Raw genomic sequence first — 56,998 nt, forward strand, 5'->3', positions numbered from 1 at the left:
GCGGGCAAGCCGCGCTTGCGTTACACGCAATGTCTTGTCCAGAACGCTGTCCTTCAGGCTTGGAAGCACCGTTTGAACAACACCCACGGAGCGAGGTTTGAAAGCATGGACACCAAAGGCTGTTTTGGCCTTGGCCAGCGAAATAATAGTGTCGATAACGGTGCTCGATACAGCAAACGGGATGATCTTGACCGTCGCGACCATCTGGCCGGCGATGACAGGCGCATATTCGGCCAGCGTTGCAATCGTGGCATCTGGATCGACACGGTTGATAGTGTCGATCAGCGCCTTGTCGACAGTGAACAGACCATCTGTTTCGGCAAATATATTGACCCGGCCCGTTGCCGCTGGCTTGGCTTGGGCTCCTTTATAATGCAGCGCCTCAGCGATGCGGGTTGCCGCGTTGTTTTCCTCTATATCGTCATCGGACAGGACTGCGACGATGACCTCACTCATGCCAGCTTCACGCATTGCAGCAAGATCGTCCGCACTCAGAACGCGCGCCTTTCGGAAGCGCTTGCCTCCAACCATACCGGAATGCGCCAAGATTGCGCCTTCGGCAGTTTCCAGCGGAACAGGACCAAATTTCATGCCACCGCCTCTTGCGTCTCAAGGCCACGCGAGCGGAAAGCGCGAACCACTTCTGCCAAGACGGCTATCGCAATTTCAGCCGGGCTGGCAGCGCCAATGTCGATGCCGATGGGAGAATGGATCCGTTCAATCTGTTCAGTGCTTGTGCCCATTGCGAGAAGACGCTCGACACGTTTCGCATGTGTCTTGCGGCTACCCAAGGCACCGACATAGAAGCATTTCGCATCCAGCGCCGCCTTCAAAGGGAAATCATCCACCTTGGGATCATGGGTCAGCGCGGCAAGTGCCGTGTAGCTATCGAGCGGTCGGGTTTTCAGAACGTCTTCAGGCCATTGTGCATGAAGCGTGATGTCAGGAAAACGCTCGGGTGTTGCAAACGCACTGCGCGGATCGATGATCTCGACCGGATAGCCTGCAATCTTTGCCATCGGGGCAAGCGCCTGACTGATATGAACCGCGCCAATCACCACGAGACGCGGATGGGGCAAATGCGCATTGAGGAAGAAGTTACGCCCCTCCACCTCAACCATGCGTGACTTTCCCGTGCGAAAAGCCGCCTCAACCAGCGAGGCCAGTTCTTCATCAAGCGGTTCACCCTGGCGGATCAACCGGTCATTACCGTCACCCAGATCGGTAATGACAACCGCAGCGCGGCGCGCGCGGCGTTCGACATTCAAGGCCCGGAGAATGCGTGTATCCATTCCAGCGTTACTCCATTTTCTCCACATAAACCTTGATACGGCCACCACATGACAGGCCAACCTGCCATGCCGTCTCATCGGCAACCCCGAATTCCAGCATCCTGGCCTTGCCACTCTCCAGCACGTCGAGCGCTTCGGCAACCACCGCGCCTTCAACGCAACCGCCCGAGACCGAGCCCTGGAAATTTCCTTCAGCGTCGATGACCAAATGGCTGCCGACCGGACGCGGTGCCGATCCCCATGTCTCGACAACAGTTGCAAGGACAACATCGCGGCCATCCGTCTTCCAGGCCTCGGCGATGCTCAGCGGATCGCGGGCTTCATCGATATGGGCGTTGGTTTCCATCTATCTTCTCCAAACCATTCAAGCAGCGCGCTTACCGCCCGGTTCCATCCAGTGACGCGGATCGACAGCGGGGCGTGAGCGGCGGTCCAGCGAAGCGCACAGGTCAGCCAGTGCATCGAGATTATGAACCGCGCGGAACTCGTCAACATGGGGCAGCATCGCCTTGACCCGCGCGCGCGCGCCTCGAACCCATCGAAGCGCAGCAGCGGATTGAGCCAGATCAAACGCCGACATGATTTGTGCAAACGATCCATTTCGTTGGACAACCCCGCCACATCGTCACGTTCAAGTCCGTCTGTGATGACAAGAACAATCGCCCCCTGCCCCAATACGCGGCGCGACCATAGCCGGTTGAATTCACCAATCGTATCGCCAATGCGGGTGCCGCCCGACCAGTCTTTTACCGCCGCAGAGCAATCTGCAAGAGCGGCATCCGGGTCGCGATGGCGCATCTGGCGCGTCAAATTCGTGAGGCGGGTGCCAAAAACGAACGCATGGACGCGCCGCCGTTTCTCGGTGAGAGCATGGAGAAAATGCAAAAAGATGCGCGTATATTGGCTCATCGAACCGGAGATGTCGGCCAGCACCACCAAAGGCGGATGCACTTCGCGCCGCGAGCGGAATTTTGGCAAGACCAGTTGCCCGCCGGTTCGTGAAGCGGAACGCATCATGGCACGCGGATCAATGCGTCGGCCTCGCGAATCGGATTTGAAACGCCGCGTTTTCACCAGATCGAAAGGCAAGCGCAGCCGGGAGATGGCAGTTTTTGCATCCGCCATCTCAAGCGCGTTCATCTGCGCGAAGTCCTTTCCTTGCAAAACCTCATTGCCCGATATCGTAAAGCGCGCATCAACCTCGATCTCCGGCATTTCCTGCGTCGTCTGGCTTTTGCGATGTCCCTCAAACAGGGCATCGGCAACACGATTTTCAGCGGCACGCGGCTTTTGCTTGTCACGGTTATCAGGTGCGACGGGAGAAAACATCGCCAGCATCTTCTCGATCAATTCACGCGACTTCCAAAAAGCCTGAACGCCTCATCGAAGGTGGCGTGATCTTCGCGGCGTGAAACCAGAACTGCATGCAAGGTCCAGTAGAAATCGTCTCGAGAGCCGATACCGGCGGCAAGCACGGCCTCGATTGCATCTTTCACCGACGCCGGACCGACGCGCAGGCCCGCCTTGCGCAGCGCCCGGGCGAAATAGACAATATTGTCGGCAATCCGCCCGTCTGGCGTCGCCTGTTTCGGTTCGAAACGAGACACGGTCACGCCCCTACTCCGCAGCCGACAGCTCGGACTTCACCTCGTCGAGGATGCGCCGGCTTTCACCTTGGCCTATGCGGGCAATGTCGTCTTGATACTTCAAAAGAACGCCCAGCGTATCGGACACGGTTTCAGGATCAAGCGCCACCTTGTCGAGTTCAGTGAGCGCACCAGCCCAGTCGATGGTTTCAGCGACACCGGGTGCCTTGAACAGTTCGATCTGGCGTAACCGCTGGACGAATGAGACGACCTCGGCCGACAGGCGGCTGTTGGCTTCGGGTACTTTCCGGCGCACGATTTCAAGCTCGCGTTCGGCGTTTGGATAGTCGACCCAATGATAGAGACAGCGGCGCTTCAATGCGTCGTGAATTTCGCGTGTTCTGTTGGTAGTGATGATGACGATGGGCGGCTCTTTGGCCTTGATGGTGCCGAGTTCGGGCACCGTCACCTGAAAATCGGACAATATCTCCAGCAAAAAAGCCTCGAAAGCCTCATCGGTGCGATCCAATTCATCGATGAGAAAAACCGGGGCAGCGCCTGCTTCTCCAGCCAGGGCTTCCAGAACAGGGCGGCGGATCAGATATTTCTCAGAAAAGACATTGCGCTCCATCGCTCCACGATCGACCTTGCCGGCAGCTTCCTCCATACGAATTTCGATCATCTGGGCGGCGTAATTCCATTCATAAACGGCAGAAGAAACGTCAAGCCCTTCATAACATTGAAGACGGATAAGCTGGCGGCCCAGAGTATGTGCCAGAACCTTGGCAATCTCGGTCTTGCCGACACCAGCTTCGCCTTCCAGAAAAAGCGGGCGCTTCATGCGAAGGCTAAGAAATAGAACCGTCGCTAAAGACCGGTCGGCGACATAGTCAGCGCGGGTAAGAAGGTCGAGTGTCTCGTCTATCGATTGAGGTGCGCTCCGTGGTTTCAGTTCGGTCATTTCATCTCCGTGGCACCCCATTGGCAACTCGTGTCTCGAATCGGGAAACCGCTCCAACTTTCTGTTTTTATGCGACTTCGGACGAACTACTGGTTTCTGCTTTTCCCGAATTTTTTCTACAACACCGTATAGTCGCGCTCATGATAGATCAGTGGCTTCAGACTATCCCCGATGCGCAAACCTGTCACCTTTCCAAACAGAACCCGGTGGGTCGCCAGATCCTTGGTATCGAACAGTTCGCAATCAAATACGGCAAGTGCATCGACAAGCGTCGGTGCACCGGTTGAAATGCTGTCCCATTGGCCAAGCGCAAACCGGTCCTTGACCGACAGGCCAGTCAGGCCCGAAATACCGACAGCCAATGGCTGATGGTGCGCGGCTAGTGTGTTCAGCGCGAAATTGCCGTTGACGCCGAAAGCGTCATTCTTGCTATTCTCGCGATTGAGGCAAACCAAAATGATGGGTGGCGCGTCCGACACCGAACAAGCGGCGGTGACCGTTGCACCGCGCAAGCCGCCCGGACCATTTGTCGTCAAAACATGCACGTGGCCGGCGAATCTGGCCATCGCATCGCGATAGGCCTGAGGCCCGATGTCATTTTTCTTCAGCACTTGCGCCAACCCATAGTCAGAACCTTACCGCTATATATGGCCCAATGCAGCGGGCCACAAGCAAAGTGCATGACAGGGCAATATGAAAATCCCGTGTTGCGAACGGCGCGGCCAGCCTTTAGGTCTTGGCCGCGAAGGTGGCTGGTGTTCCATGTCCACAATAAGGGATTGTTCGCCCGCATGCGATTATCAATATGCATATTGGCTACATTTATCGGCATGTTGCTGGTGGTTGCGGCCAATGCCGAGGAAATGACGATTGGAGTCGCCGCACCGCTCACCGGCACGTCGGCACTATTGGGCAAACAGGTGGAGGCCGGTGCGAGGCTGGCTGCGAATGCTGGCGGGACCAGTCTGGAGATCATTGATGACGCCTGCACGGCAGATGGCGGGGCATCGGTGGCAAACGCTTTCGTTGCGGCTAAGGTCAAAATTGTCGTCGGCTTTTTATGCACCGACGCGATAGAGGCCGCCCTGCCCATCCTTAAAGAGGCTGGCATTCCAGTAGTCACCGTTGGCGTTCGCACCGAAAGCCTGACCGACCGGCGCGCCAAGACAGGTTGGCCGATCTTTAGGCTTGGTCCGCGCGGTGATGCCGAACGCAATGCTGCCGCAGCCATCTTGACCGAGCGCTGGTACAGGTCGCTTTTTGCCATTGTCGACGACGGCACCATCTATGGCCGCGAGATCGCGGAAACATTTCGCGCAGCGGCTGAACAGGCCGCACTCAAGCCTGTTTTCGTGGACACATTCAGGCCCGCAATCGATAACCAGATCGGGCTTGTGGGGCGTCTCAAGCGGGCTGGAGCAACACATGTCTTCGCAGGTGGCGACGGCAATGACATTGCTATCATGAGCCGCGACGCCAAAGAGCTGGGAGCAGATATTGTTTTTGCGGGAGGCGAAGCCCTGCGCGAACCATTAGGCGGCGTACCGCTTGCAGCCGGAACGCTGATGATCGCCTTGCCCGAATGGGCAAATGTTGCCGACAAGAACGCGCTGGAGGCTTTTGCCAGCGCCAATGTCATTGCAGAAGGCTATGCGGTGCCAGCCTATGCCGCTGTCCAGATCGCACAAACCGCGATCCAGACAGCGAAGGCTGGAGAAAACCTCATGGAGACCTTGTCCAACCAGACCTATTCAACAGCAATCGGGTCTATCCATTTCGATGAAAAAGGGGATCTGATGCAAAATCCCTATCGCGCTTTTCGTTATGACGGATCGCATTTTGTGCCTGTAGAGGGTGAATGATGTTCAAGGCCGGGCCGCGCAACCTGATTACCGATGTAGCGGGTTTACGTGTCGGCAATGCTGCGCAATCGCCTATCAAGTCCGGCGTAACCGCTGTGATCTGCGATGAGCCGGTGGTGGCAAGCGTTCAAGTGCTGGGCGGCGCACCCGGTACCCGTGAGACTGATCTTCTGGAGCCGCACAACACGGTCGAAACGATCAATGCCGTTGTCTTGTCAGGTGGCTCGGCTTTTGGTCTCGATGCTGCATCCGGGGTGCAGGCGGCTTTGCGCGAAAATGGCATCGGCTTTGCCGTGCAGGGTCATATCGTGCCAATCGTTCCTGCCGCGATCCTGTTCGATCTCGCCAATGGCGGTGACAAGGATTGGGGCCGCTACCCGCCCTATCGCGAACTTGGTTATGAGGCCGCGGATAATGCCACCCATGACTTCGCCCTCGGCTCCATCGGGGCTGGCGCGGGGGCATTGACGGCCGGCCTGAAGGGCGGATTGGGTTCAGCCTCGACGGTGCTGGAAAATGGCGTGACGGTTGGCGCGCTCGTTGCCGTCAACCCGCTTGGATCGGTGACTGTGGCACATACACGCCATTTCTGGGCAGCACCTTTTGAGATCGGCAATGAGTTTGGCGGGCTTGGTTATCCGAGCCCGATGCCGAACGATGCAAGCGATATTGCGCTGAAATTCAATGAGAAGCAGCAAGGAGCCAACACCACGATTGCCGTGATCGCGACCGACGCGATTTTGACCAAGGCGGCAGCCAAGCGCCTTGCCATTGCTGCGCATGACGGGTTCGTGCGGGCAATCTGGCCAAGTCACACGCCATTTGACGGTGATCTGGTGTTCGCACTGGCAACCGGGAAAAGCGGCATCGCGCTATCGCCAGAGCAATCCATCGATCTTGGTGCGGCTGCCGGGGCGACAATGGCACGTGCCATCAGTCGTGGTGTCTATGCGGCAACTGTGGCGCAAGGCGACCTGTTTGCCGTCTGGTCGTCACGTTGAACACTGTGCGAACAACACAAAATGCCCACGACATATTCGCAAATCCTGCCGGTATCTGTCATGCTGGAATGAGCGACGGGGCTTGAAAATTGGTCATTGTCTTGATCGCCTGAACTGCGATCGACACCACGAACGGAGGTGCCTGTGCGAATTTTTTTGTCGTGTCTCATCGCCATTGGCGTTCAACTGCTTGGCCTGTTACCAGCACAAGCGGGCGATACGGCTGATCTGGAAATTCTCGGCTTCAGCCAGAACGGCGGTATCTTCGCATTCGAGGAATATGGCATTCAGGACGGATCGGGATTTCCTTATTCCAATCGCTATTACATCGACACGACAACCGACACGTTTCTTCAAAGAACGCCGATCAAGGTTCGGGTTGACGATGAGAGCACATCATTGTCGGCAGCGCGTGATCAAGCACGCCAGCAAGGTGAAGCCATCGTTCCACAGGCTGAACTGTCGCAAAATCGCGGCTTTACCGCCGGTTTCAACCCCGTGACGGAACTGTCTGCCGATCCATTTCGCATTGTCGTCAATCCGCGCCCGGTTTTTCCGCCCGTCGATGCTCAATTGGAATTTCGGCTTGACCAAATTCCGATGTCCGGTGCTGCGGGTTGTGAAAACTTCGGCGACATTAACGGGTTTCGCCTGTTGCGGATAAATGCGGCTGCCGGTGGCGAGACACAGCTTCTACATGAGGATACATCCATCCCGCAAAGCCGCGGTTGCCCAAATGGCTACCGTATTGGAGCCGTCCAAACCTTCTCACGCGACACACTCAGCACCTATGCGGTGCTGATTTCCGTTCGCCGCATGGGGTTTGAGGGTCCAGACCATTATTGGATAGCGGTGACGGGAAAACTGTGACGCAAGCCATCCAACCTTCCGCAAACTCTTGCAGTACACGCATGGGCGTCAGCTTGGGTCGAATTTGGCGCCATGTGCGCAATGCTGTGCCCCCGCTGCGCATTCTCGTCGGCGGGACGTTGTTGTGGGCAATGGCTATGGCGTTCAGCGCCCTATTTGATCTGGTGCATAGCGAATGGGCGACGCCTGCCCATATTCGTAGCATCGCAATATTGTTCTTGACAGGCGGGGCGCTGGCATTTCCTGTCGGCCTCTATCTGGCGCGCATTTTCTCGCTTGGCAGAAGGCCGGAAGTAGCCTTTGCCGCGGCATTTGTCTGCCTCGTATCAATGACAATCGCGTTCACCGGTAGCGTGTTTGCCCTGCAATACCGGCTCTATTATTCGGAATGGCACGCGCCTGCCTTCACCAGCTTATGGTTTCACGAGTTCGTCTTTACTTTCGCGGCAGCGCTCTATCAATTTGCGGTGCTTGGTATGCGGCTATATTTTCCGACAGGCTTCATCATGGTTTTCCTCGTGAGTCTGTGGTTTGCGCGTAGGAATACACCACATTTGGCGCGTTGAGCATTTGGTCCGGCTCTGTTAGGACCGGCCATACTTTCCCAACCTTGGATGCAAACGGTATGATCCCACGCTATTCCCGCCCGGAAATGGTCGCCATATGGTCGCCTGAAACCCGCTTCCGCATCTGGTTCGAGATCGAGGCACATGCTTGTGATGCACTGGCGGAACTTGGTGTGATCCCCAAGCAGGCAGCTCAAACCATCTGGGAAAAGGGTGGCGCGGCGACCTTTGATGTTGAGCGGATCGACGAGATCGAAAGCGTCACCAAGCATGACGTCATTGCCTTCTTGACCCATCTTGGCGAATTCGTTGGCCCCGATGCCCGCTTCATTCATCAGGGCATGACCTCTTCGGACGTGCTCGACACCTGCCTTGCGGTGCAGCTTTCGCGTGCCAGCGACATTCTTCTGGCCGACATTGATGCACTTTTGGCTGCATTGAAGCGGCGCGCTTTGGAGCACAAGGACACCATCACAATCGGCCGCAGCCACGGCATCCATGCCGAGCCAACGACCTTTGGCGTCAAACTTGCCGAGGCCCATGCGGAATTTTCGCGGGCGCGCGAACGTCTCGTTCATGCGCGGGAAGACATCGCAACCTGCGCTATTTCCGGTGCGGTCGGTACATTCGCCAATATCGACCCTTATGTTGAAGAGCATGTTGCAGCTAAGCTTGGCCTGAAGCCGGAACCGGTATCGACGCAGGTCATACCGCGTGATCGCCATGCGATGTTCTTTGCCACGCTTGGCGTCATTGCCTCATCCATCGAGCGGCTGTCGATCGAAGTTCGCCATCTGCAACGCACAGAGGTTCTGGAGGCCGAAGAATATTTCTCGCCAGGTCAAAAAGGCTCGTCGGCAATGCCGCACAAGCGCAATCCGGTTTTGACCGAGAACCTGACCGGCCTTGCGCGCATGGTGCGGTCCTACGCGCTGCCCGCGATGGAAAATGTCGCGCTTTGGCATGAGCGCGACATCTCGCACTCCTCGGTCGAACGCATGATCGGGCCGGACGCGACGATCACGCTCGACTTTGCGCTGACACGCTTGACCGGGGTTATCGACAAGTTGCTGGTGTATCCCGACAACATGTTGAAGAACATGAACAAGTTCCGCGGCCTCATCCACTCGCAGCGCGTTCTTCTGGCACTGACGCAGGTCGGCGTTTCGCGTGAGGACGCTTACCGGCTTGTCCAGCGCAACGCCATGAAGGTGTGGGAAGAAGGCAAGGATTTCCTTGAGGAACTTTTGGCCGACAAGGACGTAACCGACGCATTGTCCGAAACCGATATTCGCGAGAAATTCGACCTCGGCTATCATACCAAGCATGTCGATACGATTTTCAAGCGCGTATTTGGCAATAGCTGATACCGATCTGCATCAACGCAAAAAGGCCCGAAATATCGGGCCTTTTCCTTCCGGCACTGTCATGGAGAACGATCAGACCGGGTGTGCGGGAACGGTACGAATGACCGTGCCCCATGGATCTTCGATGCTGGTCACCGTTACCGCATTCGTGGAGCGCATTTCGACCCATGAAAGCCCGGTACGACCAGTGTCGCGTTGGCCAGTGCCCGCACTGCGCCATGTGTTGGCACCGATGTGATGATGATAGCCGCCTGATGACAGGAACACCGCCTGTTCGCCATATCTGGCCGTGGTGGCGAACCCGAATTCGGTTTGCCACCATGATTCGGCCTGTTTCGGATCGCCAACGCGCAAATGGACGTGGCCGATAACAGAATTCCGCGGCATGCCTTGCCATCCTGCATCACCCGCAGGAACCTCGGCAATCACAGCTTGAACATCCATTCGCTCTGTCGCCATGGCAATCTGCGATCCATCCGATTTCCAAGTGTCTTTCGGTCGATCGGTATAGATTTCGATGCCGTTTCCTTCCGGGTCCGTTAGATAGAGCGCCTCGCTGACGAGATGATCAGATGCGCCTTCAACCCGGATTTTCTGCGCGAGCGCATGATTGATCCACCGGCCGAGGTCAGCGCGGCTTGGCAACAAAAATGCCGTGTGGAACAGGCCCGCACTGTGCGGGTCTTCAGGCGTGGCTGATTTGTCCGATTCTATCGTCAACAGAGGTCGCTCGGCAGTTCCAAGCATAATGGTCTCGCCGTCGCGGGAAAGTTCGTGCAAACCGACAATTGTTCGATAATAGGCCGCGAGCCCTTCCGCGTTGCGAGCCTTCAAACCAACACGACCCACGCTGATTGGCGTCGTCGCGGCGAATGGCAAGTCACTCATGATCTCTCCGTTTGACCGATGCTTTACTGCTCGGCGATTGAAGCGCGAGGTTTCTTCTTTCCACCAATATCGGTCACGGGCATTGTTCATACAAGACGGTAAAAATTGAACATCATGTTCACTATTTCGATGACAAACAGATCAAGTCAGCGTTGCGGACGCTTTCACAGCCCGCTACATGAGTGCCATGAAAGTCAAGGACGCAGACATCCTCATCGTGCCGGGTTACACCAATTCCGGCCCCGATCACTGGCAAAGCCGCTGGGAAGCGAAGCTATCCACTGCACGCCGTGTAGAACAGGCTGAATGGTCAAAGCCGGTGCGCAACGACTGGACCGAGCGCGTGGCTAGCGCCGTGAATGAAGCAGAAAAGCCGGTGGTTGTTGTCGCACATTCGCTGGGCGTTTCCAGCTTCGTGCAGGCATTGCCAAAATTCACGAAGCCGGTAGCAGGTGCCTTCCTCGTTGCGATTCCAGATGTCGCCAACCCGAAAATCAGGCCAAAGCACCTGATGACATTTGGTCCCTACTCCCGCGACCCTCTGCCATTTCCCTCAATTGCCATCGCCAGTAACAATGATCCTTACTGCGCAATAGACGTGGCCGAGGATATTGCTGCCGCCTGGGGGTCGCTATTTATCGACGCGGGGGCATCCGGCCATCTCAACGCGGCGTCAGGGCACGGCCCCTGGCCAGAAGGTTCAATGACCTTCGCGAAGTTCATGACGCAATTGTAGGTCGCTTCGTCAGGATTCGTAGAAATTCCCATCACGCAATTGCGGGCGGAAATCCGGGAGCCACTCTCCCGGATGGTTCAGCCTGTCGACCTTTTGAAGTCGGCCAGCAGGCTTGATGCACCATTTGCAATCAACTGATGCTCCGTACCTGTCGCGAGCAACCTGTATCCCATTTCGACAAACCGCCCGGCGATGTTCGGGTCGGTGACGAAAATGCCCGCGAATTTGCCAGCATTCCTTGTGCGCTTGGCAACCGAAGCCACCGTTTCCATCATCGCCTCAAGCGTTGCGTCTACAGCGGCGCCATTTGTCCAGGCTATGGAAAAATCGCCAGGCCCGAGGAAGATGGCGTCAATGCCGGGTGTTTCCAGAATTCCATCCAGAGCATCCAGAGCCGCGCGCGTCTCGACCATGGCGAAAGCAAGCGTTCGCTCATTGCTCTCGCGCAGCCAATCTTGTGCAGTACCCTTGTCATGACGGGGAAATGCATAGGTCGGACCCCACGAACGCTCCCCCATAGGCGGGTATTTCATTGCCGCGGCAAAAGCGCGGGCATCGTCGACCGAGTTGACCATCGGCGCAATTACGGCTTCCGCGCCAAAATCCAGTGCTCGGCTGGCCATATCGAACCTGCCAACGGGAATGCGCACCAGAGCGGGCTTGTTTGCAGCAAGGACGGGCGCAAGACAACGCACGACGCTGTCTTCATTGTGCGCACCGTGCTGCATGTCCAGGGTCATCGCGTCGAACCCTTGATCGGCCATGATCTCGACGGTCAAGGCGTCGGGTACGCCTGACCAGGCAGTAATCAAAGTTTCGTCAGCCGCCAGGCGTGATTTCAAAGACATGGCAATCCTCACTGGAGCATCAAGCCGAGCAGGCGGCCAGTCCGATGTGCCAGCCCGGTGTGAAAGTGAATCCACTTTCACCCGGAACCTACCGGAAAAGCAAAGAAAAACCGCGCCCCACTTTTCCAGGAATTTTTAGCTGTTTTTGACCTGCACGACCGCGGTGGCCATCAATTCGTCCATTGTCCGACGAATCTGGTGATCCGACTGGGCAATGTCTGCGGCATCAAAATCCTTGCGGACCTTGCGAAACACGTCGTCGTCGCCTGCTTCTTCCATATCGGCAATGACCACTTCCTTGGCATAGGCGTCTGCATCATCGCCACTTTTGCCGAGTTTTTCCGCAGCCCAAAGACCAAGCAATTTGTTGCGGCGGGCAATGGCGCGGAATTTCTGCTCTTCATCAAGTGCAAATTTGCGTTCAAACCCTTCTTCACGGTCTTTCATGCTGCTCATGCTTCCCTCCAAGGCCGTATTCTGATTCGTGATGGACAATATGTGGTGCCAAAGCACAAACTAAAAGGCCGCGAGCGGGTCAATATGCGAGATATCATGCTGCACTGCGGCATTTTTGCTCCTAAAGCGGTTGATTGGCTGCATTGCCGATTGAGGAACCGGGCCGATTGCGATAGAGACCGCGACTAGGCCTATTTTTGCCAGCCCGCTATGGCGAAAACGGGGCCGGTTGTTGTTGCCTGCTGCTAGAATCAGAGAAAATACGAGATGAAGTCACGCCGCCGTATCTATGAAGGCAAGGCCAAGATCCTTTATGAAGGACCCGAGCCGGGAACCCTTATCCAGTTCTTCAAAGATGACGCTACTGCGTTCAACAAGAAAAAACATGAAATAGTTGACGGCAAGGGCGTGCTGAACAATCGCATTTCCGAGCATATTTTCAGCCACCTCAACCGGATGGGCATTCCAACCCACTTCATCCGCCGCCTGAACATGCGCGAACAACTGATCAAGGAAGTCGAGATCATCCCGCTCGAAGTCGTGGTGCGCAATGTCGCAGCCGGCTCGCTGGCCAAGCGCCTGGGCATTGAGGAAGGCACTGTACTGCCACGTTCGATCATCGAATTTTACTACAAGGCCGATGCGCTCGACGACCCAATGGTTTCCGAAGAACATGTGACCGCGTTTGGCTGGGCGAGCCCGCAGGAGATCGACGACATCATGGCGCTGGCCATCCGCGTCAACGATTTCCTGTCCGGTCTGTTCCTCGGGGTTGGCATTCAGCTTGTCGATTTCAAAATCGAATGCGGCCGCCTTTTTGAAGGCGACATGATGCGTATCGTGGTCGCAGACGAGATTTCGCCGGATTCGTGCCGCCTATGGGACGTGGCAACGCAAGACAAACTCGACAAGGACCGCTTTCGCCGCGATTTGGGGGGCCTTGTCGAGGCCTATCAGGAAGTCGCACGGCGGCTGGGCATCATGAACGAGAATGAGACGCAGCGTCCGTCAGGTCCGGTACTGGTTGCTTCCAGCGAGATGCCCAAAGGCTCCAAGCCGCATTGATATTTTCACATCGGTCAACGGGAGCACGTCCAGCGTGATCAAGGCCCGCGTTACAGTTACTTTGAAGAATGGCGTTCTCGACCCGCAGGGCAAAGCTATCGAGCATGCACTTGGCGGCATGGGGTTTGATGGTGTCGGCACAGTGCGTCAGGGCAAGGTGTTCGACCTCGAACTTGAAGGCTCCGACAAGACGAAGGCCGAGACCGACCTGAAAGCCATGTGCGACAAGCTTTTGGCCAATACGGTCATTGAAAACTACGCTGTGGAGATCGTCTGAATTGAAAACAGCCGTCGTCCTCCTTCCGGGCCTCAATCGCGACCGCGACATGATTGCGGCGCTGACCAAGATTTCCGGCACTGAGCCTGTCACTATATGGCAGACAGATACCGAAATTCCCGATGTCGATCTTATCGTCATACCCGGTGGGTTTTCCTATGGCGACTATCTGCGCTGCGGGGCAATCGCGGCCAGAATGCCCGCACTTCGGGCCATTGCGGAGAAGGCGGCCCAAGGGGTCACGGTGATCGGGGTCTGCAACGGCTTCCAGATTCTGGTAGAAGCAGGCATGCTGCCGGGTGCGCTGATGCGCAATGCATCGCTCAAATTCGTTTGTCGCGAAGTCAAGCTGCAAGTCACTAACGCCAATACGGCGTTCACCCGGCGCTATCAGCCCGGCCAGATCATCCGCTGCCCGGTTGCCCATCACGATGGCAACTACTTTGCCGATGAGGCAACGCTGGCACGGCTGGAAGGGGACGGTCGGGTCGTGTTCCGCTATGCCGACGCCACCAACCCGAATGGCTCGATCAACGACATTGCCGGCATTATCAACGACAAAGGCAATGTGCTTGGGCTCATGCCGCATCCTGAAAACCTCATCGAAACCGCACACGGCGGACATGACGGACGGGCATTGTTCGAGAGCGCATTGGGTATCGCGGCCTGAAGTTTTGCAAACGCCTGGCGCTATTTATGGACCGCGGCAGGCAACAGGAATTCTCTTTCTCCCGAGACAGGTAGAAACGTGCATGGTCAGAATTCCAACATCGATACGCATAATCGCGCTTGGCGCACTTGCGCTTGCGCTCACGTCCTGCCAGTCCGGCACCAAGGACGCAGCAACCGGTTCGGGCAAAAGCGCGTCCTTGCGCGCCATGGAACAGGTAGCGATTGCCGCTCACAAATGCTGGATTGCCAGCAAGGACCCGGCGTTCAAGTCTGTTCAAATGGCCAATGAACTGAATAATTTCGGCGGTACGCCGCGTTTTTTGCTAGTGCCCGTCAAGCACTATGGCGGAAAACCGCTATTGGTCGTCCAGGCCCGAGGAAATTCAAGCCGCGTCGAAGTGTTTGGTCCGCTTATGGATGACGCGATCGGCACCCGCATAGGTGCCGACATAGCGCGCTGGCAAACCGGCAGCCGTGACTGTGGCTCGATCGCCTGACATATGGACAGGGCTGCAAATAGCCGGTTTGGCGATCGGCCTTATCTTGCAGTCATGCATCACGATGTCCGCGTCAATGGCAGCCGGGCGCAGTTTGCTTGGCTCGCTCGTTTACTCTTTCCGCTACTTCACGATATTGACCAGTATCGGCGCAGCTCTGATTTTCACTTGGCTGCCATCTTCGACCGAGATTTCCTGGTTTCCCGCATTTTCCATCTGCGCGCTATTTCTTGTGCTGTGCGTGCTCGCCATCCTTGCGGATCATGCCATTTCACGCTTTAGGAAGGCCTGAGAGCCGAACTGACCGGAAAGATAGATGACAATTTCCAATACCGTGCCGATCACCCCGGAACTCATCGCCGCCCACGGCCTGAAGCCCGAAGAATACCAACGCGTCCTTGATCTCCTCGGGCGCGAACCGAGTTTTACCGAGCTTGGTATTTTTTCAGCCATGTGGAACGAGCATTGTTCGTATAAATCTTCCAAAAATGGCTGCGCACGCTGCCAACGACCGGTGAACGGGTCATTCAGGGGCCGGGTGAAAATGCCGGTGTTGTCGATATTGGCGATGGCGATTGCGTCGTCTTCAAGATGGAGAGCCACAACCACCCCTCCTACATCGAGCCCTATCAGGGGGCGGCAACTGGCGTCGGTGGCATATTGCGCGATGTCTTTACCATGGGTGCACGGCCAATTGCGGCAATGAATGCACTGCGTTTCGGCGCACCGGACCATCCCAAAACGAAGCATCTGGTTGCCGGTGTCGTCTCCGGCGTCGGTGGCTATGGCAACTCCTTTGGCGTGCCGACGGTTGGCGGTGAGGTCAATTTCGACGCGCGCTACAATGGCAACATTCTCGTCAATGCATTTGCCGCCGGACTTGCCAGGACCGATGGCATTTTCCTTTCAGAAGCCAAGGGCGTCGGCCTGCCTGTCGTCTATCTCGGTGCCAAGACAGGGCGCGACGGCGTTGGCGGCGCGACAATGGCGTCGGCCGAGTTTGACGACAAGATCGATGAGAAACGCCCAACCGTGCAAGTGGGCGATCCATTTACTGAAAAATGCCTGCTGGAAGCCTGCCTCGAATTGATGGCGTCGGGTGCTGTCATCGCCATTCAGGATATGGGTGCGGCGGGCCTTACCTGCTCGGCTGTCGAAATGGGTGCCAAGGGCGATCTCGGCATCGAACTTGACCTCGACAAAGTGCCGGTACGCGAGGTGCATATGAGCGCCTACGAAATGATGCTTTCGGAAAGCCAAGAGCGCATGCTCATGGTTTTGCTGCCCGAAAAAGAAGCCGAAGCCGAAGCCATTTTTGTCAAATGGGGGCTGGATTTCGCCATTGTCGGCAAAACAACCGACGATCTGCGCTTCCGGGTGCTGCATCAGGGCGATGAAGTTGCCAATTTGCCGATCAAGGAGCTTGGCGATCAAGCCCCGAATATGACCGGCCATGGACAGAACCGGCAAAACCGGTGGCACAGGACACAACCAAACTAACGAAAACTGATGTCGCGGATGCGCTTTTGAAACTTCTGGACGGCCCCGATCTGTCGTCGCGACGCTGGGTGTGGGAGCAGTATGACACGCTGATACAGGGCAACTCGCTGCAATGTCCCGGCGGCGATGCCGGCGTGGTACGCGTGGAAGGCCACACAACCAAAGCCCTTGCTTTTTCTTCGGACGTGACACCGCGCTACTGCGAAGCAGACCCCTATGAGGGTGGCAAGCAGGCGGTTGCGGAGTGTTGGCGCAATCTGACGGCGACGGGCGCTTTGCCGCTTGCCTCAACCGACAATCTCAATTTCGGCAATCCGGAGCGGCCCGAAATCATGGGGCAACTGGTCAAGGCCATCGAGGGGATCGGCGAAGCCTGCCGCACACTCGCCTTCCCGATCGTTTCGGGCAATGTCTCATTATACAATGAGACCAATGGGCAAGGCATCCTTCCAACGCCGACGATTGGTGGCGTGGGCTTGATTCCAGACTGGTCGAAAATGGCGCGGATCGGCTTTGCCACCGAAAACCAGATGATTGTTCTGGTTGGCGCTCCGAAAGAACTGGGAACACATCTTGGACAGTCGATCTATCTGCGCGACATTTGTGGCATCAGTGACGGCCCGCCGCCGCCGGTCGATCTGGCGCATGAAAAACGCGTTGGCGACCAGATAAGGGCATTGATCAATTCCGGCATCGTTACGGCATGTCATGATGTTTCCGATGGAGGATTGGCTGTAGCACTTGCCGAAATGGCGATGGCCTCCGGTATCGGCGCAACAATCAGCCAAACCGCCGACATTGAGCCGCTGTCGGCTTTCTTCGGTGAAGATCAGGGGCGTTACCTGTTGACGCTGACGATCACCGCGCAAAGCACTGAGTGGGACACACTATGTGCAGACCATGAGAGGCTCGGCATTTCGACGCATTGGATCGGCACCACTGGTGGCCATGAATTGAAACTTGGCAATACGCGTGCCATATCCATTAATGAACTGACCGCCGCTCACGAATCGTGGTTCCCGCGCTTCATGGGAACCTGAACGGGGAAGACATCATGGCTATGGACGCGCACGACATAGAAAGACTGATCAAGGAAGGGATTCCCGACGCTCGGATAACGATCCGTGATCTAGCCGGCGATGGTGATCACTATGCAGCCGAAGTGGTGGCAGAAAGTTTTCGCGGCAAGAGCCGGGTCCAGCAGCACAAGATGGTCTATGATGCACTTAGCGGCAATATGGGCGGCGCGCTGCATGCACTGGCCCTTCAGACCAGCATTCCCGAATAGAGCCTTGCCGGCAACGACAACCCGACAATATTCGGGGAGGCACCTATAATTTCCAAATCGGACGGGTAGCATGGGCGATTGTTTCGTTACAATTGCCAGAAATTTTCCTGCCAATGAGGCAGCAAGACCGGGGGCATGGTTTGTGCTATTTCTCTGGCATAGCGGCAAGTGCCTTGTTTCAGGTCGCCGTCGGGGTTATTTGATTGAAAAGTTTACGGCCTGACTCCCACAGGCGTGAAAGGACCGGATATGAGCGGAATCAACGAATTCATCGATAGTGAAGTCAAAGGCAACGAAGTCGTGCTTTTCATGAAAGGCACACCCGGCTTCCCGCAATGCGGATTTTCGGGGCAAGTCGTGCAAATTCTCGATTATGTCGGCGTTGACTACAAAGGCGTGAATATTCTCGACTCGAACGAGCTTCGCCAAGGCATCAAGGATTATTCAAACTGGCCGACTGTTCCTCAGCTCTACGTGAAGGGTGAATTTGTCGGTGGATGCGACATCATCCGTGAAATGTTTCAAGCTGGTGAATTGCAGACGTTCCTTGACGAAAAGGGTGTGAAGGTCAAAGGCACTGCCTGATCTTACAGTTTTCTAGAACGGTTCGCTTCACCGAGAATCAAGATCTCGCTCTATCTAATTGAATTATCGCTTTTCCGGACGGAAAACCGGGGTCCACTTTTCCTGGAATTGCATTTACTGTTCCGGCACTGGTCGGGACCGCAACTGGGCGCTGGGCATACCAGCGCCTTTGTTGCTCTCTCACGGGTGAAAAACATGGATGCAACCTCCGGAACATCGTCAGTACGCCTGATGGGCATGGGCAAGGTCGAATTCATCGCCATGATGGCGATGCTGATGTCACTCAATGCATTGGCGATTGATATCATGCTGCCGGGCCTGCAAGAGATTGGGGCCAGTCTTGGCGTCGAGAGCGAGAACCATCGCCAATATGTAATCTCGGCTTATCTGATGGGCTTTGCCCTTGCGCAATTGGCCTATGGGCCTTTAGCGGATCGTTTCGGGCGGCGCATACCCATGCTGATAGGTCTTGGCGTCTATGTTGCGGCCGCACTGGCTGGAGCGCTGGCACCAACTTTTGAAACCCTGCTGATGGCGCGCTTCGTCCACGGCGTTGGGTCTGCCGCCTCGCGGGTTATCACCGTGTCGATCATTCGCGATGTATTCGGTGGCCGACAGATGGCGGAGGTCATGTCGCTCGTCATGATGATTTTCATGATCGTGCCGATCATTGCGCCAAGTGTTGGCCAAACGATCATGCTGTTCGGCGAATGGCACCTCATTTTCGTGTTCATGGCGACTATTGCGCTGGTTATCACGCTGTGGATGGGTTTTCGATTGCCCGAAACGCTGGACCCCGCTGATCGACGCCCCTTCACCGTGAAATCCATCACGCAGGCATTCGCCATCGTACTCGGCAACCGCGTGGCACTTTGCTACACGCTGGCAAGCACTTTCATCTTTGGTGCGCTGTTCGGGTTCATCAATTCAGCACAGCAGATTTATGTCGGCATCTACCAACTTGGCAATTGGTTCCCCGTGGCCTTCGCCGCCGTTGCCGCCTTCATGTCGTTCGCCTCATTTCTCAACTCACGGATGGTGGGGCGATTTGGCATGCGACGGCTATCGCATGGATCATTAGTCGGTTTCATTGCAGTCAGCGGAATCTGGTTCGTATTGTCCTTGTTCGGGACAATCTCTTTTCCCCTGTTCCTGCTCTTGTTTGCATTGGCCATGTTCCAGTTCGGCCTGATCGGCGCGAACTTCAACGCCCTCGCCATGGAACCGCTCGGCCACGTTGCAGGTACGGCCTCAGCTGTACTCGGTTTCATGGGAACGGGTGGTGGCGCGCTCATTGGCGGCCTGCTCGGTCAGGCGTTCGACGGCACAACGACGCCACTGGGCGCGGGTTTTCTCGGCGTTTCGCTGATGGCGCTTTTGTTCGTTCTGATAGCGGAGCGCGGAAAGCTGTTTCAGGCGCATAACCCGCCGGTTTGATCACCCGCCAGGTTTGAGGCCCTCGAAATCGAACAATTTGCGATCGAGCAAATGCGAAGGCCTGACATTGGTCAGCGCACGGATCATCGTATCCTTGCGACCGGGCATCTTGGCCTCGATATCGCTCAGCATGGATTTCATGATGTTGCGCTGTAGTCCATCCTGGCTGCCACACAGATCACACGGGATGATGGGAAACTGCATGGCGTCCGCGAATTTGGCCAGATCGGCCTCGGCGCAATATGACAAGGGCCTGAGCACCATCACATCGCCTTCGTCATTCAGCAATTTCGGCGGCATGGCCGCCAGACGCCCCCCGTGGAAGAGATTCATGAAGAAGGTTTCGAGGATATCTTCGCGGTGATGGCCCAACACCAGTGCCGAACACCCCTCTTCGCGCGCAATGCGATAGAGATGGCCGCGTCGCAACCGTGAACATAGCGAGCAATAGGTGCTGTTTTCCGCCAGTTTGTCGGTGACGATCGAGTAAGTGTCGCGATATTCGATGCGATGCGGGATGGCATGAGAATCGAGATAGGCGGGAAGGATGTGCTTTGGAAAATTCGGCTGGCCCTGATCAAGATTACACGCCAGAAGATCTACGGGGAGCAAACCGCGCCATTTGAGATCGAGCAGCATGGCAAGCAGGCCGTAGGAATCCTTGCCTCCTGAAAGCGCTACGAGCCAGCGTTCACCCGAAGTCACCATCGAGAAATCTTCGATTGCCTGACGCGTGTTGCGCAGTATCCGCTTGCGCAATTTGTTGAAACCGACCGAAGTCGGCACATTTGCAAAGAGCGGATGGCACCCGCCTTCTGTTTCGGTGATCGTTTCGGGCAACATATCCACTGCATTCACCCAGTGCTTTGGCTTTCCTGAAGGCTTACAGCATCAGACCAAAGCGTGTGAAGCGCTTTTCGGCTTGATCGGCAAGTCGAGTATGTTGATGACGCCGGCCGCAAACACCAACCAAAAGAAAAGGCCGCCTCACCGGGCGGCCTTGACTGGATAAATGGCATACCAGATCAGCGCGAATAGAATTCGATGACCAGGTTCGGTTCCATCTGAACGGCGAACGGCACATCCGAAAGACCTGGAACACGCGAGAAGGTCGCAACCATCTTGTTGTGATCCGCTTCAATGTAATCGGGAACGTCGCGCTCTGCGAGGCCAACGGATTCTAGTACGATGACCAACTGCTTCGATTTTTCACGAACCTCGACGACATCGCCCGGCTTGCAACGATACGAACCAATATTGGTGCGCTTGCCGTTGACGTTTACGTGGCCGTGGTTGACGAACTGACGCGCTGCGAAAATCGTCGGCACGAATTTGGCACGGTAGACGACCGCATCAAGACGCGATTCCAAAAGTCCGATCAAGTTCTCGGGCGTATCGCCCTTGCGGCGGTTTGCCTCTTCATAAGTCTTGCGGAACTGCTTTTCCGAGATATCGCCGTAATGGCCTTTCAGCTTCTGCTTGGCGCGAAGCTGCAAACCGAAGTCGGAGAGCTTGCCCTTGCGGCGCTGACCGTGCTGGCCTGGGCCATACTCACGCTTGTTGACCGGGGACTTCGGACGACCCCAGATGTTTTCGCCAAGACGGCGGTCAATCTTGTATTTCGAAGATTCGCGTTTGCTCATCGCATTCCCTTTCAAAACGATACACCCGAAACCTCATGTTTCGGGTGAAGGAAACGCGCCCTCCTCTGGCCTCCGTTTTCGAGACCTGACAGAATTTTCCGCGCAAAGCGGCGCGAAAACCCACGGGACACGTCAAATAAAACACCGGGCATTTCGGCCCGGCGCTAGCGTGGCTCTAGAGCAGCCATTGCGGCTTGTCAAGAAAATCCATCTGTTGTGGATCCGCCGCTTTCATACCATTGCAACCGACAATCGGGGGATGGGCGTTTACCCGGATTTCCTTTCCGGCAAACCCTTGCGTTTGGTTTCGGCAAGTTCCTCAAGCTCATCTTCGTTCATCGATTCATACATTTCCTTCGATGCGCCCTTGAGTTCACTTTTCCTAGTTTCGCCGCGCTTGGCAGACAAGGCTGCACCGGCAGCTTTCTGTTGGGCTTTCGAGGTGGCGGGCATGACGTCACTCCTTTCAAACTGGGAAAACGTTGTGCCGCCTGACTGGTTCCCGCACCGCTACGCAGGAACGGTCAGACCAAAGCCCTGCATCAAGCGGCGCGTCGCGAAATTGGCCTTGCCGGAGGTAAACACCGCCAGATCGGGGCCGCTTGCACTCGTTTCACGCAATTCATTGCTGGCATTCTTCACGATCAGCGATAGTGCCCGTCTGGCGATCGCCTCTGCGGGGTCCAGCCAATCGACCGGCCAAGGTGCGGTTTTTCGCATACGGTTGGCGAGAAACGGATAGTGCGTGCAAGCCAGCACCACAATATCGGTGCGCTGTCCCTCATGTTCCACAAAGCAGGGCGCGATTTCAGAACGCACTTCTTCCTCATCAACGAAACCATCACGCATGTAGGTTTCAGCCAGTGCCGCCAGACGATCACTGCCAACAAGCCGGACGTGGCATTTCGATGCCCATTGGCGGATCAGATCGCGCGTGTATTGGCGTTTGACCGTGCCGGGTGTCGCGAGCACCGAAACCAGACCGGAGCAGGTTCTCTCCGCTGCCGGCTTGATCGCCGGTACCGTGCCAACGAAAGGATGACCGGGAAATTTTTTACGCAATGCCTCAATGACGAGTGTGGAGGCGGTATTGCAGGCGATGACCGAAATTTCGGGCTTGAAGCGAGAAAGGAGTGTCGCAAACAACTCCAGTATATGGGTTCGCAATGCTGGTTCTTCCCATGCGCCATAGGGAAAAGCGGCATCGTCTGCGACATAGACAAAATGCCGATCCGGCATCAGCACACGAGCTTCGCGCAGCACGGTGAGACCGCCGACCCCGGAATCGAAAATAAGGATCGATTGTTCAGTCACCATCGAGGCCTTTGCAATCAGTGCCCGGTTCTACCTCGGCATCGCTGTCTTGTGGACCGTCACCATGCAGGGCGCGGTCTACCTCGGCCTTGCGGTCCGGATAGCCGGCACCACGTGGGGATTTTGGCGAGAAATAATCGAGAGACGAAACAACCCCACGCAACACTTTCAGTTCGCGTTCGGAAAAGCTGGCACGCGTAAGCACCGCGCGTAGATTGTCGATCATTTTCGGCTTCTTTGCCGGCGGGCGAAAATAGCCACGAGCGTCAAGGGCGGCCTCAAGATGAGCGAACAGGCCGTGCAGATGTTCCTTGGCTGCCGGAACGATGTCCGGCCCCGAAAAATTGGTCGCGGTTTCAACTTCCAGTCCGGACTTCATCCACTCATACGACATCAACAGGACAGCCTGGGCAATGTTGAGCGAGGAAAACCCCGGATCAACGGGAAATGTCACGATCTCATCGGCAAGCCCGACCTCTTCATTGCTAAGGCCGAAACGCTCGCGCCCAAAGAGGATGCCGGTCTTTTGATCAGCGCGGCTGCGGGTGCGCAGCATTTGGCCTGCCTCAACCGGTCCGGCCACTCGTTTGAACCCATCGCGCTGGCGTGCCGTGGTTGCCACAACGAAATTGAGATCGGCAATCGCTGTGGCGAGATCTTCATAGACTTCGGTCGCGTCGATAACGTGATCGGCGCGGCTGGCCGCTGCCCTCGCCTTCTCACTTGGCCACCCATCACGCGGACTGACCAGCCTCAGTTGCGATAGGCCGAAATTGGCCATGGCGCGCGCCACCATTCCGATATTCTCGCCAAGCTGTGGCTCGACCAGAATGATGACGGGACCGAAAATAGTTGAGTTTTGTGTGAGTGGCATGATTTTCAATAACTTGTCGTTTACGTCATTTTTGCCGTCCCTGCCACAATCGACCGGAAAAATGAAGCCTTCTCAAAGATTACAGGCTCCAGGAGCCGAGAATTTTCAATTGTTCACTCAACTTGCAAGACCGTTCGACACTCTCTCGTTTGCGCCTCTTCCACGGCTTTGATATAGGGGCCTCACTCCCGGCTGGAAGCCTTCGGGCGCGGCCATTCCGATTTTCAAGAACAAGGCATCTAATATATGGCGAAGATCAAGGTGGCGAACCCGGTCGTCGAACTCGACGGCGACGAGATGACCCGTATCATCTGGCAGTTCATCAAGGATAAACTGATCCACCCCTATATCGACGTCGACCTGGAATATTACGATTTGAGCATCGAACATCGCGATGCAACCGACGATCAGGTGACGGTCGATTCTGCCAATGCGATCAAGAAGCATGGTGTCGGTGTAAAGTGTGCGACGATCACGCCGGACGAACAGCGGGTTGAAGAGTTCAAGCTGAAGAAGATGTGGAGATCGCCCAACGGCACGATCCGCAACATTCTTGGCGGCACCATATTCCGCGAACCCATCATCATGAAAAACGTACCGCGGCTGGTTCCGGGCTGGACCAGGCCGATTATCGTCGGGCGTCATGCTTTTGGCGATCAATACAAGGCAACCGACTTCAGATTTCCCGGAAAAGGCAAACTTTCGATCCGGTTCGTCGGAGATGACGGCAAGGTGATAGAACATGAGGTTTTCGATGCGCCGGGTTCGGGCGTGGCGATGGCCATGTACAATCTGGACGAGTCGATCCGCGAATTCGCGCGCGCTTCGTTGAATTATGGGCTGTTGCGCAACTACCCGGTCTACCTGTCGACCAAAAACACCATTCTCAAGGCTTATGACGGGCGCTTCAAAGACATCTTCCAGGAAGTCTATGAAAAGGAGTTCGAAGAGGAGTTCAAGGCAAGGAAACTTACCTACGAGCATCGCCTGATCGACGACATGGTCGCCTCCAGCCTGAAATGGTCGGGCGGCTATGTGTGGGCCTGCAAGAACTATGATGGTGATGTGCAGTCGGATACGGTTGCCCAGGGCTTCGGTTCACTGGGCCTGATGACTTCCGTGTTGATGACGCCGGATGGCAAGACCGTTGAGGCCGAAGCTGCCCACGGCACCGTTACCCGTCACTACCGCAAGCACCAGATTGGCGAGGAAACCTCGACCAACTCGATCGCTTCGATCTTTGCATGGACACGTGGGTTGGCTCACCGTGGCAAGCTGGACGAGAATGACGACTTGAAGCGTTTTGCGCAGACTCTGGAAAAGGTGTGTATCCAGACGGTGGAGAGCGGCTTCATGACAAAGGATCTGTCGCTGTTGATCGGACCGGATCAGCCTTGGCTGTCAACCACGGGCTTCCTCGACAAGGTGGATGCAAACTTGCAAAAAGCGATGGCATAAACCCTGCCATCGGTCCACCAAACAAGCCGGCGTCAAACAATGCCGGCTTTTTTGTAGTTAAAGCATCGGGCGGCTAATTGGGATCATTCTGCCGCCCACTGCACTAAACAACAGCGGATCTCAGCGTGCGTTGTTTCTAACAGGATTCATGGAGCGTGCTTATTTTCCTGTTCTCTTGATGCTATCACCAGCATCGCTTGCGGGCGACATGCCCTAGGCCGCTTGCAGAGCCGCCTTGACTGCGGATATGGCGTCTTCAGCCTTCGATGCATTCGGACCACCCGCCTGGGCCATATCAGGGCGGCCACCACCTCCCTGCCCGCCCAGCGCCACCGACGCGATGCGAACAAGATCGACAGCACTGAAGCGGTCGATCAGGTCGTCTGTCACCGCGACGACGACACTGGCCTTGTTGTCCTCGCCCGCGCCAACGAAAACCACTATGCCAGAACCGAGCGACTTTTTGCCGGCATCAGCCAGCGGCTTGAGTTCCTTGGGCGAAACTCCCGCAACGGACTTACCCAGAAAACCAATTCCCGCAATATTTTCAATTTCGGATGAAGCCCCGGATGCAGAAGCACCACCAAGTGCAAGCTGCTTGCGCGCTTCGGTCAGTTCCTTTTCCAGCTTTTTGCGTTCATCGAGCATTGCTTCAATGCGCGCTGGCACATCTGCGGGTGCGATTTTCAATGTAGCGGCCACCGATTTCAGTCGCCTGTCCTGCTCGTCGAGATGATGCCTGGCAGCCTCACCGGTCAATGCTTCAATGCGCCGGACACCGGCTGCAACCGCGCCTTCCGACACTAGCCTGACAATTCCAATATCACCGGTTGCGCCAACATGCGTGCCGCCGCACAACTCAACCGAATAAGGTTTTCCAGTCTTGTCTCCATGCAGGCCAGTGCCCATCGACACCACCCGCACTTCGTCACCATATTTTTCACCAAACAGTGCCATCGCACCCTCGGCAATGGCATCGTCAACGCTCATCAAACGTGTCGTGACCGGGGTGTTTTGAACCACAATCTCGTTGGCCATTTCCTCGACCCGCTCCAGTTCTTCTGCTGAAATCGGTTTTGGATGGGAAAAATCGAAGCGCAACCGTTCCGGCGCGACCAGTGACCCCTTTTGCGCCACATGGGTGCCAAGCACTTCACGCAAGGCTTCATGGACAAGGTGCGTGGCCGAATGGTTGGAACGCAACCGCGTGCGGCGGGCATGGTCCACCTTCAATTCGACCACGGCACCTGTCTTCACGGTTCCATCCAAAACCTTGCCGCTATGGACGAACAGGCCATCACCCTTTTTCTGGGTATTAGCGATCTTGATGGTAAAACCATCTCCCGCGATCGTTCCGGTGTCACCCATCTGGCCACCGGACTCGCCGTAAAACGGGGTCTGGTTGACAATGATGGCAACGTCATCGCCAGATTTGGCGCTCTCAACCACCGCACCATCCTTGACAAGTGCCTGAATGATGCCCTCTGCCTGTTCGGTATCATAGCCCAGAAATTCAGTGGAGCCGACCTTGTCGCGGACGCCGAACCAAACGGTTTCCGTTGCCGCGTCGCCCGAACCTGCCCAGTTCGCTCGCGCCTCTGCCTTCTGGCGGGCCATGGCAGTATCAAAGGTTTCCAGATCGACCGAGATGCCGCGCTGGCGCAACGCATCCTGCGTAAGATCGAGGGGAAATCCGTAGGTGTCATAAAGCTTGAAAGCCGTCTCGCCATCGAGGCGATCGCCGTCGGACAGGTTTTCTGTTGCATCGGCCAGCAGGCCAAGGCCGCGCGCCAGGGTAGTACGAAAGCGCGTCTCCTCCAGCTTCAGCGTTTCCGATATGAGTTGTTGTCCACGGACAAGTTCCGGATAGGCTTGGCCCATCTCGCGCACCAGCGCCGGCACCAAACGCCACATCAGGGGATCGCTGGCACCAAGCAACTGCGCGTGGCGCATGGCTCGGCGCATAATGCGGCGCAAGACGTAGCCACGACCTTCATTGGACGGCAGCACGCCATCAGCGATAAGGAAGCTGGTCGAACGCAAATGATCTGCAATAACCCTGTGGCTTGCCCTGTTCTTGCCCTCGGCAAGCACACCGGTCGCCTCCTCCGACGCCCGGATCAGCGCCTTGAAAAGATCAATGTCATAATTGTCGTGCTGACCTTGCAGGACAGCAGCAAGTCGCTCCAATCCCATGCCGGTATCGATGGAGGGCCGAGGCAACTCAACCCTCTCCTCCTTTGTCACCTGCTCGTATTGCATGAAGACGAGGTTCCATATCTCGATGAAACGGTCGCCATCCTCATCAGGACTTCCGGGAGGACCTCCTGGAATATGATCGCCGTGGTCGTAGAATATTTCCGAGCAAGGACCGCAAGGGCCGGTGTCGCCCATCGCCCAGAAATTATCGCTGGTAGGTATGCGAATGATCTTTTCGTCGGGAAGGTCCGCAATTTTCTTCCAGAAGCCGGCCGCCGCGTCATCGGTATGATAGACGGTGACAAGCAATCGATCCTTGGCCAGACCGAACTCACGAGTGATCAGGTTCCAGGCAAGCTCAATGGCGCGCTCCTTGAAATAGTCGCCAAAGGAAAAATTGCCGAGCATTTCAAAGAATGTGTGGTGGCGCGCGGTATAGCCGACATTGTCGAGATCATTATGCTTGCCGCCCGCCCTGACGCATTTTTGCGAGGTCACTGCTCTCTTATAGGGGCGGCTTTCAAGACCGGTAAATACGTTCTTGAACTGAACCATTCCTGCATTCGTAAACATCAATGTCGGATCATTGCGCGGAACAAGCGGGCTCGACGACACGACTTCGTGCCCTTCCTTGTCGAAATAGTCGAGAAATGCCGACCGTATCTCGTTCACGCCACTCATTGATGATGCCTTTTTTGCAAAGAATGCCGGGATGGCCGACATATGGAACATGGCCTTTTAGCGGCCAGTCCCTACACTGTCCAGAAAGTCCATCCATATCCGGTCACGCTGTAACACCCGAAACCTGATTGCCGTTGAACCTTGCGGTGTACCCTCACATTGCCAACGCAAATCGCCGGCCTTTAAGACCGGCGACCAACTACGCAAAACACAACTCAAACCAACTGACGGATCGTTCAGATAGTCTACATTTCGCCAGCTTCATCCTCGGCGCTGTTGGGCCCACCATCTTCAAGGAATTTTTCGGCAATCAATCCGGCATTCTGTCGTAGTACCAGTTCGATTTCATGCGCTGTATCGGGATTTTCGCGCAAAAACGTCTTCGCATTTTCACGCCCCTGGCCAAGCCGCTGTGAATTATATGAAAACCATGCGCCAGACTTCTCGACCACGCCAGCCTTCACACCAAGATCGACGAGTTCTCCCATCTTGGAAACACCTTCACCATACATGATGTCGAACTCGACCACCTTGAAAGGCGGCGCAAGCTTGTTCTTGACCACCTTGACGCGAGTCTGATTGCCGACGACCTCGTCGCGATCCTTGACCGAACCGATGCGGCGAATATCCAGACGGACCGATGCGTAGAATTTCAGCGCATTGCCGCCTGTCGTGGTTTCCGGCGAACCAAACATGACGCCAATCTTCATGCGTATCTGGTTGATGAAGACGACCATGGTGTTGGAGCGCGAGATGGACGCCGTCAGTTTGCGCAGCGCCTGGCTCATCAGACGAGCCTGAAGACCGGGAAGCGAGTCGCCCATCTCACCCTCGATTTCGGCGCGAGGCGTGAGAGCGGCGACCGAATCGATCACCAGAACGTCAACCGCGCCGGAGCGAACCAACGTGTCGCAAATCTCAAGTGCCTGCTCGCCGGTGTCTGGCTGCGAGATAAGAAGATTTTCCAGATCGACGCCAAGCTTGCGCGCATAGACAGGGTCCAGTGCGTGCTCAGCATCGACGAATGCGCAGATGCCACCGTTCTTTTGCGCTTCCGCCACGGTATGCAAGGCCATCGTGGTCTTACCGGAACTTTCGGGTCCATAAATTTCCACGATGCGTCCACGCGGCAAGCCGCCAACACCGAGGGCAATGTCCAGACCAAGCGAACCTGTCGAGACGGTTTCGACCTCAACGATCTTTTCATTTGCGCCGAGGCGCATGATCGAGCCCTTGCCGAAGGCACGCTCAATTTGAGACAGCGCCGCATCCAGAGCTTTTGATTTGTCCACCGAACTTTCCTCTACAAGCCGCAATGAATTCTGAGCCATGTTACATCACCCCTTGTTCGTCAATGAAAGCGGGTCAATTCGTTGATCCCTGTTATTTTGTACCTCTTTTGTTCACGTTTTGCAATAGGGATCAACATACTGATTATAAATCACTTATTTTATTTGTTCTTTTAATGTTCGCATTATTGCACTAAGGATGCATCCCCAGCGACAGCGATTTTTCTGACGGATACAACCCGAATCGGCACGTTTGTCAGTCTATCCATTTCGGTTTGCGGAGCCATGCATTATGCTTTGTTCTGCAACGCCGACGAGTGAAACCAGCATGACCACCCTCCCAAATATCCTCGCCGTGGGCGGCGCGCATATCGATCGACGCGGCCAGGTTTCAACTGCATATGTGCCAGCCGCTTCCAATCCTGGGGTAATGCATGAGGATATTGGCGGCGGCGTTTTCAACGCCTTGCGCAATGCCATGCGGTTTGGCGCTTCGGCGTCGCTGTTTTCTCTTAGAGGTGGGGACATAGCTGGCGATGCCGTTTCCCGCGCCATCGAAGCGGCGGGTATTTCCGATTTGTCTGCTGTCTTTCTCGACCGATCAACGCCAAGCTACACAGCTATCCTCGATCAGCATGGCGAATTACTCGTCGGTTTTGCAGACATGGCTCTCTACGATGTCGCGTTCCACAAACAGATGCGCCGCGCCAATGTGCGAAATGCGGCAATGGCGGCTGAGGCAATTATTTGCGACGCGAACCTTCCCTTTGCCGCATTGGAGAAATTGACGGCGCTGGCCGGAGGAAAGCCCATCTTCGCCATTGCCATTTCACCGGCCAAAGTAGTCCGACTATCCCGAGTCCTCCATCAATTCGCCGTCGTTTTCATGAACCAGCGGGAAGCTTTGGCTCTTGCGGCTGACGGCTCAAATGCCACAATCGCGGAAACAGTAGCGAGCCTAAGACAGAAAGGCTTGAAAGCAGGCGTAATCACATCAGGTGATGGCCCCGTGACAGGTTTTGATGAGCAAAGCATATTCTCCGTCGTTCCACCGATCCCGCGCCACATCGCCGATGTGACCGGTGCAGGCGACGCATTGGCGGGAACGACAGTAGCGGCACTCTTAAAAGGCTTGCAGTTGCACGACGCAGTGCTTGAGGGGGCTGCAGCAGCGATGCTTACTATCGAGAGCAGCGATGCGGTGGCTGATTTTTCCGCTGAGTCCTTTGCCGTAGCACTGTCTTTCGTGCATTGCGCGCAGGAGATGATATGAACGCGAAACCTCAACTGTGTTTGTGAAACCTGTTTGGAATGACTAGCCTTCCCCTCAGCGTGATAGGGGTTCGTCTTCCGAATAAGGCATATTATTGACGACCCATTTTGCTCAGGAGACCACCATGACGCCAGAAAGCGCGCGCCCCTTCATCAACGTTCATGCGCCGGTGGCCAGCGCACTTTCTCATAGTCGGCCCGTGGTCGCCCTTGAAAGCACCATCATTACGCATGGCATGCCGTATCCCGACAACAGTGCGATGGCGGCAAATGTCGAAAAGATCATCACAGATGCGGGAGCAGTGCCAGCAACAATTGCTATTGTCGGCGGGCGCATCAAAATCGGATTGTCAGATGGTGAACGCGAATCGCTGGCAATGACCGGCGATGCCATGAAACTGTCACGCGCAGACCTTGCCTTCGCCGTAGCAGAAGGCAAAACGGGCGGAACCACGGTTGCCGCAACCATGATTGCGGCGCATATCGCCGGGATCAAGGTTTTCGCTACCGGCGGTATCGGCGGCGTCCACAAGGGCGCGGAAAAGAGTTTTGACATTTCCGCCGATCTCGATGAATTGGCTCGCACGCCTGTCATCGTCGTTTCGGCTGGTGCAAAAGCCATACTCGACATCGAAAAAACACTGGAGATCCTTGAAACACGAGGGGTGCCGGTCATTGTCCACCGGTCGGACATCATGCCTGCATTCTGGTCACGCCAATCGCCGTTCCGCGCGCCGCTCACGCTCGATAGCCCGGAGAAAATTGCACGGCTTTTCCAGACACGGCAGGAGTTGGGACTTGAAGGGGGCATGCTGGTCGCCAATCCGGTTCCGCAGGACGCCGAAATCCCCGGCAGCGAAATGGCTGGCTATATTGAAGCCGCGCAGAAGGCAGCCGAGGTGCAAAACGTCACCGGCAAGGCGGTGACGCCGTTTCTCCTGTCGAAAATCCTGGAATTGACGGGTGGCAGAAGCTTGAAAACCAATATCGCGTTGGTGGAAAACAATGCCTTGCTGGCGGCGGAGATTGCAAAGGCGCTGTGAGCATTTGTTCTACGCAATCGAGAATGAAAAGCCGCTGCACATTTTTCCCGAAATTGCTTATTTTGCCGCGCGCAACCCAGCTTCATAAGCCTTGCGCACCCATATCGTTATTTCGTCGGGATCGTCGAGCGCGCCATCAGGCACACTCCAATATGGCATCGCAATCTCTTTAGTGCGGCGCGAGCCTGTATATTTCCATTGCTGCGAACCTTTGGCTTCGAATTCGGGACTGCTTTGCGCATCGGCCTTGAGCAACAATTCGCCATCAGCAACGATGGCGACGATGACGCCCTGATGGTAGATGCCTTTACCGCCGAACAGGCGTTTGATGCTGATAGGCCCAAGGCCGTCGAATATTTCCGCTAGATGTTCATCGTCCATGCCGCGACCATGTTCCAGTTGCCTCTATCAGCATCCACCGCATTTCAGGCGGCAGATGAGCGCGCTTCTGCCAGCGCCTTCAGGTCTGCTGGCTTCAATTCAACAGATTCGCCACAACCGCAGGCCGAGCTCTGGTTCGGATTGCGGAAAGTGAATCCGGTGCGAAGCGTCGTCTGCTCGAAATCCATTTCGGTGCCGAGCAGGAAAAGAGCCGCTTCGGGCGCCACATAGACATGCGCGCCATCGCGTTCAACATGGTCATCCTTGGCGACCGGTTCGGTCACGAGGTCAACCGTATATTCCATGCCGGCGCAGCCGCCTTTCTTGATGCCAAGACGAATGCCGTGAGCATTGTCACGCGTCGAAACAATTTCGCGCACGCGCTCGGCAGCCCTTTCGGTCATGCTGATAACAACGAAGCGTCCCATGTCGCTCTCCACTTTCACACTGGTTCAAGGCCAGTGAGACCAAGTCTTGTATTAAAATGGTGAAGATTGTGGCCAGACGCAAGAGCGGCTCAGTACCAGCCAACCGCGACTTGCGCCTCTTCCGACATGCGATCCGGCGTCCATGGCGGGTCGAATGTCATGGTCACATCAACACCCGATACGCCTTCCACAGTGCTGACAGCGTTCTCGACCCAGCCGGGCATTTCACCCGCGACTGGACAACCGGGCGCCGTCAAGGTCATGTCAATCTTGACCGAACGATCATCTTCAATGTCGATTTTGTAAATCAGGCCGAGTTCGTAAATATCGGCAGGAATTTCCGGATCGTAGACCGTTTTCAAAGCCGAAATGATGTCATCGGTCAGTCGCGCAATTTCATCTGCGGGGATCGCATTCGCAGCGACTTCGCTATCGATGGCCTGTTCCGGCAGTTCTGCGGCCTGGGTCGTGGTGTTTGCGTCTTCCATCATCTCATCACCCGAAAAACTTGCGCGCCTTTTCAAGCGCTTGTGCGAGAGCATCAACTTCCGCTCTCGTATTATACATGCCGAACGACGCTCTGCATGTAGAAGTCACGCCGAATCGCTTCAACAGCGGTTGCGCGCAATGCGTGCCGGCGCGAACAGCAACGCCCTGACGGTCAATCACCATCGAAACGTCATGGGCGTGAATGCCCTGAAGTTCGAAGGAAATTATGGCGCCCTTGCCCGGTGCATCGCCAATAATCCGCAGCGAATTGATCGAGCGCAGCCGCTCATGAGCATATTCCTTGAGGTCTGCTTCATGGGCAGAGATACGCTCGCGGCCAATGCTGTCCATATAGTCGAGCGCCGCCCCCAGACCAATAGCCTGCACGATAGGCGGCGTCCCCGCCTCAAAACGATGCGGCGGCTCATTGTAGGTAACGAGGTCTTGCGTTACCTCCTCGATCATCTCGCCCCCACCCATAAACGGGCGCATGCGTTGCAACATGTCATGCTTTCCATAAAGCACGCCGATACCTGACGGTCCGTAGACCTTGTGGCCGGTGAAAACGAAGAAGTCGCAATCGAGATCCTGCACGTCGATGGGCATATGAACCGCGCTCTGGCTGCCATCGACGAGCACCGGAATGCCGCGCTCATGGGCAATACGGCAAATCTCCTTGATCGGCGTCACCGTGCCAAGCGCATTCGACATATGCGTGATGGCAACCAGCTTGGTGCGACTGGTCAGGCGTTTTTCGAATTCTTCGATATGAAAAGCGCCGAGATCATCTACCGGTACCCAGACAAGCTTTGCCCCCTGCCGCTCGCGGATAAAATGCCACGGCACGATATTCGAGTGATGTTCGAGGATCGACAGGACAATCTCGTCACCCTCACCGATTTCCGGCATGCCAAGGCCATAGGCAACCGTATTGATGGCTGCAGTCGAGTTCGACGTGAAAACGATGTTGTCCGTCCCAGGTGCATTGAGAAAGCGGCGAACGCTTTCGCGGGCTTTCTCATAAGCATCTGTTGAGGCATTGGACAGGAAATGCAGGCCGCGATGAACATTGGCATAATCTTGCGAATAGGCGTGCTGGACTGCGTCGAGCACCACTTGCGGTTTTTGGGCTGACGCACCGTTATCGAGATAGACCAGTGGTTTTCCATAGACCTCGCGCGACAGGATCGGAAAATCCTGGCGGATTGCCTCGACATCATACGGAATCTGTTCGACCGCCTGGTCCATAGTTCGTTCCCATCGGCTTGCGCCGTAAATCTTCCAGCACTCTCAGCAGGCTTCATCCATGCGTCGCGAACCAGTGATCCAGCTTTGCTTCAAGCGCCTCGACCATCGCCTCGTCATCCAGTTCTTCGATGACCTCGGCCATGAAGGCTTTTACCAGCAGACCACGCGCGGTTTTCTCATCAACGCCACGCGCCATCATGTAAAACAGATGATTTTTGTCGATTTCGGTAACGGTCGCCCCATGTCCGCACTGAACGTCGTCGGCGAAGATTTCGAGTTCCGGTTTGGTCGAGAACTCGCCTTCGTCCGACAACAGCAACGTGTTGCATGCCATTTTCGCATCGGTTTTCTGGGCATATTGGTGAACATTGATCCGGCCCTGAAAGACACCGTGAGCCGTGCCGGTCACCACGTTACGGATCACTTCTGTCGATGTGGTATTGGGAACCGAATGGTCGAGCACCATGGTAACGTCGGTGTGGGTATCGCCAGACAGCAAATTAATGCCGCGCAATTTGAAGTCCGCACCTTCACCTACGGTATTCACCACGATTTCCTGGCGCACCAGCTTGCCACCAGCGTTCATTGTGAACAGTGTCAGGTTGGCGTCCTTGCCGACATCGGCCTTGAACTGTGCAAGATGAGTCGCGGCATCAGGCTGTTCCTGAACGATAATCCAAGTGACATCGGCGCCTTCAGCGAGCACCAACTGGCTGACAAAGCTGGTCAGACCCTCACCCTCGCCCGTCTGGCGCTCGACAATAACGGCCTTGGTTCCGGCACCAGCCTTGACGGAAAAGCGCGTATGGCTCTGGCCGTCGGCCTGCAAGTTCTGCAATTCGATCGGCTTCTCTAATTCCGCGCCGTCGGCGATATCGACAAAATAGCCGTCACTCACAAAGGCAATGTTGAGTGCGCCAATCGCGTCATCATCACCATAGGTCTCCAATGCCGATGTGAAGTTATCGTCCGCCAGTTTCTCGGACAATGGCTGTATCGAAACACCTTCAACCGATGGTACCTTGCCGACAACGGTACCATTGACGAGCGTCAACACCGCCGAGCCCTCCAGAATTGGAGCAAGCGCTTTGGGTTGCACCGCATGTGCGAAATCCGGCACGGTCGAAAGAAGACGGCGAAGATCCGTATAGTGCCACGATTCCGTGCGGCGTGTCGGCAAGCCCGCCTTAAGTGTCTCAACGGCATTGTCGCGCTTGAGCATCATGTCGCCGTTACCCGGCAAATTCGACAAGCGGTCAGTGAATGCGTCAATCAGTGCCGTTTCGACAGGCGTACGCTGTGGTGTTGAATGCATGTTCATGACACCCCCTTATGCCGCCTGGTCGATAATACCGGCGTAACCATTTGCCTCGAGATCGAGCGCCAGCGACTTGTCGCCAGATTTGATAACCTGTCCGCGGTAGAGCACATGCACGCTGTCAGGCACGATGTGCTCAAGCAAGCGCTGATAATGGGTAATGACGAGGAATGCGCGGTCAGGCGAGCGCAAAGAATTAACGCCCTCGGCAACGATCTTCAAAGCGTCGATATCCAGACCGGAATCGGTCTCATCCAGCACGCACAACTTCGGCTCAAGCAGTTTCATCTGCAGGATTTCTGCCCGCTTCTTCTCGCCGCCAGAAAAGCCGACATTGAGCGGGCGCTTCAACATGGCCATGTCCATGTTCAGCGATGCTGATGCTTCCTTCACTCGCTTCAGGAATTCAGGAATTTTCAGCGGCTCTTCACCGCGCGCCTTGCGCTGTTCATTCATCGCCACCTTGAGGAATTCCATGGTCGCAACGCCCGGTATCTCCATTGGATACTGGAATGCGAGGAAGATGCCGGACGCGGCGCGTTCTGCCGGGTCCAGTTCAAGGATGCTCTGGCCGTTATAAAGAATATCGCCCTCGGTCACTTCGTAATCTTCGCGACCGGACAGGATATAGGAAAGTGTCGATTTGCCCGACCCGTTGGGGCCCATGATGGCAGCAACTTCACCGGCTTTCACCGTCAGGTTCAAGCCACGGATGATTTCGGTGCCGTCATCGGCAATGCGAGCGTGAAGGTTCTTGATCTCTAGCATTTGTTCTTCCTGAATCTCGTGTTCCGGTCAGCCGACCGAGCCCTCAAGGCTAATTCCAATAAGCTTTTGCGCCTCGACGGCGAACTCCATTGGCAATTGCTGGATGACATCCTTGACGAAGCCGTTGACGATCAGCGCAATCGCTTCTTCTTCCGGAATGCCGCGCTGCATGACGTAGAATTTCTGATCGTCGGAAATCTTCGATGTCGTCGCTTCATGCTCAAATTTGGTCGTCGCGTTCTTGGCTTCCATGTAAGGCACGGTGTGCGCGCCACACTGGTCGCCAATCAGAAGCGAATCGCAATTGGTGAAGTTTCGCGCATTTGCTGCCTTACGGTGCGCGGAAACCTGCCCACGATAGGTGTTTTGCGAATAGCCGGCAGCGATACCCTTTGAAATGATGCGGCTGCGCGTGTTCTTGCCGAGATGGATCATCTTGGTGCCGCTGTCGATCTGCTGGTAGCCGTTGGAAACAGCGATCGAATAGAATTCACCCTGGCTGTCGTCACCGCGCAGAATGCAGGACGGATATTTCCAGGTGATCGCAGAACCCGTTTCGACCTGCGTCCAGGAAATCTTGGAGCGGTCGCCGCGACAATCGCCACGCTTGGTGACGAAGTTATAGATACCGCCCTTGCCGTCAGCATCGCCAGGATACCAGTTCTGGACCGTCGAATATTTAATCTCGGCATCGTCGAGGGCAATCAGTTCGACAACAGCGGCGTGAAGCTGGTTCTCGTCGCGTTGCGGTGCCGTACAGCCTTCCAGATAGGAAACATAGGCCCCTTCCTCGGCAATGATGAGGGTGCGTTCAAACTGGCCGGTGTTCTTCTCATTGATACGAAAATAGGTCGACAGTTCCATCGGGCAGCGAACGCCTTTTGGAACGAACACGAACGAACCGTCGGTGAAGACAGCCGAATTCATGGTCGCGTAGAAATTGTCGCTGACAGGAACGACGGAACCGAGATATTTCTTGACCAGTTCCGGATGCTCGCGGATCGCTTCCGAGATCGAGCAGAAGATGACGCCGACCGAAGCAAGTTCCTTCTTGAAGGTTGTGACAACCGAGACCGAATCGAACACGGCGTCCACTGCAACCCGGCCGGGCTGATAGGCTCCCTCGGCTGCAAGTTCGCCGTCCAGTTCGCTCGGCTGCGCCTGTTTGCGCACGCCGGCAAGAATTTCCTGCTCTTTCAAAGGAATGCCGAGCTTTTCATAAGTCCTCAGCAATTCTGGATCGACCTCATCGAGCGATGTCGGACTCGGCGTCGATTTCGGCGCCGCGTAATAGTGAATATCCTGAAAGTCGATCTTCGGATATTCAACGCGCGCCCAGGACGGCTCCTGCATGGTCTGCCAGCGGCGAAACGCCTCCAGCCGCCATTCGGTCATCCATTCAGGTTCATTTTTCTTGGCCGAAATGAAACGGATCGTGCTTTCGTCAAGACCCTTTGGGGCCATGTCGCTGGCGATATCTGTCTCAAAACCATATTTATATTGGTCGACGTCGATCTTGCGGACTCGGTCGATCGTCTCCTGCACAGCAGGCATCAGCGTTCTCCATCCAAGCCGGGGTCAAGGCCCGACAGTTTTCAAACTATGGCACAGCCCGATTTTCGCGGGCGGCGTAAGTTTCATATAGTGCGCTCCTGCCGGAAATTCACCCGGCCAAGACGGAACACACCGCTCTACCAGACCGCAAGGGTCCAATTTTCACCGCATTCATGCGGCTTCGTCCCGGCCTGCGCGGCGCGAGGTTATGGTTTTCAGCGCAGCCTTGAACAATTCGATATCCTGCACAGATGTGGCGGCTCCAATCGAGACGCGCAATGCACCGTCGTTTTCGTCAATCCCCATAGCCTTGAGCACATGGCTCGGCCCGACCTTGCCGGATGAACAGGCAGAGCCCGCCGACAACGCCACGCCAGCTAGGTCGAAAGCAATCTGCGTGGTTTCAGCCTTCAGGCCCGGAATTGCGAAGAATGACGTATTGGCGAGACGGGGCGCATCCTTCCCAAAAATCTCGACATCCGGCACAAGCAGCTTGACGAAAGCTTCAATCTCGTCGCGGCGCGCAGCCAATTCATCAATGGCGGATAAATCGTTCGACGCCTGCATGGCGGCCGCGCCAAAACCAGCGATCCCCGCCAGATTCTCTGTGCCGCCGCGATGGCCTTTTTCCTGCCCGCCACCATTTATCAATGGCCTTGGCATCATCAAATCCGATGCGGCAACGAGTGCGCCGACGCCCTTGGGGCCACCGATCTTGTGCGAAGATAGAATCAGGAAATCGGCACAAGGCGCTGACATATCAAGGGGAATTCTTCCAGCCGCCTGCACGACATCGAGAACCAGAATGCCACCGGCTGCCTTGACTGTGGCCGCAATCTTTTCGATAGGCTGGATTACACCAGTTTCATTGTTGGCGACATGGATGGCCACAAGTGGCAAACCACCTGACTTGTCATGTGCGTCAAGGGCGGCGGTCAAAGCATCAAGCTTCACGATGCCGGTCCGATCGACACCGATGCGTGTGATATCAGCCGGTGAAAAACGCCCACCGTTCAAAATGCAGGGATGATCCGCCTCGCAGACATAGAGGTGGTTGGCACGGACGCCACCTCGCCCCATTTGCCAATCCGGCGACAGCAGCGACGATGCCGCCTCGGTTGCGCCAGAGGTGAAAACGACGTGTTCAGCCTTGACGTTGACAAGCGACGCCACGTTGCGGCGTGCCTGTTCTATCAAGCGGCGCGATGCGCGCCCTTCGGCGTGAACCGAAGATGGATTTCCCTCAACATCAAGTGCCGCAACCATAGCCTGTCGCGCCGCATCGATGAGCGGAGCGCTGGCATTATAGTCAAGATAGGCGCGAGGAGCGACCATTTGCGTGCAATCTTCCTTATTGAAGGCCATTTGAAGGGGCTGGCGCGTTATTTCCTTGAAATTCCGCTGTCAGCCGTCCTATTAACCCGCTTTGCGGTACGGGTGGCCAGAACGCCCAGTTTTGAACAATTCTAAACTAGCTTCTAAGAACACGCTCCCGGCTCGTCAAGGCCAGATGCGTTTACACCAGACAAGAGTTGTTTCAACGCCGTTCATTCTCGTACGTAGTCGGAGTTTTTCATGCCAGAGGTCATATTTACCGGTCCAGCCGGTCGCCTAGAAGGTCGCTACCAGCCTTCCAAGGAAAAAAGCGCGCCGATCGCCATCGTTTTGCACCCGCATCCGCAATTTGGCGGCACGATGAACAACAAGATTATCTACGATCTTTTCTACATGTTCCAGAAGCGGGACTTCACAACGCTGCGGTTTAATTTCCGCAGCATCGGGCGCAGCCAGGGCGACTTCGACCACGGCACAGGCGAACTGTCGGACGCGGCAGCGGCACTCGACTGGGTGCAATCGCTGCATCCCGACTCCAAGAGCTGTTGGGTGGCAGGTTATTCCTTCGGTTCATGGATCGGAATGCAATTGCTGATGCGCAGGCCGGAAATCGAAGGTTTCATCTCGATTGCGCCGCAGCCCAACATTTACGATTTTTCGTTCCTGGCGCCATGCCCATCGTCCGGCCTGATTATTCACGGCGATGCCGACAAGGTCGCACCACCCAAAGACGTGCAAGGTCTGGTCGACAAGCTGCACACGCAAAAGGGCATTACGATCACGCAAAAGACATTGCCCGGTGCCAATCACTTCTTCAGCGACGATGCCGATCTCTTGCTGGAAGAATGCGCGGACTATCTCGACCGCAGACTTGCCGGCGAGTTATCGGACCCCCGACCAAAACGCTTGCGTTAAAAGTGTTGCGCGTTCAGACGCGCACCACTACGCCACCGGTCACGGGTTCTTTGCAGCCCGTGGTCGTCGGAAACGTCAATGGCAGGCCAGCCAGCGCACGCACCGCCAGATACGCCCAAGCCTCGGCTTCGGTTGCATCACCGTTGATGCCTGCATCTTCCGCCAGAATGACTTGAGCGCCAGCTTTCCCGACCCCTTCGCGCAGATCACTGACAATATGCGGGTTTTTGCGCCCTCCACCGCATACAATCCATAATTTTGGCGTATTGGGCATATGGGCGACCGATTTCAGGATTGCCTGGGCCGATAGGGCGGCGAGCGTGCGGGCTCCATCTGAGAGTTCCAACCCCTCGGCCTCAGCAAGCGTAAAGTCGTTGCGGTCGAGCGATTTCGGACCTGATTTTTCGAAGAAAGTTTTGCGCAGATATTGCTCCACGACAGGCAAGATGACGCCTCCTTCGCTGGCAATCGCACCATCGGCATCGAATGGAATGCCGCCTTCGCGCGCCACCCACTGGTCGATCAGGGCGTTACCGGGGCCTGTGTCGAAAGCAACCGGATCGCCCTTTTCGGGTACGTAGGTGATGTTGGAGATACCACCGATATTGACGAACACGACGGGCCAAAGACCCGCATATGGAGCGTGAAGCATAGCCGCCAGTGCGCCATGATAGGCGGGTACCAAAGGTGCGCCCTGTCCACCGTGCAACATGTCATTGGCTCGCATGTCATAGGCAACGGGAAACCCCGTCAGTGACGACAGGAGGTTGCCATCTGCCAGTTGCACAGTCAGGCCAATCTGCGGCCGGTGCAAAACCGTCTGGCCATGAAAGCCGATGATGTCCGGCTTTGACCAGATTGGCGGAGTCGCGCGAATAAAGGCGGTAACAGCATCGGCATGACGCTCAGATATTTCTTTTTCCAGCGCGGCGAGATCACCGGGGCGTTCATCGCGCTGCACGATCTCTTTTGCATCCTGAAGCGCGGCTTCGATGCGCTGCCGGAAGGCTGCTTCATAGGGCACGATGAATGACGGGCCGCGTTCAATGTGATTTTCGCCGTCGGTCTTGAGCATGGCGAGGTCGATGCCGTCCATCGAGGTGCCGCTCATCAGCCCGATTGCGCATAATGGTGTCATTTGACCCGCCGTCCTTGTGATTCTGTCGCCACAGATGCTAAACGCGCGCGATCACACTTGCCACGTCGGTTCCTACCAACGCGGCATTATCGGGAATCAAGAAACATGTCCGCCTTCAAATCCGACTTCCTGCGCACCATGAGCGAGCGCGGCTTCATCCATCAAACGTCCGATGACGCCAGCCTCGACAAGCTCTTCGCAACGGAAACGGTTACGGCCTATATCGGTTTCGACGCAACGGCAAAAAGCCTTCATGCCGGCTCGTTGATCCAGATCATGATGCTGCACTGGCTGCAAAAGACCGGGCATCGTCCAATCGCGCTGATGGGTGGCGGCACTTCGATGATCGGCGACCCGTCATTCAAGGACGAGGCGCGCAAATTGCTGACGACGCAGGACATCGAAAACAACCTGGCCGGCATCCGACGCAACTTCGAGCCATATCTGACATTTGGCAGCGGCCCGAATGATGCGATGATGGCCAACAATGCCGACTGGTTGATGCAGATCAACTACGTCAATTTCCTGCGCGATGTCGGGCGACATTTCTCGGTCAACCGGATGCTGGCCTTCGATTCGGTCAAACTCAGGCTTGAGCGCGAGCAATCCCTGTCATTCCTCGAATTCAACTACATGATCCTGCAGGCATACGATTTCGTCGAGCTTTACAAGCGCACAGGCTGCCGCCTGCAGATGGGCGGGTCGGACCAATGGGGCAATATCGTCAACGGCATCGACCTTGCTCATCGCATGGAAGACGCACAGCTCTACGCCCTCACCACACCGCTTTTGACGACATCATCTGGTGCAAAAATGGGCAAGACTGCATCCGGTGCGGTATGGCTCGATCCTGAAATTCTGTCGCCCTACGATTTCTGGCAATACTGGCGCAACACCGAGGACGCCGACGTCGAGCGTTTTCTCAAGCTCTACACGACGTTGCCACTTGATGAAGTTTCCCGTCTTGGTGCGCTGGCGGGGTCGGAGATCAACGAGGCCAAGAAAGTCCTCGCCACCGAAATCACCGCCCTTTTGCATGGGCGCGAGGCGGCACAAAAAGCCAGCGATACGGCCCGAAAGACTTTCGAGGAAGGTGCACTGGCTGAAACCCTGCCTTCCATCGAGGTCGCCAAGGCGACGCTTGAGTCGGGCATCGGCATCCTGTCGCTGCTGGTCAATGCGGGACTGGCCTCATCCAATGGCGAGGCGCGGCGGCACATACAAGGCGGCGCGGTTCGGCTCAACGACCAGTCCATATCCGATGAACGGCGCATGGTTATGCTTCAGGACTTGAGTCCGGAAAGCGTCGTAAAGCTGTCTCTTGGCAAGAAAAAACACATATTGGTGAGGCCGGTTTAGGTCTTGCCATTGTTCGGTTGAGGATGAAGGCGGGTATTACCTGAATTCGAAAATCTTGCGGAAAATGCCCGGTGCTATCGCTGATAGCGGATTGATGTCGAGATCAGGCTTGTTAGCCTTACCCTTCAATCGGTAGGTAACGCCGATCAGGCCGCCATCACGCCCATTGCCGAGAATCGCGCCGACTAGTGGGAGATCACCGAAGATACGGTTGACGCCATAGGCGGGCATGAATGTGCCGGTCATATCCATGTTATTGTCGCGATCGTAGAGCGTGCCCTGAAATGTCGTGCCAATCATCGGGCCGCGCAGAACGCCATTTTTCAATTTGACATATCCGCTGCCTTTCTCGATTTCGCTGGAGCCGCGCTCGAACTGCACCCGTGACGTGTCAATCTTGCCTTTGACCGCTTGGTTCAGGCTGCGATTGTTGCCTGTTGGTGACGTCGAGACAATCGAGGCGAGTTTGGGTTCGTCGACAATGAAAAAGTCGCGTGCGTCAACCTTGCCGTGCAATGGACCACCCTTACTGCCTTGCAGCGCCAAGGCGATCCCGCCACCGCGCATATGCTGGTAGACATTGAGGAAACGCAGGATCGCTCCGGCATCTGCCGATCGTATATTGAGTGCGCGTTGATCGCCATTGGTGGAGTTGTCGATGGTAATGGCAGCCCCCGAACTTGCCACCGCGCTCACCTTCAAACCGTTCACTCTGGTCCCGGCGGCACTGTAGTCGAGCTTCAGGTTGGAAAGGCTTTCGTCATAAAATCCCTTGAGCGATTTTATGCTGGCACTGACGGAAATCGAGTCTTGTCCAGTGTCCTTGGTGGCGGTATCGACATCGGCGGTAAACTGCTTGATCAGGGCGCGCGCGTCCAATGCATTGCCGCGCACATCCACCTTGTAGCCGTTGGCGGACAGTTTCACTGAAACAGCGACATCATCGCCCGAGTTCAACTGCACCTTGTCGAGTTGCGCCGACGAAAGATCTCCGTCAGACAAAACGACGTTCCCGGCTATGGCGAAGGTCTTGCCTTGCAGGTCAAATTCGGAAAGCGTTGTGGTTTGACCGGAATTTGACATCCTGAAGCTCACATTGGCGGGAATTCCCGGTCCCTTGCTCCACCCGACCCAGGGGATATCAAGTCTGGCCTTGGTCAAGTCCGCTGTCACATTGCGGCTGCCATCGGTATTTTTGTCGAGCGCCACCTTCACTGTGCCGGAAAGCAAGGTCGACAACCCCGGCATAAAGCTTTCGCGCGTCTTGTCGTCGATGATGAGTGCGACCTTGCTGCTGCGCGGTGGCCCGATGTCTTCAAGCGGTTCAATGAGGTCAAGCTCGGCAGGCAGCCCGTTCAATGTGGCGGTCGCCGCTATCACTGCCTTCAAGGGGTCCACGACGATGGAGCCATCGGCAGCAGCCACCATCTGGCCGTCATAAGGCTTTGCCAACGCCAGCCCCTTGTAGTCAAGTGACACAAGCCAATCCAGCTTGCTGGTATCCACGCCCGACTGAAGTGGAATGTCGGCCTTGACGGTGCCTGTCACCACGCCCGAAACGTCTTCTGGTTTCAATCCCACATGGCGCATGGCGTTGATCGGCTCATAGGACGAAAGTTCGACGATGGCCGGTGCTTCGCCCGCCACATCAATATCCAACGCGCCAATCACAGGCGGGCGGTTTGCCTCATGAACGATCAGTGTCCCGTTGCTCGCCGCTACAGTGCGCCCGCTTGGCATGTACACGGTGCCGGAGGAGAGCGTGACCTTGACATCATTGCCGCTAAACTCGACAACGCCGACCGCATCGCGCACCGGGGGAATACGGCCCGCCGTATCGAAACGCGAACCGTCAACCTGAAAACGTCCGAAAACTTCCTCGGCTGAAAGCGGGATGCCGTTGCCAAGACGACCGACCGCAACGTGAAATTGCAGGTTCGCATCGACGACACGGCCACCGAACAGGTTCTCCAGCACCCACAGGCGTGCATTTTCGGCCGAAAACCACGGCCAAAGCTGTTTGACATGGGATACCGGCATGTCATGCACCGTAAATGCGACGAGCAGACCCGGCACCTTGCCTTCAGCAAATTGCACCGCAGCGGTGCCCAGCACCTCGCCGCGCGCACCCGACTTGAGAGCTATTGTATCGGCCACAAGCTTGCGGCTTTCAGTCAGATATACCCCGGCGATGCGAGTAATGAATTTCAATGCCGGTTCAGGCGATTCGATGGGTGCCAGCGTTGAGCCGTTGCTGACAAGATCATAGCGATAGGCTGGCTCATCGCCTGCCGTGCCGGAAACGGGCTTGGGGCCGATGGAACCCTCAAAATTGAACTGCGAGCGCCCTGTCTTCAAAATCAATCGATCAATCGCGACCTTATTGGCACCCGTCTCAAGTCTGGCCTTGACGTCGATGGCACCAAAAAGCCGCCCGCGCTCGCCCAGATCCAGGGTCGATCTGGCTACCGATGCCGTGAGTGCCAGTCGTGATGCGCCATCGCCACGCCCTCTTCTCCCGTCAGGTGAATAGCAATACTGCCCAGAGTCGACCCAACAGGCGTGGAGGGCAGGCTGGCTGCACCGGCAACGTCGATCGTCGCCTCCAGTTTGGAAATGCGTCGCATTTCAGGATCGCGCGAAGCAGCGGCGGTTAGCTTAAGGGAGCGACCATCAATCTCTGTTTGGGAAGAAATCGTCATCTGTTGCGGCCCGGCCTGCAACACCGTTGCATTGGCGATTTTGACAGAGTTCACATGGTCTGCCTGCGGCAACACGAACTCGACGTTCCTGAGTTTGATTTCGCGCAATGCGTTCGGGCTGACAGCGTCGAGCGCCTGATGCGCCACGCCAAAGGCAGCACCAATCACCTTGTCGGGATCGAACAGGCCATCAGGGCTTCGCAGACCAATCGACCAGTCGCCCTCCCCGGTTGGCATTGTCGCGACATCGATGCGGGCGTTCGAGATTCGCGCACTTGTTATCTCGACATCGCCGGAAAGAAGAGGAAGCAGCTTCACACCAAAGCGGACGGCACCGGCTTCGGCCATGCGGCGACCATCGACGGTCGTTAGCCTGATGTCGGTTACCCGAAGCGCCAGGAAGCTCGAACCGTCCAAAGTGAGGCTGGCAGGCCCAACCGAAACATTGACATCTACGCCTGCCAGTTTCTCGATTGCCGCCTCGGCTTCATGTTGCAGCCGTTCAGTGCCTATCCCCGACGCGCCAATCACGTAGACGGCTATCGCCAGAATTGCGACGAATGCCCCGAACGCCATTGCGATGCGACCAATGATGCGAAACCTGCGCCCTATCGCGGCGCGGCCAAGCGGCGGCTCATCGCATGCGGAGGGCAGCGCCCCGAGATCGGTAATCTCGGTTCGCCTGAACTTGATCTTCTCGTGCTGTGGCAGTTCGTGATCCACACACTTTTCCGCTTTTTGAACTCGATCATGGACGAATCCCCAATCGACAATATATCGGTGAAACGTCTCGCGTAACCTCAAACAAGGGCATCGATATGACCGAACAAAATATGAGTGATCTCAAAGTTGGCGACCAAGCGCCGCAATTTGAACTTCCGCGCAGCGGAGGAGATCATTTCAAGCTCGCGGAATTATCGGGAAAGCCTGTCATTGTCTATTTCTATCCGAAAGACGACACAACCGGATGTACCGCAGAGGCTATCGCCTTTTCTCAACTCAAGCGCGATTTTGATAACATCGGTGCTGTCGTGATCGGCGTGTCGCCTGACAGCGTCAAGAAGCATGACAAGTTCATGGCGAAGTACGATTTGACGGTCGAACTTGGCGCAGACGAGGATTTGAGCACGGTCAAGGCGTACAATGTCTGGGTGGAAAAGCAGATGTATGGCCGCAATTATATGGGTGTGGAGCGTGCCACGTTCCTGATCGGGCGTGATGGGCTGATTTCCAGAATATGGCGAAAAGTCCGCGTTAAAGGCCATGCCGAAGAGGTTCTGGAGGCTGCACGCGCGCTCTGAGGCGGCGGAACAAACTCCCATTCTCCTGCGTTGCGATACAGACAAGCAACATGGGAGAGAGCTATGTTTCGCGGCATTTTATTGTGGGCGCTTGGAATTCCGATCCCTGTCATCATTCTGTTTTGGCTGTTCATGCGCTGACGCAGAGCGTCCGGCTACCACCCACACAACCAATTGCCAGTATCGCGTGCATCTTTCACGAAAACGGCTTGATAATCAAAACTTTGTTAACCCTAACAATGTTTAAATTGGTCATCAGTGTCGTTAATGAAAGCATGGTCCTGTGGCAGCATCCGGTCAGTCGACAGTCTTCGGCAAGCGCAAGGAACCTCACACAGTCATTATCGCCCGCGGCGAAGAGATAAGACATTTCACCATTCGCCCGTGGGTGGCGGCATTCGTCGGCTCCGCACTGGCGGCGATTGCGCTCGGTTATCTGGTGGCGACGTCCTATCTGGTCTTGCGCGACAATCTGATCGGCGCGGCAACAGCGCGTCAGGCGCGCATGCAGCAGGCTTATGAAGACCGTATTTCCGCGTTGAGGGCGCAGGTCGACCGGATTACGAGCAGGCAGTTGCTCGACCAGCAATTGGTCGAGACAAAGGTCAGCGAACTGATTGAACGCCAAACGCAACTGAGCGAAAGACATGGCAGACTAGGCCCTCTTCTTGAACGCGCTGAAGGTGAAGTTGGCGACGTTTTGCCGTCCTCGGCACCTGTCCCCGCTCCCAAACAGGATAATCGCGCCGAAATAACGGGAAGCATCGGTGCCCAGTCGCAAAGCTATTCGCTTGCCGCCTTGAGCGGCGACGACACAAGGCCTTTCGCCTTTTGGTCGACGAGAGCAGACAGTGCCGAGCGCGTTTCCGCAGCCGACCGCGCCGACAAGTTGTTCGTTTCCATCAATCAGTCGCTGAAGTCCATCGAGAATGGGCAACTGACACGTATTTCCGATCTTGCCAGTGCGGCTTCACAAAGCGCCGATGCCATATCCAACGCGCTGGAAGCTGCCGGACTGCCTGTAGATAGCAATATCGGCCAGGATGAAGTGGGGAAGAGCGATGTCGGCGGGCCGCTCATTCCAGCCAATCAAAGCTCGGTGTTCGACATCAAGGTCAAAGAACTGGATGAGGCGCTCGATACGCTCGACCATGTCAAGCAAGAGGCGCGAAGCCTTCCCATATCAAATCCCGCACCGGGGCGCGCCGTAACCAGCCCGTTTGGCATACGTACCGACCCTTTGCTTGGCTCGGCTGCCCTGCATTCGGGCATGGATTTCCGCGCTCCGATGGGAATGGCTGCAAAGGTCACAGCGGCCGGCACGGTGATCAAAGCCGGTTGGAATGGAGGTTATGGGCGCATGGTCGAAGTCGATCATGGCAAAGGTTTCACAACGCGCTACGGCCATCTCAGCAAGATCCTCGTCAAAGTCGGGCAAAAGGTCAAAGCAGGCGATCTCATCGGCAAGACAGGCAGCAGCGGGCGCTCGACCGGCCCACACCTTCATTATGAAGTTCGCTACAATGGAAAAGCACTGAATCCGCTTCGCTTCCTAAAGGTTGGCAAGCGCATCTCACGGTATCTTTGAAGCCGCCTGACTGGCGCGCCGCACCATCGGCGCAACCTTTCATCTACCAGATGGCAACGCCGGTCCATTGCAGGTTCGGTAAGTGCCTTTAGCAACAGCGACTTGAAGCTGGCACGCGGGCGAGAGAGTTGCGAGACAGGCACTGCCCCGGCCATTCAATGCTATGTCCACAGGCCCACAACTCCCCGACCGACCGGTCGCGTTTGCCAATAGCCGCAAAGCTTTAATGCGACCGGGTCGCTTGTTGATCGCCGTCACGGTTCATAGCAGACCCGACGGCCCCGCGGCCTCGCCTGCTCTTCAATGTTACCGGTATCACGAAAGATGATTGACTCGATTGTTGATACCGGTATCATACCAGCGATCAACAGGTTTTGAGCGTCGTTGTAACTGGGAGGTAGCAATGTCAAACGAACAGAAAAAGTTGAATCGCAGAAGTATCATTGCAAGTGCTGGAATGCTCGCGACAGGTACCCCATTTGTGGGAGGAATGGCGGCAGGAACTGCCGGGGCAGGCTTGCTTTCTGCTTCCATCACCCCTGCGGCGGCGGCTGAAGCCGGTGACAGCAAACTGGAAGAAGTTCTCAATCGCGGTCATCTTATCGCCGGTGTTACCTTCACGATTCCGCCGTGGGGTTACATGAACGAACAACGTGAACCTGCGGGGTTCGATATTGAGATCGCACGCATCATCGCCAAGGGGTTGTTTGGCGATCCCAGCAAAGTGGAATTCTTCGAACAGGAGATGGACGCGCGGCTTCCCAATCTGGCAGCAGGAAAGATCGACGTCGCCATTCAACTTATCACCGTGAACGCACAGCGCGCACAGACTGCGGAGTTTACCATTCCCTACTATCGGGAATCGATCACCACCATGCATCTGATCGACAGCCCCTATAGTGGCGCTAAATCGATGAACGAAAAAGGTGCCTCGACGAGCATTCTTCAAAACACCTTTGCAGAAGATCTCGTCAAGATGGGGATTTCTGACGCCAAGGTCGAACAGTTCGATTCGGTGTCAAACAGCATTCTTGCGCTGGATGGCGGCCGGGTTGATGCTTACGTCGGCGGAAATGGCGAAATCTCTTACTTCGTTGCGAAGAAGCCGGACCGATACAAGGTCGGCGACACGAACTGGTTGCCTCAAACCTACGCTGCTGCCGTCAAACCCGGCGATCAGCGCTGGCTGAATTTTCTCAATACCGCGTTGCATGAAGCAATGACAGGTGTTGAATTTCCTGCCTATGCTGCAGCCTTCAAGGAGAATTTTGGCACCGAGCCACCTCTGCCAGTGTCCGGTCTGCCGCAGGAATTCTTCTGATCCAGATTGAAAACGCGCTGCGGCCTGCTGCTATCTGACATCAGGCCGCAAGCTGCGCGAATTGGCGATTGAGGATCAGTCAGGATGTATCAACTTCGATATTCAGTGCTGCTGAACTACATTGATCTGTTGTTCTATGGGCTGCTTATCGCCGTCGCCATTACTCTTGCATCGCTTGTCGTCGGCATGGTTCTGGGTTTAGGCGTTGCTCTCTTGCAAATGAGCAAGAAGCCGGTGCTTGTATGGATTGCTGCATCCTACGTTCACTTTTTCCGCAATGTTCCACTTCTGCTCATCATTCTTTTTGTCTTCTTCGCATTTCCGATCCTGGGTATTCGCGGGCTGGACAAGTACGCCTCAGCGGTTGTGGCAATGTCGCTTTATGCGGCGGCCTATCTTGCCGAAATTTTTCGCGCCGGCTTTGAAGCCATTCAATCACGTTACATCGAAGCGGCGAAATCCATTGGCTTGTCGGGAATGAATACACTGCGATATGTCCTGCTACCGATCATGTTTGCCGAAGTCCTTCCAGCCCTCAGCAATTATGTGATCTCGCTATTCAAGGACAGTTCTCTCGCGGTTGCGATCTCGGTACCCGAGATCACCTTCGCCGGGCGCGTAATCAATACCGACACATGGCGCGTTGTTGAAGCATGGACTGCGGTCGCCGGTATGTATCTGGGCTTCGGCTTTATCATCGCGCACGCATTGCGCTGGGTCGAATCCGTCACGGTTCGTTGGCGCTGAGGCTCACATGGACCTTTTGATCGCAAACTGGCATTTCCTGCCGTCGGGCCTTCTCGTCACGCTGGAAATCACCATTTTTTCGATTGCGCTCGGCACGCCGCTTGGTCTGCTCATTGGTATCGGGCTCGTCTATGGTTCCATCTGGTTGCGTGCTCCGTTGCGTCTCTATGTCGATCTGGTTCGGGGATTGCCCGTACTGGTAACGATTTTCGTCATCTTTTACGGCCCGGTTGCCTTCGATTTGAGCATGCCTCGCATCACTTCGGTCGTTCTGGCGCTCAGCCTCTTCACGGCCGCACACATGGCCGAACTCACCCGTGGCGCCGTCAACGCCATACCTCAAGAGCAAACAGAAGCTGCGATCTCAATCGGCCTGGGCTTTTGGCAACGCCTGTTCAACGTGATCTTGCCCCAAGCGACCCGCCGGGCCATGCCACCATGGACAAACCTGTGTATCGAGATTGTAAAGGGTACATCGCTTGTCTCACTCGTCGGGGTAGCGGACCTGCTTTTATCTGCCCGTCACGTGATCGAGCGCACCGGCGAACCGATACCATTCCTGCTCGCTCTTGCCGTCATCTATTTCATCATCAACTTCGGTATCTCTCGTATCGGAAGTTACGCTGAACGTCGCTTTGAGTTTCCGAGTTAGTTGCAAACCACGCAGCGGGCTTTGAATAGCCGATTCAATATTATGACAGGACCCTTCTATGGTCGAACCCACCGCTACGGTGCAACCCAAGCCGATGATTGTTGCGCGCGACGTTCACAAGCATTTTGGTGAATTGCATGTTCTCAAAGGCATTGATCTCGAGGTGGCAAAAGGCGACGTGTCCGTTATTATCGGACCCAGCGGATCGGGCAAATCAACGTTCCTGCGCTGCATCAATTTTCTCGAAGAATATGAAGTAGGCCGAATCTATGTGAACGGTTCTCTGGTCGGCTATCGTGAATATGATGGGCGCCTGATCAAGGAGCCCGATCGCAATTTGAAAAACCTGCGCGCCGACGTCGCCATGGTCTTCCAGCGATTCAATCTTTTCCCGCACATGAGCGTCCTGCAAAACGTCGCTCTCGGGCCTTACAAGACACGTAATCTAAGCAAAGCCGAAGCGAACGAGATTGCCGTCAACTTCCTGGAACGCGTTGGTCTGGCCGACAAAATCAATGAGTTTCCCAACCGTCTGTCAGGCGGACAGCAACAAAGAGTGGCGATCGCGCGCGCTCTTGCCATGACACCCCACGTCATCCTCTTCGATGAGGTCACATCGGCACTTGATCCCGAACTGGTCGATGAAGTCCTCAGTGTCATGAGCGAGGTAGCGACAGAACATGGGATCACGATGATCGTCGTAACACATGAAATGCATTTTGCCCGCGACGTGGCCGACCATATCATCTTCATGGACAACGGGCGGGTGGTCGAAAAAGGGCTTCCCGGACAGCTTCTCAGCGATCCACAGACGGAGCGACTTCAGGCATTTCTGCGGCGGTTCAAGAAGGCGCAGCTTTGACAAGGAGAACTATCAAAATGGATCTGAAAGAACTCTGCACCCGCTTTCGTGCCCTGTATTTACCTGGCGTGTGTGATGCAATGTACCAATTGGGGATCGAAGAGAAGGTGCTGCCGCAGCGATTTCGCCCCTTGCTGCCCGATCAAAGGATCGTCGGCGAGGCCTATACTGTGGAAGGAGCCGCGATCTTGCCCCACGTCGACTGGGACAAGGGACTTGTTCGCATGCGCCCCTATCTGCACATGTTCGAGAAGCTGACGCCGGATTCCCTACTGGTTTCTGTAACAGCGCCGGGTAGCACTGTAGGTCATTTTGGCGAACTGACCGCCAATGCCGCTCGGGCGCGTGGTTGCGTCGGTGTCATCCTCGATGGCAATTTACGTGATATCGAGGGTCTGCGCGATATCGCCTTTCAAGCATTCTACAGCGCCATGTCGCCGCTCAACGGCATTGGTCGGTGGGAAATGGTGGCGGAACAAAAGCCAGTCACGATTGGGGACGTGACGATCAATCCAGGCGACATCGTCATGGGCGAGTTCGAGGCGATCATTGTGATTCCGCGCACCGATGCCGAGCGCGTTCTCATAAAAGCCGAAGAGATCGTTCTGGCCGAATCCAAGGTACGCAGTGAGACAAGCCGAGGTGTTCCACCCACTGAGAGCCTGGATCGGCACGGTCACATCTGAAGACATTGGCACCACAACGACAAAGGAGAAAAGCATGGCAAAACAGGTCATCCACGTTCCCGACGGCCCGCCTGAACATCCGTTCCTCTCACCGGCAATGCGAGCTGGAGATTTCATTTACGTTTCTGGCAATGTCGGCCTGCTTCCGGGAAAGCCGGCGCATGGCGTCAAAGGCAAGGGATGGATGCCGGGTGAACTCATCGAAGGCGGAATCGAACCGCAGACGCGCCAGACCATAGAAAACCTGAAGATCGTGCTGGCAGCAGCCGGTGCAACACTTGATGATGTGGTGAAGGTGAACACGTTTTTGCGCGACATCGACCGGGATTTTCACGGCTACAATGATGTGTATTCCGAGTATTTCAAGAACGCCCCGCCAGCACGCAGCACAGTTGAAGCCAAGATCCTCAATAACATTCTCGTCGAGATTGAATGTATCGCCTACAAGCCGCAAAGCTGATCGATGATGGCACGCCGAACCACTGCGCCGGCAACCGATCTTCGTGCACTGGAACACGCGCTCTCCATTCTTGACGATACGTTGATGTCTGGAGTGGAAAAAGGGCTGCCGGACCAGGAAATCCGTCTGGGCGAAATTGCGCTGCAAAATTGGAACACCCTGCGCGGCGACCTTCCGTTGCCGCGCCTTGTCCTCAAAGCGGATGCCCTGACGCACAACATCGCGCTCCTGCAGACGTTTTGTGACGACAATGATGCGTGGTTGGCCCCCCATGGCAAAACCTCCATGGTGCCTCATCTTTTCCACCGGCAACTGGCGGCGGGCGGCTGGGCCATTACCGTTGCCAATATTGCACAGCTTCAGGTCTGCCGGAATTTTGGCGTGCAGCGGGTATTTGTCGCAAACGAGATGGTGACGACTTACGACGCGCAATATCTCAGCCGACAGCTTCGCGATCATCCGGAAGTGGAAATTTATGTCGTTATCGACAGCCAGGCCGGGCTCGATACACTGGTCGAGGCTTTGAAACTTCACGACTGCGGTCGTCCACAACGGGTTCTTGTGGATTTCGGCATGCCCAAAGGCCGATGCGGCGTACGCACGACCGACGATGCTGTTGCGCTAGCCAGAGCCGCGCACGCTTGCTCCCCTTTCGTGGAACTCGTCGGGATGAACGGCTATGAAGGGATTGCTCGCGGCGACACGCGCGAAGAAAGACTGGCATCGGTCGATATCTATCTCAATAGATTCACCGATGCGGTACGGGCGGTTCGAAAAATCACGACAAATACGCATCCCTTTCTCGTGTCTGCCGGTGGTAGCCAGTATTTTGACAGGGTGGTCGCTCTGGCGGGAAAGGATGTCCTGCCAGATTGCCAGCTTGTCCTTCGCAGCGGATGCTATGTCACCCATGACTCGAGCTTCTTCGACACAACTTCTCCGTTCGGCGGCAAGTCGTGGCGAGCCTTGCCGGGAACATCCTTCATCCCTGCAATCGAGGTGTGGTCGGCTGTTCTGTCGTTGCCAGAGCGGGGCTTGGCCATATTGGGTATGGGCGGGCGGGATATGCCGACAGACATAGAACTCCCGGTTCCAATCTATCACAAGCGCGGCGTGGCGAAACCGAAAGCTCTTGATGAGCGGTATCGCATCATAGGGTCCAACGATCAGCATGCTTACCTGACATATCCACCCGACGATCAGTTGGAGGTCGGCGATTTCTTCGGATGTGGCATTTCTCATCCCTGCACCGCATTTGACAAATGGCGCGTCATACCGATCGTCGATCGCGACTACAACGTCGTCGATGCTGTGCGAACATTCTTCTGATGGAGCCTCGGCATGGCGCTTTACATGATTCCGGGGCCAGTCCCGCCTTCTCCAGCCGTTTTGAATGCCATGGCCTCCTCGTCGCGGCTGCACTACGGGCCTGACTGGGTTCCCGTCTGGCGCGACGTGCTCAATAGTTTGCAAGCCCTCTTCGGAACGACGGGGCGAGTGTTGAACATTCCGGGTTCAGGATCGGCTGGGCTTGATGCAACAATCAACAGCATCGTTCGACCGGGAGACAGGGTGGTCGTCAGTGTCAACGGCTTTCACGGCGAGCGTCTCGCACAGATCGCCAACGCGCGGTGTGCAGATGTCGAACGGGTGACTGCACCGTGGGGAGAGCCGGTTCTGGCCGAACAATTCGAAGAATGTGTGCAAACTGGTAAGCCCGCGCGGCTTTTCGTAACCACGCATGTGGAAACCACAACCGGCGTTGCCAATCCGATCGCCGAGATTGCCAAAGCGGGGAAGCGACACGGTGCTCTGATTATGGTCGATGCAGTCGCTTCCCTGGGTGGCGTGCCATTTACCATGGATGCCTGGGATATCGACATCGCCTGTGCATCGTCACAGAAATGCCTGGGCAGCGCGCCGGGGTTGGCCCAAATCGCGCTCAGTGCCCGTGCGCTCAAGGCGATAGACGAGTGCGCTGATGCGCCAAAATCCTGGTATCTGGACCTTGCAAACTGGCTACAGTTTGATGAGAAATGGCATGACTGGCACCCCTACCCCGTCACGGTACCAACCAGCACCACGTTGGCACTTCAGGCCGCGCTACGGGAGTTGGAACATGACGGCGTCGATGCGCGTGCAGCACACTACCGTGCCATTGCCGATCATTTGCGCCTGAAAGCAGGCGCGGTCGGGCTCCGAGCGCTGGTCGAGGAACCGTGGGCCTCAAATGTCGTGACGGCGTTAGAGGTGCCGGACGGTACAGCAAACGCGTTGGTGAAACATCTGGCCGAACAACACGCCATTCATGTTGGAAGCGGGTTTGGTCCACTCAAGGACCGCATCATTCGCGTCGGCCACATGTCTCCCCTGATAGGGCGTAGCGATGCTGACGCTCTGTTGAACGGAATTTCGGAATTTACAGGTAGAAGTTGATATTTTCAGGCGCTTTCGCGTTCAATAATCTCAAAATCCAGCATAACGGACGATGTTTCGATCGGATTGCCTCGAATGCGATGGAGGAGTTCCTCAACCGCACGGCGTCCCATCTTGTAGCGCGGGATTCTGACTGTGGTCAGCGACGGATAGAGTGCCGAAGCGATATCGAGGTCGCCGTAGCCAGCGACCGCGATTTTGTCCGGGATCGACAGGTTCAATCGACGACATTCCTGGACCATGCCGATTGCAATCGCATCGCTGGAACAAAAGATTGCGCGAATGCCCGGGTCCTGATCAATCAACCTGTGCAGTGCGGCGATACCTCCCTGAGGCGAGACTTCGACCATGATTTCGTGCTGGGGATCATAGGGAATATGATTGTCTTCGAGGGCTTTGCGATAGCCGATCCTGCGCTGGCGCAGACGGTCGTTCGCATTGATGACCATGTCAACGAAACCGATGGGATTGTAACCTTTGTTGATCAGATGGGTGGTCATTGCATAGGCTGCATCGAAATTGGAAACCCCGACAGCCAGTTCCACCGGCCGGCGACCGCGAACCTCACTCAATTCAACAGTTGGAATTTCGCGGCGACGAAGCAGATCGCGGACATTCTTTGACCGAACAAATGCTTGAAGTACGAGCCCCGACGGGCGCCAGCCAATGAGCGAGCGAATTGCTGCTTCTTCTGCCTGAGGCGTGAATTCACCCTGAATGAGCAGAAGCTGATATCCGTTTTCGTGGCAGGCATCGGCCATGCCCTGTACCTGTTCGGCAATCCCGGCATTGATGAGAGCTGGCACCACCGATCCGATGATCCGATTGGCGTTGCGCATACTGCCTGCCATCCGATCAGGAATGAAATCCTCTTGTTTGATGACATCCATGATGCGTTTGCGGGTCTCGGCGGAGACTTTTCCCGGCTGCGACAGGGCTCGCGAGACGGTCATGGGGGCAACGCCTGCCTTGCGAGCAATGGCGCGCATACCTTGCGATTTGGATTTTATCTGCGGTTTTTCTTCAGATGACATCGAACACCATTGCTCCAGACGCTCCATCACGCCGCAATGCGACAATGAGCAATGTCGTATATCGGCTTGCTACGCAAGTTTCGAGATCACGGGTAGCCGTGTTCCCAGGTCCAGCGCTGAAACCGGTGCCTTGACTCAGTTTATGATACCGGTATCATTCAAGCAATTGTTTTTCGACATCCGGGCAGGTAGGCGTGACAAACAAGAGCAGACAGGTGGCGATCGTCACTGGCGGTGGAAACGGCCTTGGCAGATCGATATCGATGGCTTTGGCGCAACGTGGCTGCGATGTGCTCATCAATGACATTGATGAAGCCGCTGCGCGCGAAACCCAGTCTCTATGCAAAGATGCCGGCTCAAGCGCACTGGTGTCGATGCATGACCTCACCTTTTCCGGTGCTCCTCAGCGTGTCATCGACGATGCCGTGAATACCTGGGGCCGCCTGGATGTTTTGATCAACAATGCCGGGTTTGCAGGCGTTGAAAGCTTCTTTGAAATGACGCCAGAGGTCTGGCAACGCACACTTGCAGTCAATCTGACCGCGCTTGCCCTCACAACATCCGCCGCAGGGCGGCACATGCGCGATCAAAAATCGGGAAGGATAATCAACATCACCTCCCCCGGTTCACGCATGGCGCTGCCCAATTACATGGCCTATTCAGCGAGCAAGGCAGGTGTGGATTCAGTGACGCGGGCATCCGCAGTGGCACTCGCGCCCTTTGGCGTGTTGGTCAACAGTGTCTCGCCG

General features: G+C 55.9%; 57 protein-coding genes and 2 pseudogenes (2 of these 59 running past the window's edge). 31 read left to right on the forward strand and 28 right to left on the reverse strand.

Features of this window, described 5'->3' with window-relative positions; genetic code table 11:
- The 6 genes and pseudogenes from AC0L7S_RS01045 to AC0L7S_RS01070 form a co-directional block, all read right to left on the reverse strand.
- Positions 1–591: the beginning of an NTP transferase domain-containing protein gene (locus tag AC0L7S_RS01045; RefSeq protein WP_473472687.1), read on the reverse strand. 1,023 nt of this gene lie to the left of the window's left edge; the window shows 591 of its 1,614 coding nt (coding positions 1–591); its start codon is at positions 589–591; its stop codon lies beyond the left edge, outside the window.
- Positions 588–1,292 carry an XdhC family protein gene (locus AC0L7S_RS01050; protein WP_473472688.1) on the reverse strand — a complete coding sequence of 235 codons (705 nt, stop codon included), beginning with the start codon at positions 1,290–1,292 and terminating at the stop codon, positions 588–590. The genes AC0L7S_RS01045 and AC0L7S_RS01050 overlap by 4 nt, the downstream gene beginning before the upstream one ends.
- A gap of 7 nt (positions 1,293–1,299) precedes the next feature.
- Positions 1,300–1,638, reverse strand: coding sequence for an XdhC family protein (locus AC0L7S_RS01055; protein WP_473472689.1), 339 nt, complete (start codon positions 1,636–1,638; stop codon positions 1,300–1,302).
- 18 nt (positions 1,639–1,656) lie between these two features.
- Positions 1,657–2,899: pseudogene (locus AC0L7S_RS01060) on the reverse strand (vWA domain-containing protein).
- A 10-nt stretch (positions 2,900–2,909) separates the two neighbouring features.
- The gene (locus AC0L7S_RS01065) at positions 2,910–3,839 is read right to left on the reverse strand and encodes an AAA family ATPase (RefSeq protein WP_473472690.1); all 930 of its coding nucleotides are present in this window, start codon (positions 3,837–3,839) and stop codon (positions 2,910–2,912) included.
- Between the two features lie 116 nt (positions 3,840–3,955).
- Positions 3,956–4,450 (reverse strand): flavin reductase, encoded by a 495-nt coding sequence (locus tag AC0L7S_RS01070; RefSeq protein WP_473472691.1) that lies wholly within the window; start codon positions 4,448–4,450, stop codon positions 3,956–3,958.
- A gap of 180 nt (positions 4,451–4,630) precedes the next feature.
- Between AC0L7S_RS01070 and AC0L7S_RS01075 the strand changes: the two genes are divergently transcribed.
- The 5 genes from AC0L7S_RS01075 to purB all read left to right on the forward strand — a co-directional run bounded on the left by AC0L7S_RS01075 (position 4,631) and on the right by purB (position 9,505).
- Positions 4,631–5,701: a branched-chain amino acid ABC transporter substrate-binding protein gene (locus tag AC0L7S_RS01075; RefSeq protein WP_473472692.1), complete on the forward strand. Its 1,071-nt coding sequence runs from the start codon at positions 4,631–4,633 to the stop codon at positions 5,699–5,701.
- A complete protein-coding gene (locus AC0L7S_RS01080) occupies positions 5,701–6,702 on the forward strand; it encodes a P1 family peptidase (RefSeq protein WP_473474124.1) in 1,002 nt (333 codons plus the stop codon). The genes AC0L7S_RS01075 and AC0L7S_RS01080 overlap by 1 nt, the downstream gene beginning before the upstream one ends.
- A 144-nt stretch (positions 6,703–6,846) precedes the next feature.
- Complete coding sequence (locus AC0L7S_RS01085; RefSeq protein WP_473472693.1) at positions 6,847–7,572, forward strand: DUF2259 domain-containing protein; 726 nt, start codon at positions 6,847–6,849, stop codon at positions 7,570–7,572.
- A 53-nt stretch (positions 7,573–7,625) separates the two neighbouring features.
- Positions 7,626–8,138, forward strand: a complete 513-nt coding sequence (locus AC0L7S_RS01090) for a hypothetical protein (protein ID WP_473472694.1) — start codon at positions 7,626–7,628, stop codon at positions 8,136–8,138.
- A gap of 59 nt (positions 8,139–8,197) precedes the next feature.
- Complete coding sequence (gene purB, locus AC0L7S_RS01095; protein WP_473472695.1) at positions 8,198–9,505, forward strand: adenylosuccinate lyase; 1,308 nt, start codon at positions 8,198–8,200, stop codon at positions 9,503–9,505.
- A 72-nt stretch (positions 9,506–9,577) separates the two neighbouring features.
- Here the strand turns inward: purB and AC0L7S_RS01100 are convergent, their stop codons facing one another.
- Positions 9,578–10,393 (reverse strand): VOC family protein, encoded by an 816-nt coding sequence (locus AC0L7S_RS01100; protein WP_473472696.1) that lies wholly within the window; start codon positions 10,391–10,393, stop codon positions 9,578–9,580.
- Between the two features lie 187 nt (positions 10,394–10,580).
- On the opposite strand from AC0L7S_RS01100, the gene AC0L7S_RS01105 reads away from it, so the two are divergent.
- Positions 10,581–11,129 carry an RBBP9/YdeN family alpha/beta hydrolase gene (locus tag AC0L7S_RS01105; protein WP_473472697.1) on the forward strand — a complete coding sequence of 183 codons (549 nt, stop codon included), beginning with the start codon at positions 10,581–10,583 and terminating at the stop codon, positions 11,127–11,129.
- 77 nt (positions 11,130–11,206) lie between these two features.
- Here AC0L7S_RS01105 and AC0L7S_RS01110 read toward each other — a convergent pair whose 3' ends face one another.
- Together AC0L7S_RS01110 and AC0L7S_RS01115 are read right to left on the reverse strand one after the other, a co-directional pair.
- Complete coding sequence (locus tag AC0L7S_RS01110) at positions 11,207–11,977, reverse strand: HpcH/HpaI aldolase family protein (RefSeq protein WP_473472698.1); 771 nt, start codon at positions 11,975–11,977, stop codon at positions 11,207–11,209.
- A 135-nt stretch (positions 11,978–12,112) separates the two neighbouring features.
- Positions 12,113–12,433: a DUF1476 domain-containing protein gene (locus AC0L7S_RS01115; protein ID WP_473472699.1), complete on the reverse strand. Its 321-nt coding sequence runs from the start codon at positions 12,431–12,433 to the stop codon at positions 12,113–12,115.
- A 267-nt stretch (positions 12,434–12,700) separates the two neighbouring features.
- Here AC0L7S_RS01115 and purC point away from each other — a divergent pair, with 267 nt between their 5' ends.
- The 9 genes and pseudogenes from purC to AC0L7S_RS01160 all read left to right on the forward strand — a co-directional run bounded on the left by purC (position 12,701) and on the right by AC0L7S_RS01160 (position 19,754).
- Positions 12,701–13,498, forward strand: a complete 798-nt coding sequence (purC, locus tag AC0L7S_RS01120) for a phosphoribosylaminoimidazolesuccinocarboxamide synthase (protein ID WP_473472700.1) — start codon at positions 12,701–12,703, stop codon at positions 13,496–13,498.
- Between the two features lie 34 nt (positions 13,499–13,532).
- A complete protein-coding gene (gene purS / locus AC0L7S_RS01125; protein ID WP_473472701.1) occupies positions 13,533–13,775 on the forward strand; it encodes a phosphoribosylformylglycinamidine synthase subunit PurS in 243 nt (80 codons plus the stop codon).
- Between the two features lies 1 nt (position 13,776).
- Positions 13,777–14,445, forward strand: a complete 669-nt coding sequence (purQ, locus tag AC0L7S_RS01130; RefSeq protein WP_473472702.1) for a phosphoribosylformylglycinamidine synthase subunit PurQ — start codon at positions 13,777–13,779, stop codon at positions 14,443–14,445.
- An 82-nt stretch (positions 14,446–14,527) separates the two neighbouring features.
- A complete protein-coding gene (locus AC0L7S_RS01135; protein ID WP_473472703.1) occupies positions 14,528–14,944 on the forward strand; it encodes a hypothetical protein in 417 nt (138 codons plus the stop codon).
- A complete protein-coding gene (locus AC0L7S_RS01140) occupies positions 14,922–15,236 on the forward strand; it encodes a hypothetical protein (protein ID WP_473472704.1) in 315 nt (104 codons plus the stop codon). The genes AC0L7S_RS01135 and AC0L7S_RS01140 overlap by 23 nt, the downstream gene beginning before the upstream one ends.
- Positions 15,237–15,260: 24 nt before the next feature.
- Positions 15,261–17,484, forward strand: a pseudogene (purL, locus tag AC0L7S_RS01145) (phosphoribosylformylglycinamidine synthase subunit PurL).
- 14 nt (positions 17,485–17,498) lie between these two features.
- Positions 17,499–17,732: a BolA/IbaG family iron-sulfur metabolism protein gene (locus tag AC0L7S_RS01150; RefSeq protein WP_473472705.1), complete on the forward strand. Its 234-nt coding sequence runs from the start codon at positions 17,499–17,501 to the stop codon at positions 17,730–17,732.
- A 249-nt stretch (positions 17,733–17,981) separates the two neighbouring features.
- On the forward strand, positions 17,982–18,317 hold the full coding sequence (gene grxD, locus AC0L7S_RS01155; RefSeq protein ID WP_473472706.1) for a Grx4 family monothiol glutaredoxin: 336 nt from the start codon (positions 17,982–17,984) through the stop codon (positions 18,315–18,317).
- 237 nt (positions 18,318–18,554) lie between these two features.
- On the forward strand, positions 18,555–19,754 hold the full coding sequence (locus tag AC0L7S_RS01160) for a multidrug effflux MFS transporter (protein ID WP_473474125.1): 1,200 nt from the start codon (positions 18,555–18,557) through the stop codon (positions 19,752–19,754).
- On the opposite strand, the gene ttcA is transcribed toward AC0L7S_RS01160, so the two are convergent.
- From ttcA to AC0L7S_RS01185, 5 genes are all read right to left on the reverse strand, one after another.
- Positions 19,755–20,597, reverse strand: coding sequence for a tRNA 2-thiocytidine(32) synthetase TtcA (gene ttcA / locus AC0L7S_RS01165; RefSeq protein WP_473474126.1), 843 nt, complete (start codon positions 20,595–20,597; stop codon positions 19,755–19,757).
- A 182-nt stretch (positions 20,598–20,779) separates the two neighbouring features.
- Complete coding sequence (gene rpsD, locus AC0L7S_RS01170; protein WP_473472707.1) at positions 20,780–21,397, reverse strand: 30S ribosomal protein S4; 618 nt, start codon at positions 21,395–21,397, stop codon at positions 20,780–20,782.
- A gap of 267 nt (positions 21,398–21,664) precedes the next feature.
- Positions 21,665–21,850 carry a DUF3008 family protein gene (locus AC0L7S_RS01175; RefSeq protein WP_473472708.1) on the reverse strand — a complete coding sequence of 62 codons (186 nt, stop codon included), beginning with the start codon at positions 21,848–21,850 and terminating at the stop codon, positions 21,665–21,667.
- A 57-nt stretch (positions 21,851–21,907) separates the two neighbouring features.
- Positions 21,908–22,711, reverse strand: a complete 804-nt coding sequence (murI, locus tag AC0L7S_RS01180) for a glutamate racemase (RefSeq protein ID WP_473474127.1) — start codon at positions 22,709–22,711, stop codon at positions 21,908–21,910.
- Positions 22,704–23,585 carry an RNA methyltransferase gene (locus AC0L7S_RS01185; RefSeq protein WP_473472709.1) on the reverse strand — a complete coding sequence of 294 codons (882 nt, stop codon included), beginning with the start codon at positions 23,583–23,585 and terminating at the stop codon, positions 22,704–22,706. Before AC0L7S_RS01185 ends, murI begins: the two co-directional genes overlap by 8 nt.
- A 246-nt stretch (positions 23,586–23,831) precedes the next feature.
- Between AC0L7S_RS01185 and AC0L7S_RS01190 the strand changes: the two genes are divergently transcribed.
- Complete coding sequence (locus tag AC0L7S_RS01190; protein ID WP_473472710.1) at positions 23,832–25,043, forward strand: NADP-dependent isocitrate dehydrogenase; 1,212 nt, start codon at positions 23,832–23,834, stop codon at positions 25,041–25,043.
- 213 nt (positions 25,044–25,256) lie between these two features.
- Here AC0L7S_RS01190 and alaS read toward each other — a convergent pair whose 3' ends face one another.
- Both alaS and recA read right to left on the reverse strand, forming a co-directional pair.
- Complete coding sequence (gene alaS / locus AC0L7S_RS01195) at positions 25,257–27,923, reverse strand: alanine--tRNA ligase (RefSeq protein ID WP_473472711.1); 2,667 nt, start codon at positions 27,921–27,923, stop codon at positions 25,257–25,259.
- Between the two features lie 245 nt (positions 27,924–28,168).
- Positions 28,169–29,254 carry a recombinase RecA gene (gene recA, locus AC0L7S_RS01200; protein WP_473472712.1) on the reverse strand — a complete coding sequence of 362 codons (1,086 nt, stop codon included), beginning with the start codon at positions 29,252–29,254 and terminating at the stop codon, positions 28,169–28,171.
- A 286-nt stretch (positions 29,255–29,540) separates the two neighbouring features.
- Here recA and AC0L7S_RS01205 point away from each other — a divergent pair, with 286 nt between their 5' ends.
- Entirely contained in the window at positions 29,541–30,485 is a 945-nt protein-coding gene (locus AC0L7S_RS01205) for a carbohydrate kinase family protein (protein ID WP_473472713.1), read from the forward strand.
- Between the two features lie 124 nt (positions 30,486–30,609).
- Positions 30,610–31,527 (forward strand): pseudouridine-5'-phosphate glycosidase, encoded by a 918-nt coding sequence (locus tag AC0L7S_RS01210; RefSeq protein WP_473472714.1) that lies wholly within the window; start codon positions 30,610–30,612, stop codon positions 31,525–31,527.
- A 57-nt stretch (positions 31,528–31,584) separates the two neighbouring features.
- Here the strand turns inward: AC0L7S_RS01210 and AC0L7S_RS01215 are convergent, their stop codons facing one another.
- From AC0L7S_RS01215 to AC0L7S_RS01250, 8 genes are all read right to left on the reverse strand, one after another.
- Complete coding sequence (locus AC0L7S_RS01215; RefSeq protein WP_473472715.1) at positions 31,585–31,908, reverse strand: TfoX/Sxy family protein; 324 nt, start codon at positions 31,906–31,908, stop codon at positions 31,585–31,587.
- A 44-nt stretch (positions 31,909–31,952) separates the two neighbouring features.
- Complete coding sequence (sufA, locus tag AC0L7S_RS01220) at positions 31,953–32,336, reverse strand: Fe-S cluster assembly scaffold SufA (protein WP_473472716.1); 384 nt, start codon at positions 32,334–32,336, stop codon at positions 31,953–31,955.
- Between the two features lie 89 nt (positions 32,337–32,425).
- Positions 32,426–32,824: an SUF system Fe-S cluster assembly protein gene (locus AC0L7S_RS01225; protein ID WP_473474128.1), complete on the reverse strand. Its 399-nt coding sequence runs from the start codon at positions 32,822–32,824 to the stop codon at positions 32,426–32,428.
- 7 nt (positions 32,825–32,831) lie between these two features.
- The gene (locus AC0L7S_RS01230; RefSeq protein ID WP_473472717.1) at positions 32,832–34,073 is read right to left on the reverse strand and encodes a cysteine desulfurase; all 1,242 of its coding nucleotides are present in this window, start codon (positions 34,071–34,073) and stop codon (positions 32,832–32,834) included.
- A 52-nt stretch (positions 34,074–34,125) separates the two neighbouring features.
- Complete coding sequence (sufD, locus tag AC0L7S_RS01235) at positions 34,126–35,394, reverse strand: Fe-S cluster assembly protein SufD (RefSeq protein ID WP_473472718.1); 1,269 nt, start codon at positions 35,392–35,394, stop codon at positions 34,126–34,128.
- A gap of 9 nt (positions 35,395–35,403) precedes the next feature.
- Positions 35,404–36,159, reverse strand: coding sequence for a Fe-S cluster assembly ATPase SufC (gene sufC / locus AC0L7S_RS01240; protein WP_473472719.1), 756 nt, complete (start codon positions 36,157–36,159; stop codon positions 35,404–35,406).
- A gap of 27 nt (positions 36,160–36,186) precedes the next feature.
- A complete protein-coding gene (gene sufB, locus AC0L7S_RS01245; RefSeq protein WP_473472720.1) occupies positions 36,187–37,713 on the reverse strand; it encodes a Fe-S cluster assembly protein SufB in 1,527 nt (508 codons plus the stop codon).
- A gap of 171 nt (positions 37,714–37,884) precedes the next feature.
- Positions 37,885–39,048, reverse strand: a complete 1,164-nt coding sequence (locus AC0L7S_RS01250) for a cysteine desulfurase family protein (protein WP_473472721.1) — start codon at positions 39,046–39,048, stop codon at positions 37,885–37,887.
- A gap of 240 nt (positions 39,049–39,288) precedes the next feature.
- Between AC0L7S_RS01250 and AC0L7S_RS01255 the strand changes: the two genes are divergently transcribed.
- Positions 39,289–39,963 carry an alpha/beta hydrolase gene (locus AC0L7S_RS01255; RefSeq protein ID WP_473472722.1) on the forward strand — a complete coding sequence of 225 codons (675 nt, stop codon included), beginning with the start codon at positions 39,289–39,291 and terminating at the stop codon, positions 39,961–39,963.
- Between the two features lie 13 nt (positions 39,964–39,976).
- Here the strand turns inward: AC0L7S_RS01255 and AC0L7S_RS01260 are convergent, their stop codons facing one another.
- Positions 39,977–41,101, reverse strand: coding sequence for an anhydro-N-acetylmuramic acid kinase (locus tag AC0L7S_RS01260; RefSeq protein WP_473472723.1), 1,125 nt, complete (start codon positions 41,099–41,101; stop codon positions 39,977–39,979).
- Between the two features lie 105 nt (positions 41,102–41,206).
- On the opposite strand from AC0L7S_RS01260, the gene tyrS reads away from it, so the two are divergent.
- Positions 41,207–42,460: a tyrosine--tRNA ligase gene (tyrS, locus tag AC0L7S_RS01265; RefSeq protein WP_473472724.1), complete on the forward strand. Its 1,254-nt coding sequence runs from the start codon at positions 41,207–41,209 to the stop codon at positions 42,458–42,460.
- Positions 42,461–42,496: 36 nt separating this feature from the next.
- Here tyrS and AC0L7S_RS01270 read toward each other — a convergent pair whose 3' ends face one another.
- Both AC0L7S_RS01270 and AC0L7S_RS01275 read right to left on the reverse strand, forming a co-directional pair.
- On the reverse strand, positions 42,497–44,824 hold the full coding sequence (locus AC0L7S_RS01270; protein ID WP_473472725.1) for a hypothetical protein: 2,328 nt from the start codon (positions 44,822–44,824) through the stop codon (positions 42,497–42,499).
- 101 nt (positions 44,825–44,925) lie between these two features.
- The gene (locus tag AC0L7S_RS01275; protein WP_473472726.1) at positions 44,926–45,885 is read right to left on the reverse strand and encodes an AsmA family protein; all 960 of its coding nucleotides are present in this window, start codon (positions 45,883–45,885) and stop codon (positions 44,926–44,928) included.
- A gap of 110 nt (positions 45,886–45,995) precedes the next feature.
- Here AC0L7S_RS01275 and AC0L7S_RS01280 point away from each other — a divergent pair, with 110 nt between their 5' ends.
- From AC0L7S_RS01280 to AC0L7S_RS01325, 10 genes are all read left to right on the forward strand, one after another.
- Entirely contained in the window at positions 45,996–46,463 is a 468-nt protein-coding gene (locus tag AC0L7S_RS01280; RefSeq protein WP_473474129.1) for a peroxiredoxin, read from the forward strand.
- A gap of 283 nt (positions 46,464–46,746) precedes the next feature.
- Positions 46,747–48,051 carry a M23 family metallopeptidase gene (locus AC0L7S_RS01285; protein WP_473472727.1) on the forward strand — a complete coding sequence of 435 codons (1,305 nt, stop codon included), beginning with the start codon at positions 46,747–46,749 and terminating at the stop codon, positions 48,049–48,051.
- Between the two features lie 403 nt (positions 48,052–48,454).
- Positions 48,455–49,372: a transporter substrate-binding domain-containing protein gene (locus AC0L7S_RS01290; protein ID WP_473472728.1), complete on the forward strand. Its 918-nt coding sequence runs from the start codon at positions 48,455–48,457 to the stop codon at positions 49,370–49,372.
- An 84-nt stretch (positions 49,373–49,456) separates the two neighbouring features.
- A complete protein-coding gene (locus AC0L7S_RS01295; RefSeq protein WP_473472729.1) occupies positions 49,457–50,119 on the forward strand; it encodes an amino acid ABC transporter permease in 663 nt (220 codons plus the stop codon).
- A gap of 7 nt (positions 50,120–50,126) precedes the next feature.
- Positions 50,127–50,771, forward strand: coding sequence for an amino acid ABC transporter permease (locus AC0L7S_RS01300; protein WP_473472730.1), 645 nt, complete (start codon positions 50,127–50,129; stop codon positions 50,769–50,771).
- Positions 50,772–50,829: 58 nt separating this feature from the next.
- Positions 50,830–51,633: an amino acid ABC transporter ATP-binding protein gene (locus tag AC0L7S_RS01305; protein ID WP_473472731.1), complete on the forward strand. Its 804-nt coding sequence runs from the start codon at positions 50,830–50,832 to the stop codon at positions 51,631–51,633.
- Positions 51,634–51,650: 17 nt separating this feature from the next.
- Positions 51,651–52,319, forward strand: coding sequence for an RraA family protein (locus tag AC0L7S_RS01310; RefSeq protein ID WP_473472732.1), 669 nt, complete (start codon positions 51,651–51,653; stop codon positions 52,317–52,319).
- Positions 52,320–52,353: 34 nt separating this feature from the next.
- Positions 52,354–52,779: a RidA family protein gene (locus AC0L7S_RS01315; protein ID WP_473472733.1), complete on the forward strand. Its 426-nt coding sequence runs from the start codon at positions 52,354–52,356 to the stop codon at positions 52,777–52,779.
- 3 nt (positions 52,780–52,782) lie between these two features.
- Positions 52,783–54,108 carry an alanine racemase gene (locus tag AC0L7S_RS01320; RefSeq protein ID WP_473472734.1) on the forward strand — a complete coding sequence of 442 codons (1,326 nt, stop codon included), beginning with the start codon at positions 52,783–52,785 and terminating at the stop codon, positions 54,106–54,108.
- Positions 54,109–54,120: 12 nt separating this feature from the next.
- Positions 54,121–55,215 carry a pyridoxal-phosphate-dependent aminotransferase family protein gene (locus tag AC0L7S_RS01325; RefSeq protein ID WP_473472735.1) on the forward strand — a complete coding sequence of 365 codons (1,095 nt, stop codon included), beginning with the start codon at positions 54,121–54,123 and terminating at the stop codon, positions 55,213–55,215.
- Between the two features lie 5 nt (positions 55,216–55,220).
- Here AC0L7S_RS01325 and AC0L7S_RS01330 read toward each other — a convergent pair whose 3' ends face one another.
- A complete protein-coding gene (locus tag AC0L7S_RS01330) occupies positions 55,221–56,249 on the reverse strand; it encodes a LacI family DNA-binding transcriptional regulator (RefSeq protein ID WP_473472736.1) in 1,029 nt (342 codons plus the stop codon).
- Positions 56,250–56,443: 194 nt separating this feature from the next.
- Here AC0L7S_RS01330 and AC0L7S_RS01335 point away from each other — a divergent pair, with 194 nt between their 5' ends.
- Positions 56,444–56,998 carry the 5' portion of an SDR family NAD(P)-dependent oxidoreductase gene (locus tag AC0L7S_RS01335; protein WP_473472737.1) on the forward strand. Its footprint extends 228 nt past the window's final position, so the window shows 555 of its 783 coding nt (coding positions 1–555); its start codon is at positions 56,444–56,446; its stop codon lies off the right edge, out of view.

The sequence above is a fragment of the Mesorhizobium sp. G2-6-1 genome (assembly GCF_055809095.1).

What these genes read in the sequence shown, in the direction of transcription:
- AC0L7S_RS01080 (WP_473474124.1), top strand. Translation starts at nt 5,701, where the DNA reads ATGTTCAAGGCCGGGCCGCGCAACCTGATTACCGATGTAGCGGGTTTA.
- AC0L7S_RS01115 (WP_473472699.1), bottom strand. Translation starts at nt 12,433, where the DNA reads ATGAGCAGCATGAAAGACCGTGAAGAAGGGTTTGAACGCAAATTTGCA.
- AC0L7S_RS01065 (WP_473472690.1), bottom strand. Translation starts at nt 3,839, where the DNA reads ATGACCGAACTGAAACCACGGAGCGCACCTCAATCGATAGACGAGACA.
- AC0L7S_RS01110 (WP_473472698.1), bottom strand. Translation starts at nt 11,977, where the DNA reads ATGTCTTTGAAATCACGCCTGGCGGCTGACGAAACTTTGATTACTGCC.
- AC0L7S_RS01290 (WP_473472728.1), top strand. Translation starts at nt 48,455, where the DNA reads ATGTCAAACGAACAGAAAAAGTTGAATCGCAGAAGTATCATTGCAAGT.
- AC0L7S_RS01190 (WP_473472710.1), top strand. Translation starts at nt 23,832, where the DNA reads ATGGCGAAGATCAAGGTGGCGAACCCGGTCGTCGAACTCGACGGCGAC.
- AC0L7S_RS01160 (WP_473474125.1), top strand. Translation starts at nt 18,555, where the DNA reads ATGGGCAAGGTCGAATTCATCGCCATGATGGCGATGCTGATGTCACTC.
- AC0L7S_RS01205 (WP_473472713.1), top strand. Translation starts at nt 29,541, where the DNA reads ATGACCACCCTCCCAAATATCCTCGCCGTGGGCGGCGCGCATATCGAT.
- tyrS (WP_473472724.1), top strand. Translation starts at nt 41,207, where the DNA reads ATGTCCGCCTTCAAATCCGACTTCCTGCGCACCATGAGCGAGCGCGGC.
- AC0L7S_RS01320 (WP_473472734.1), top strand. Translation starts at nt 52,783, where the DNA reads ATGATGGCACGCCGAACCACTGCGCCGGCAACCGATCTTCGTGCACTG.
- AC0L7S_RS01105 (WP_473472697.1), top strand. Translation starts at nt 10,581, where the DNA reads ATGAAAGTCAAGGACGCAGACATCCTCATCGTGCCGGGTTACACCAAT.
- sufB (WP_473472720.1), bottom strand. Translation starts at nt 37,713, where the DNA reads ATGCCTGCTGTGCAGGAGACGATCGACCGAGTCCGCAAGATCGACGTC.
- AC0L7S_RS01300 (WP_473472730.1), top strand. Translation starts at nt 50,127, where the DNA reads ATGGACCTTTTGATCGCAAACTGGCATTTCCTGCCGTCGGGCCTTCTC.
- AC0L7S_RS01135 (WP_473472703.1), top strand. Translation starts at nt 14,528, where the DNA reads ATGGTCAGAATTCCAACATCGATACGCATAATCGCGCTTGGCGCACTT.
- purC (WP_473472700.1), top strand. Translation starts at nt 12,701, where the DNA reads ATGAAGTCACGCCGCCGTATCTATGAAGGCAAGGCCAAGATCCTTTAT.
- AC0L7S_RS01050 (WP_473472688.1), bottom strand. Translation starts at nt 1,292, where the DNA reads ATGGATACACGCATTCTCCGGGCCTTGAATGTCGAACGCCGCGCGCGC.
- AC0L7S_RS01100 (WP_473472696.1), bottom strand. Translation starts at nt 10,393, where the DNA reads ATGAGTGACTTGCCATTCGCCGCGACGACGCCAATCAGCGTGGGTCGT.
- grxD (WP_473472706.1), top strand. Translation starts at nt 17,982, where the DNA reads ATGAGCGGAATCAACGAATTCATCGATAGTGAAGTCAAAGGCAACGAA.
- AC0L7S_RS01255 (WP_473472722.1), top strand. Translation starts at nt 39,289, where the DNA reads ATGCCAGAGGTCATATTTACCGGTCCAGCCGGTCGCCTAGAAGGTCGC.
- AC0L7S_RS01310 (WP_473472732.1), top strand. Translation starts at nt 51,651, where the DNA reads ATGGATCTGAAAGAACTCTGCACCCGCTTTCGTGCCCTGTATTTACCT.
- sufA (WP_473472716.1), bottom strand. Translation starts at nt 32,336, where the DNA reads ATGGGACGCTTCGTTGTTATCAGCATGACCGAAAGGGCTGCCGAGCGC.
- AC0L7S_RS01210 (WP_473472714.1), top strand. Translation starts at nt 30,610, where the DNA reads ATGACGCCAGAAAGCGCGCGCCCCTTCATCAACGTTCATGCGCCGGTG.
- AC0L7S_RS01075 (WP_473472692.1), top strand. Translation starts at nt 4,631, where the DNA reads ATGCGATTATCAATATGCATATTGGCTACATTTATCGGCATGTTGCTG.
- sufD (WP_473472718.1), bottom strand. Translation starts at nt 35,394, where the DNA reads ATGAACATGCATTCAACACCACAGCGTACGCCTGTCGAAACGGCACTG.
- AC0L7S_RS01305 (WP_473472731.1), top strand. Translation starts at nt 50,830, where the DNA reads ATGGTCGAACCCACCGCTACGGTGCAACCCAAGCCGATGATTGTTGCG.
- AC0L7S_RS01260 (WP_473472723.1), bottom strand. Translation starts at nt 41,101, where the DNA reads ATGACACCATTATGCGCAATCGGGCTGATGAGCGGCACCTCGATGGAC.
- AC0L7S_RS01225 (WP_473474128.1), bottom strand. Translation starts at nt 32,824, where the DNA reads ATGGAAGACGCAAACACCACGACCCAGGCCGCAGAACTGCCGGAACAG.
- ttcA (WP_473474126.1), bottom strand. Translation starts at nt 20,597, where the DNA reads ATGTTGCCCGAAACGATCACCGAAACAGAAGGCGGGTGCCATCCGCTC.
- AC0L7S_RS01150 (WP_473472705.1), top strand. Translation starts at nt 17,499, where the DNA reads ATGGCTATGGACGCGCACGACATAGAAAGACTGATCAAGGAAGGGATT.
- sufC (WP_473472719.1), bottom strand. Translation starts at nt 36,159, where the DNA reads ATGCTAGAGATCAAGAACCTTCACGCTCGCATTGCCGATGACGGCACC.
- AC0L7S_RS01185 (WP_473472709.1), bottom strand. Translation starts at nt 23,585, where the DNA reads ATGCCACTCACACAAAACTCAACTATTTTCGGTCCCGTCATCATTCTG.
- AC0L7S_RS01250 (WP_473472721.1), bottom strand. Translation starts at nt 39,048, where the DNA reads ATGGTCGCTCCTCGCGCCTATCTTGACTATAATGCCAGCGCTCCGCTC.
- AC0L7S_RS01330 (WP_473472736.1), bottom strand. Translation starts at nt 56,249, where the DNA reads ATGTCATCTGAAGAAAAACCGCAGATAAAATCCAAATCGCAAGGTATG.
- AC0L7S_RS01055 (WP_473472689.1), bottom strand. Translation starts at nt 1,638, where the DNA reads ATGGAAACCAACGCCCATATCGATGAAGCCCGCGATCCGCTGAGCATC.
- AC0L7S_RS01215 (WP_473472715.1), bottom strand. Translation starts at nt 31,908, where the DNA reads ATGGACGATGAACATCTAGCGGAAATATTCGACGGCCTTGGGCCTATC.
- AC0L7S_RS01315 (WP_473472733.1), top strand. Translation starts at nt 52,354, where the DNA reads ATGGCAAAACAGGTCATCCACGTTCCCGACGGCCCGCCTGAACATCCG.
- recA (WP_473472712.1), bottom strand. Translation starts at nt 29,254, where the DNA reads ATGGCTCAGAATTCATTGCGGCTTGTAGAGGAAAGTTCGGTGGACAAA.
- AC0L7S_RS01175 (WP_473472708.1), bottom strand. Translation starts at nt 21,850, where the DNA reads ATGCCCGCCACCTCGAAAGCCCAACAGAAAGCTGCCGGTGCAGCCTTG.
- AC0L7S_RS01325 (WP_473472735.1), top strand. Translation starts at nt 54,121, where the DNA reads ATGGCGCTTTACATGATTCCGGGGCCAGTCCCGCCTTCTCCAGCCGTT.
- alaS (WP_473472711.1), bottom strand. Translation starts at nt 27,923, where the DNA reads ATGAGTGGCGTGAACGAGATACGGTCGGCATTTCTCGACTATTTCGAC.
- AC0L7S_RS01295 (WP_473472729.1), top strand. Translation starts at nt 49,457, where the DNA reads ATGTATCAACTTCGATATTCAGTGCTGCTGAACTACATTGATCTGTTG.
- rpsD (WP_473472707.1), bottom strand. Translation starts at nt 21,397, where the DNA reads ATGAGCAAACGCGAATCTTCGAAATACAAGATTGACCGCCGTCTTGGC.
- purB (WP_473472695.1), top strand. Translation starts at nt 8,198, where the DNA reads ATGATCCCACGCTATTCCCGCCCGGAAATGGTCGCCATATGGTCGCCT.
- AC0L7S_RS01280 (WP_473474129.1), top strand. Translation starts at nt 45,996, where the DNA reads ATGAGTGATCTCAAAGTTGGCGACCAAGCGCCGCAATTTGAACTTCCG.
- AC0L7S_RS01230 (WP_473472717.1), bottom strand. Translation starts at nt 34,073, where the DNA reads ATGGACCAGGCGGTCGAACAGATTCCGTATGATGTCGAGGCAATCCGC.